The 57671-nt window shown below is 38.4% G+C and carries 54 protein-coding genes, 1 pseudogene and 1 riboswitch (2 of these 56 cut by a window edge); of the genes and pseudogenes, 35 read left to right on the top strand and 20 right to left on the bottom strand.

The window, feature by feature from the left end; genetic code table 11:
- The 9 genes from guaB to mnmE form a co-directional block, all read right to left on the bottom strand.
- On the bottom strand, positions 1 to 1297 hold the 5' portion of the coding sequence (guaB, locus tag KFO35_RS03735; protein WP_002315471.1) for an IMP dehydrogenase. It extends 188 nt beyond the left edge of the window; 1297 of the gene's 1485 nt are visible here — the first part of the coding sequence; it begins with the start codon at positions 1295 to 1297; its stop codon lies off the left edge, out of view.
- A 430-nt stretch (positions 1298 to 1727) separates the two neighbouring features.
- On the bottom strand, positions 1728 to 2423 hold the full coding sequence (locus tag KFO35_RS03730; RefSeq protein WP_002293104.1) for a DUF1129 domain-containing protein: 696 nt from the start codon (positions 2421 to 2423) through the stop codon (positions 1728 to 1730).
- A gap of 89 nt (positions 2424 to 2512) precedes the next feature.
- Complete coding sequence (ychF, locus tag KFO35_RS03725) at positions 2513 to 3613, bottom strand: redox-regulated ATPase YchF (protein ID WP_002293105.1); 1101 nt, start codon at positions 3611 to 3613, stop codon at positions 2513 to 2515.
- An 8-nt stretch (positions 3614 to 3621) separates the two neighbouring features.
- On the bottom strand, positions 3622 to 3813 hold the full coding sequence (locus KFO35_RS03720) for a DUF951 domain-containing protein (RefSeq protein ID WP_002293106.1): 192 nt from the start codon (positions 3811 to 3813) through the stop codon (positions 3622 to 3624).
- Positions 3814 to 3833: 20 nt separating this feature from the next.
- Positions 3834 to 4724, bottom strand: a complete 891-nt coding sequence (locus tag KFO35_RS03715) for a ParB/RepB/Spo0J family partition protein (protein WP_002293107.1) — start codon at positions 4722 to 4724, stop codon at positions 3834 to 3836.
- Positions 4711 to 5478, bottom strand: coding sequence for a ParA family protein (locus KFO35_RS03710; RefSeq protein ID WP_002293108.1), 768 nt, complete (start codon positions 5476 to 5478; stop codon positions 4711 to 4713). Before KFO35_RS03710 ends, KFO35_RS03715 begins: the two co-directional genes overlap by 14 nt.
- A gap of 11 nt (positions 5479 to 5489) precedes the next feature.
- Entirely contained in the window at positions 5490 to 6203 is a 714-nt protein-coding gene (rsmG, locus tag KFO35_RS03705) for a 16S rRNA (guanine(527)-N(7))-methyltransferase RsmG (protein ID WP_002293109.1), read from the bottom strand.
- Positions 6204 to 6436: 233 nt separating this feature from the next.
- Entirely contained in the window at positions 6437 to 8338 is a 1902-nt protein-coding gene (gene mnmG, locus KFO35_RS03700; RefSeq protein ID WP_156272363.1) for a tRNA uridine-5-carboxymethylaminomethyl(34) synthesis enzyme MnmG, read from the bottom strand.
- Between the two features lie 16 nt (positions 8339 to 8354).
- Positions 8355 to 9752, bottom strand: coding sequence for a tRNA uridine-5-carboxymethylaminomethyl(34) synthesis GTPase MnmE (gene mnmE / locus KFO35_RS03695; protein ID WP_002315472.1), 1398 nt, complete (start codon positions 9750 to 9752; stop codon positions 8355 to 8357).
- A gap of 299 nt (positions 9753 to 10051) precedes the next feature.
- On the opposite strand from mnmE, the gene KFO35_RS03690 reads away from it, so the two are divergent.
- The gene (locus tag KFO35_RS03690) at positions 10052 to 10435 is read left to right on the top strand and encodes a hypothetical protein (RefSeq protein WP_002315473.1); all 384 of its coding nucleotides are present in this window, start codon (positions 10052 to 10054) and stop codon (positions 10433 to 10435) included.
- 169 nt (positions 10436 to 10604) lie between these two features.
- On the opposite strand, the gene jag is transcribed toward KFO35_RS03690, so the two are convergent.
- The 4 genes from jag to rpmH form a co-directional block, all read right to left on the bottom strand.
- On the bottom strand, positions 10605 to 11363 hold the full coding sequence (jag, locus tag KFO35_RS03685) for an RNA-binding cell elongation regulator Jag/EloR (protein WP_002293118.1): 759 nt from the start codon (positions 11361 to 11363) through the stop codon (positions 10605 to 10607).
- A gap of 17 nt (positions 11364 to 11380) precedes the next feature.
- Entirely contained in the window at positions 11381 to 12199 is an 819-nt protein-coding gene (locus KFO35_RS03680) for a YidC/Oxa1 family membrane protein insertase (RefSeq protein WP_002309900.1), read from the bottom strand.
- Entirely contained in the window at positions 12196 to 12552 is a 357-nt protein-coding gene (gene rnpA, locus KFO35_RS03675) for a ribonuclease P protein component (RefSeq protein ID WP_002293120.1), read from the bottom strand. Before rnpA ends, KFO35_RS03680 begins: the two co-directional genes overlap by 4 nt.
- Before the next feature lie 117 nt (positions 12553 to 12669).
- On the bottom strand, positions 12670 to 12804 hold the full coding sequence (gene rpmH, locus KFO35_RS03670; RefSeq protein ID WP_002293121.1) for a 50S ribosomal protein L34: 135 nt from the start codon (positions 12802 to 12804) through the stop codon (positions 12670 to 12672).
- Positions 12805 to 13326: 522 nt separating this feature from the next.
- Between rpmH and dnaA the strand changes: the two genes are divergently transcribed.
- The 14 genes from dnaA to KFO35_RS03600 all read left to right on the top strand — a co-directional run bounded on the left by dnaA (position 13327) and on the right by KFO35_RS03600 (position 31444).
- Positions 13327 to 14661 carry a chromosomal replication initiator protein DnaA gene (dnaA, locus tag KFO35_RS03665; protein ID WP_002293122.1) on the top strand — a complete coding sequence of 445 codons (1335 nt, stop codon included), beginning with the start codon at positions 13327 to 13329 and terminating at the stop codon, positions 14659 to 14661.
- Positions 14662 to 14858: 197 nt separating this feature from the next.
- Positions 14859 to 15989: a DNA polymerase III subunit beta gene (gene dnaN / locus KFO35_RS03660; protein ID WP_002293124.1), complete on the top strand. Its 1131-nt coding sequence runs from the start codon at positions 14859 to 14861 to the stop codon at positions 15987 to 15989.
- 227 nt (positions 15990 to 16216) lie between these two features.
- The gene (yaaA, locus tag KFO35_RS03655) at positions 16217 to 16459 is read left to right on the top strand and encodes a S4 domain-containing protein YaaA (protein WP_002293125.1); all 243 of its coding nucleotides are present in this window, start codon (positions 16217 to 16219) and stop codon (positions 16457 to 16459) included.
- Positions 16446 to 17570 (top strand): DNA replication/repair protein RecF, encoded by a 1125-nt coding sequence (gene recF / locus KFO35_RS03650; RefSeq protein WP_002293126.1) that lies wholly within the window; start codon positions 16446 to 16448, stop codon positions 17568 to 17570. Before yaaA ends, recF begins: the two co-directional genes overlap by 14 nt.
- Entirely contained in the window at positions 17567 to 19513 is a 1947-nt protein-coding gene (gene gyrB, locus KFO35_RS03645; RefSeq protein WP_002288364.1) for a DNA topoisomerase (ATP-hydrolyzing) subunit B, read from the top strand. Before recF ends, gyrB begins: the two co-directional genes overlap by 4 nt.
- A 19-nt stretch (positions 19514 to 19532) precedes the next feature.
- Entirely contained in the window at positions 19533 to 22004 is a 2472-nt protein-coding gene (gene gyrA / locus KFO35_RS03640) for a DNA gyrase subunit A (RefSeq protein ID WP_156272365.1), read from the top strand.
- A gap of 613 nt (positions 22005 to 22617) precedes the next feature.
- A complete protein-coding gene (gene rpsF / locus KFO35_RS03635; protein ID WP_156272409.1) occupies positions 22618 to 22917 on the top strand; it encodes a 30S ribosomal protein S6 in 300 nt (99 codons plus the stop codon).
- A 50-nt stretch (positions 22918 to 22967) separates the two neighbouring features.
- Positions 22968 to 23480 (top strand): single-stranded DNA-binding protein, encoded by a 513-nt coding sequence (ssb, locus tag KFO35_RS03630; RefSeq protein ID WP_156272411.1) that lies wholly within the window; start codon positions 22968 to 22970, stop codon positions 23478 to 23480.
- Between the two features lie 25 nt (positions 23481 to 23505).
- Positions 23506 to 23742: a 30S ribosomal protein S18 gene (gene rpsR / locus KFO35_RS03625; RefSeq protein WP_002288370.1), complete on the top strand. Its 237-nt coding sequence runs from the start codon at positions 23506 to 23508 to the stop codon at positions 23740 to 23742.
- A 142-nt stretch (positions 23743 to 23884) separates the two neighbouring features.
- A complete protein-coding gene (locus KFO35_RS03620; RefSeq protein ID WP_002315475.1) occupies positions 23885 to 25858 on the top strand; it encodes a DHH family phosphoesterase in 1974 nt (657 codons plus the stop codon).
- Positions 25859 to 25863: 5 nt separating this feature from the next.
- Positions 25864 to 26316 carry a 50S ribosomal protein L9 gene (gene rplI, locus KFO35_RS03615; RefSeq protein ID WP_002288372.1) on the top strand — a complete coding sequence of 151 codons (453 nt, stop codon included), beginning with the start codon at positions 25864 to 25866 and terminating at the stop codon, positions 26314 to 26316.
- A 274-nt stretch (positions 26317 to 26590) separates the two neighbouring features.
- Complete coding sequence (gene dnaB, locus KFO35_RS03610; protein ID WP_002288373.1) at positions 26591 to 27958, top strand: replicative DNA helicase; 1368 nt, start codon at positions 26591 to 26593, stop codon at positions 27956 to 27958.
- 666 nt (positions 27959 to 28624) lie between these two features.
- Positions 28625 to 29917, top strand: coding sequence for an adenylosuccinate synthase (locus KFO35_RS03605; RefSeq protein WP_002309895.1), 1293 nt, complete (start codon positions 28625 to 28627; stop codon positions 29915 to 29917).
- A 663-nt stretch (positions 29918 to 30580) separates the two neighbouring features.
- On the top strand, positions 30581 to 31444 hold the full coding sequence (locus KFO35_RS03600; RefSeq protein ID WP_002316532.1) for a DegV family protein: 864 nt from the start codon (positions 30581 to 30583) through the stop codon (positions 31442 to 31444).
- 128 nt (positions 31445 to 31572) lie between these two features.
- Here the strand turns inward: KFO35_RS03600 and KFO35_RS03595 are convergent, their stop codons facing one another.
- The gene (locus tag KFO35_RS03595) at positions 31573 to 33195 is read right to left on the bottom strand and encodes an ABC-F family ATP-binding cassette domain-containing protein (RefSeq protein ID WP_002315476.1); all 1623 of its coding nucleotides are present in this window, start codon (positions 33193 to 33195) and stop codon (positions 31573 to 31575) included.
- A 249-nt stretch (positions 33196 to 33444) separates the two neighbouring features.
- Here KFO35_RS03595 and KFO35_RS03590 point away from each other — a divergent pair, with 249 nt between their 5' ends.
- Positions 33445 to 33966, top strand: coding sequence for an HdeD family acid-resistance protein (locus KFO35_RS03590; RefSeq protein WP_024635765.1), 522 nt, complete (start codon positions 33445 to 33447; stop codon positions 33964 to 33966).
- A gap of 430 nt (positions 33967 to 34396) precedes the next feature.
- Here the strand turns inward: KFO35_RS03590 and spxB are convergent, their stop codons facing one another.
- Complete coding sequence (spxB, locus tag KFO35_RS03585) at positions 34397 to 36127, bottom strand: pyruvate oxidase (protein ID WP_002315478.1); 1731 nt, start codon at positions 36125 to 36127, stop codon at positions 34397 to 34399.
- Positions 36128 to 36291: 164 nt separating this feature from the next.
- On the opposite strand from spxB, the gene KFO35_RS03580 reads away from it, so the two are divergent.
- Positions 36292 to 37110 (top strand): ZIP family metal transporter, encoded by an 819-nt coding sequence (locus KFO35_RS03580; RefSeq protein ID WP_002315479.1) that lies wholly within the window; start codon positions 36292 to 36294, stop codon positions 37108 to 37110.
- A gap of 101 nt (positions 37111 to 37211) precedes the next feature.
- Here the strand turns inward: KFO35_RS03580 and KFO35_RS03575 are convergent, their stop codons facing one another.
- Positions 37212 to 37409: a hypothetical protein gene (locus KFO35_RS03575; protein WP_002315480.1), complete on the bottom strand. Its 198-nt coding sequence runs from the start codon at positions 37407 to 37409 to the stop codon at positions 37212 to 37214.
- Positions 37410 to 37577: 168 nt separating this feature from the next.
- Here KFO35_RS03575 and KFO35_RS03570 point away from each other — a divergent pair, with 168 nt between their 5' ends.
- Together KFO35_RS03570 and KFO35_RS03565 are read left to right on the top strand one after the other, a co-directional pair.
- Positions 37578 to 38156: a TMEM175 family protein gene (locus tag KFO35_RS03570; protein ID WP_156271942.1), complete on the top strand. Its 579-nt coding sequence runs from the start codon at positions 37578 to 37580 to the stop codon at positions 38154 to 38156.
- Between the two features lie 94 nt (positions 38157 to 38250).
- Entirely contained in the window at positions 38251 to 38388 is a 138-nt protein-coding gene (locus KFO35_RS03565) for a hypothetical protein (RefSeq protein WP_002319331.1), read from the top strand.
- A 918-nt stretch (positions 38389 to 39306) separates the two neighbouring features.
- Here KFO35_RS03565 and KFO35_RS03560 read toward each other — a convergent pair.
- Positions 39307 to 39810, bottom strand: a complete 504-nt coding sequence (locus KFO35_RS03560) for a VanZ family protein (protein WP_002315482.1) — start codon at positions 39808 to 39810, stop codon at positions 39307 to 39309.
- 623 nt (positions 39811 to 40433) lie between these two features.
- Here KFO35_RS03560 and KFO35_RS03555 point away from each other — a divergent pair.
- The 7 genes and pseudogenes from KFO35_RS03555 to KFO35_RS03525 all read left to right on the top strand — a co-directional run bounded on the left by KFO35_RS03555 (position 40434) and on the right by KFO35_RS03525 (position 48797).
- Positions 40434 to 42419, top strand: a complete 1986-nt coding sequence (locus KFO35_RS03555; protein WP_002315483.1) for a peptide ABC transporter substrate-binding protein — start codon at positions 40434 to 40436, stop codon at positions 42417 to 42419.
- An 81-nt stretch (positions 42420 to 42500) separates the two neighbouring features.
- Entirely contained in the window at positions 42501 to 43982 is a 1482-nt protein-coding gene (locus tag KFO35_RS03550) for an ABC transporter permease (RefSeq protein WP_002315484.1), read from the top strand.
- Between the two features lie 25 nt (positions 43983 to 44007).
- A complete protein-coding gene (gene oppC / locus KFO35_RS03545; RefSeq protein ID WP_047928056.1) occupies positions 44008 to 44919 on the top strand; it encodes an oligopeptide ABC transporter permease OppC in 912 nt (303 codons plus the stop codon).
- 10 nt (positions 44920 to 44929) lie between these two features.
- Entirely contained in the window at positions 44930 to 46018 is a 1089-nt protein-coding gene (locus KFO35_RS03540; protein ID WP_002292656.1) for an ABC transporter ATP-binding protein, read from the top strand.
- Positions 46008 to 46937, top strand: coding sequence for an ATP-binding cassette domain-containing protein (locus KFO35_RS03535; RefSeq protein WP_025477281.1), 930 nt, complete (start codon positions 46008 to 46010; stop codon positions 46935 to 46937). The genes KFO35_RS03540 and KFO35_RS03535 overlap by 11 nt, the downstream gene beginning before the upstream one ends.
- A gap of 310 nt (positions 46938 to 47247) precedes the next feature.
- Positions 47248 to 47496, top strand: a complete 249-nt coding sequence (locus KFO35_RS14115; RefSeq protein WP_207718866.1) for an HIT family protein — start codon at positions 47248 to 47250, stop codon at positions 47494 to 47496.
- A 275-nt stretch (positions 47497 to 47771) separates the two neighbouring features.
- Positions 47772 to 48797: pseudogene (locus tag KFO35_RS03525) on the top strand (FUSC family protein).
- Positions 48798 to 48899: 102 nt separating this feature from the next.
- Here the strand turns inward: KFO35_RS03525 and KFO35_RS03520 are convergent.
- Positions 48900 to 49376, bottom strand: coding sequence for an NUDIX domain-containing protein (locus tag KFO35_RS03520; protein ID WP_002315489.1), 477 nt, complete (start codon positions 49374 to 49376; stop codon positions 48900 to 48902).
- A gap of 98 nt (positions 49377 to 49474) precedes the next feature.
- The gene (locus KFO35_RS03515) at positions 49475 to 50551 is read right to left on the bottom strand and encodes a YycP family beta-propeller protein (RefSeq protein ID WP_002315490.1); all 1077 of its coding nucleotides are present in this window, start codon (positions 50549 to 50551) and stop codon (positions 49475 to 49477) included.
- A gap of 231 nt (positions 50552 to 50782) precedes the next feature.
- Here KFO35_RS03515 and KFO35_RS03510 point away from each other — a divergent pair, with 231 nt between their 5' ends.
- The 8 genes from KFO35_RS03510 to KFO35_RS03475 all read left to right on the top strand — a co-directional run bounded on the left by KFO35_RS03510 (position 50783) and on the right by KFO35_RS03475 (position 56716).
- The gene (locus tag KFO35_RS03510; protein WP_002309857.1) at positions 50783 to 51004 is read left to right on the top strand and encodes a helix-turn-helix domain-containing protein; all 222 of its coding nucleotides are present in this window, start codon (positions 50783 to 50785) and stop codon (positions 51002 to 51004) included.
- An 89-nt stretch (positions 51005 to 51093) separates the two neighbouring features.
- Positions 51094 to 51345 (top strand): helix-turn-helix domain-containing protein, encoded by a 252-nt coding sequence (locus tag KFO35_RS03505; protein WP_002309856.1) that lies wholly within the window; start codon positions 51094 to 51096, stop codon positions 51343 to 51345.
- Between the two features lie 236 nt (positions 51346 to 51581).
- Complete coding sequence (locus tag KFO35_RS03500) at positions 51582 to 51698, top strand: putative metal homeostasis protein (RefSeq protein WP_002288644.1); 117 nt, start codon at positions 51582 to 51584, stop codon at positions 51696 to 51698.
- 330 nt (positions 51699 to 52028) lie between these two features.
- A riboswitch (FMN riboswitch) is annotated at positions 52029 to 52162 on the top strand.
- 108 nt (positions 52163 to 52270) lie between these two features.
- Entirely contained in the window at positions 52271 to 53344 is a 1074-nt protein-coding gene (gene ribD / locus KFO35_RS03495; RefSeq protein WP_156271940.1) for a bifunctional diaminohydroxyphosphoribosylaminopyrimidine deaminase/5-amino-6-(5-phosphoribosylamino)uracil reductase RibD, read from the top strand.
- The gene (locus tag KFO35_RS03490; RefSeq protein ID WP_002315492.1) at positions 53329 to 53949 is read left to right on the top strand and encodes a riboflavin synthase; all 621 of its coding nucleotides are present in this window, start codon (positions 53329 to 53331) and stop codon (positions 53947 to 53949) included. The genes ribD and KFO35_RS03490 overlap by 16 nt, the downstream gene beginning before the upstream one ends.
- Positions 53946 to 55121 (top strand): bifunctional 3,4-dihydroxy-2-butanone-4-phosphate synthase/GTP cyclohydrolase II, encoded by a 1176-nt coding sequence (locus KFO35_RS03485; protein WP_002315493.1) that lies wholly within the window; start codon positions 53946 to 53948, stop codon positions 55119 to 55121. Before KFO35_RS03490 ends, KFO35_RS03485 begins: the two co-directional genes overlap by 4 nt.
- A gap of 18 nt (positions 55122 to 55139) precedes the next feature.
- On the top strand, positions 55140 to 55601 hold the full coding sequence (ribH, locus tag KFO35_RS03480; RefSeq protein ID WP_002315494.1) for a 6,7-dimethyl-8-ribityllumazine synthase: 462 nt from the start codon (positions 55140 to 55142) through the stop codon (positions 55599 to 55601).
- Positions 55602 to 56095: 494 nt separating this feature from the next.
- A complete protein-coding gene (locus KFO35_RS03475) occupies positions 56096 to 56716 on the top strand; it encodes a restriction endonuclease (protein ID WP_181728959.1) in 621 nt (206 codons plus the stop codon).
- Here the strand turns inward: KFO35_RS03475 and KFO35_RS03470 are convergent.
- Complete coding sequence (locus KFO35_RS03470) at positions 56705 to 57094, bottom strand: hypothetical protein (protein ID WP_025477284.1); 390 nt, start codon at positions 57092 to 57094, stop codon at positions 56705 to 56707. The two genes, KFO35_RS03475 and KFO35_RS03470, sit on opposite strands and share 12 nt — an antisense overlap.
- A gap of 119 nt (positions 57095 to 57213) precedes the next feature.
- On the opposite strand from KFO35_RS03470, the gene KFO35_RS14110 reads away from it, so the two are divergent.
- Positions 57214 to 57671, top strand: partial view of a site-specific integrase gene (locus KFO35_RS14110; protein ID WP_002315497.1) — the 5' portion only. Its footprint extends 67 nt past the window's final position; the window shows 458 of its 525 coding nt (coding positions 1-458); it begins with the start codon at positions 57214 to 57216; the stop codon falls past the right edge of the window.

Here is a 57671-nt window from a genome sequence, read left to right as displayed (position 1 = left end):
CACTTCCTTTGTAAGCAACCCGACCTTCGATTCCTTCTGGTACTAATTTATTTGCTTCATTGACACTACCTTGGAAGTAACGGTCTTTTGAACCTTTCTCCATCGCGCCTAATGAACCCATACCTCGGTATGTTTTGAATCGACGTCCTTGGAAGATTTCGAATTCACCTGGTGATTCATCTGTCCCCGCCAACATGCTGCCTAGCATAACTGCATGTCCGCCGGCAGCTAATGCTTTGACGATGTCACCAGAGTACTTGATTCCTCCGTCTGCAATAATCGCTTTGCCATATTGACGAGCAACTGATGCTGCATCATAGATAGCTGTGAGCTGAGGTACACCTACACCGGCTACCACACGTGTCGTACAAATCGATCCTGGTCCGATACCGACTTTTACGACATCCACCCCTGCATCATATAAAGCTTTTGTCGCTTCAGCCGTCGCAACGTTCCCAGCAATCAATGTTGCATCTGCAAAAGTTGAACGGATTTCTTGGATTTTTCGGATTACACCTGCACTATGTCCATGAGCTGTATCGATGATGATTGCATCTACCCCTGCTTCTAATAAAGCATTCGCACGCTCGAATGTATCGCTTGTTACACCAACAGCTGCTGCTACAAGCAATCGACCATGTTCATCTTTTGCTGCATTTGGAAATTCGATCACTTTCTCGATATCTTTGATCGTGATCAATCCGCTTAAACGACCTTCGTTATCAACGATTGGTAATTTTTCGATTTTATGTTTTTGCAAAATCTTTTCTGCATCTTTTAGAGAGGTACCTACTGGGGCAGTCACTAAGTTGTCTTTTGTCATCACATCAGCAATCGGCATGTGATAATCTGTTACAAAACGCATGTCACGGTTTGTAATGATCCCTACCAATTTTCTATTTTCAAGTGTTTCAACGATTGGCACGCCACTGATACGGTATTTGCTCATCAATTCTTCTGCATCTGCTACAAGATTCTGTGGCGTTAAGAAGAACGGATCAATGATGACGCCACTTTCAGAACGTTTGACTTTTCTTACTTCATCCGCTTGCTGGCTGATCGTCATGTTTTTATGGATTACACCTAATCCGCCTTGTCTTGCCATAGCGATGGCCATCTTGCTGTCGGTAACGGTATCCATACTTGCACTGATGATTGGAATATTCAACTTAATATTTTTAGCTAATTGTACGCTCATATCCACTTCGTTTGGTAACACGTGACTTTCTGCTGGTATCAATAAGACATCATCAAAAGTAAATCCTTTTTTCGTGAACTTTGTTTCCCAGTTGGACATTTTTAGTACCACTCCTCTAATTTAGTTTATCTATTAAAATAATTGATTTTTTCATTTAAGTCAATGATCTACATGGAATCAAATTAGCTTTCTCATAGAATACCAATATAAATCGCTTACATATGTGTATATACTAAAAGAGAGTGCGACAGAAGTGGTTAGCTGATTGAACACCGTTTAGTGGAGAGGTTGTGAAAAAGCTGTTATGCATCAAGTAATAAGAACTGCCAAACAAAAATAGCTCCTCATATTTTTCGTTTGGTTGGGCTTATTACCGCAGATGCAAGCTTTTGAACACCGTTTATTCGAAAAAAGGAGCTGCGACAAGACTTTTGTCACAGCCCCTTACTATTATTTAACTATGGATAAACGGAATGAGGTCCTTTACTACCTCTCAATATTTAGTAAAGCTACTGCTCTGCTTTCTGGTTTATCTTCTTGGAACGGATAAACTTCCAATGATCCCATACTTTTTCTTCAAGTAGTAACGGACGGCTAAAGCAGCTGCTCCGATGATGATAACTACTATCGGATCTAATACTGGATTGATAACTGGCGGCAATAGCGTTGTCGCAGAAAACAGCACGACCCAAAGAAGTGTCGTTCCACCTAGGATAAGCAATGTTTTACCCATTCCTGGTTTCTTGCTTCGATCTGCTCCCGGATATTCATACTGATAGATGTACTTGTACATCATATAAAAGACCCAGCCACCGATTGCAGAACCTAGAACGAGTGTAGAGAAGCCATAAGCTGGCGTTGTTCCACGTGAAAACAATCCGGTAATCGCGATCATGATACTTAATAGACCAAGCAGTAGTAATGTATTATCCAACCACATCAATAAAGGGGTCGATGTATTTTGTATTTCTGCTGGTTTATTGATGATTGCTTCCGTTCTTTCAGAGACTGTCCCGAACAATTGGCGAGCTGTTTTTCCGCCTTTTTGTTCTGCAACTAAAGTAGGCAGAATGTCATGAAGGGCTTTTACTTTTTCTTCTTCAGACAAATTCGCTGCTTCTAAAGATTTTTTCAAATCAAAAATGTACTGTTGATTTCTTTTGGTTAATTTTGTTTCTAAACTATTGTTTTCTTTTACGATTTCTCGTAATTGTTCTGGTTCCATTATCTAATAGTCCTCCTTAGCCGTTCCTTTTCTCAACGGTCGTCACAAAAGACATTCTACCATATTCTACAGCTAGTTTGATAGCCCTTTTACACATTAAAGCGGAATAACATTACGTCGCCGTCTTGTACAACATAATCTTTTCCTTCTAATCGAACACGCCCAGCTTCTTTTGCTGCATGCATGTTTCCATAATGATCCAAGTCTTCAAAAGAGACAGTTTCCGCACGGATAAATCCGCGTTCGAAATCTGAATGGATGATTCCTGCTGCTTGCGGCGCTTTGATTCCTTTTTTGAATGTCCAAGCACGTACTTCTTGTTCCCCAGCAGTAAAGTAAGTAGCTAAGCCTAACAAATCATAAGCGGCACGGATCAACTGATCCAAACCTGATTCTTCGATTCCTAAAGCTTCTAGAAATTCTGCTTTGTCTTCTTCATCTAATTCTGCGATTTCTTCTTCTGCACGAGCACTGACCACGATCACTTCTGCATTTTCTTCTGCCGCAAAGTTGCGCACTTCTTGTACATAATGATTCGCATCTGCATCTGCCACATCATCTTCTGACACATTTGCTACGTAAAGAATTGGTTTTGTCGTCAATAAGAATAGTGATTTAACGATTTTTTGTTCTTCTTCTGTGAATTCGATCGTTCGAGCAGATTTTCCTTCTTCCAGTACAGGTTTGATTTTGTCCAATACAGCTAGCTCTGCCACTGCATCTTTATCTTTGGTTTTAGCAACTTTTGCTACACGAGTATAGCGTTTGTTGATCGATTCCAAGTCTGCTAACACTAGTTCCAAGTTGATTGTATCAATATCTTCTAGTGGATCGACGCGTCCTTCTACGTGAGTGATATTATCATCATCAAAACAGCGGACAACGTGACAAATAGCATCTACTTGGCGGATATGGCTTAAGAATTGATTCCCCAAACCTTCTCCTTTACTAGCGCCTTTTACGATCCCAGCAATATCTGTAAATTCAAAAGTCGTCGGAACAGTTTTTTTCGGATGTACAAGTTCTGTTAAGCGTTGCAAACGCCAGTCAGGTACTTCTACCATCCCTACGTTGGGGTCGATCGTTGCAAAGGGATAGTTTGCTGCTTCTGCTCCTGCTTTTGTGATCGCATTAAACAAAGTTGATTTTCCTACGTTGGGCAACCCAACAATTCCAGCAGTCAATGCCATAAATTTATTCACTCTTTCTCTGCATTTTTTTCAATTACTTTTTTTAATTTCTTTTCAAAATCTCGACGGGTCATCATGACGATATGTCCGCAATTCATACATCTGATTTTGATATCTGCGCCCATTCGAATGACTTCCCAGCGGTTCGTCTGGCAAGCGTGAGGTTTTTTCATTTCAACGATATCGTGCAAGTCGTACATAAAAATAGCCTCCTTTTTGTTTATTCTTCATCAAATTGAATATTCAAGATATCAAGAATTCGTGTCAAATCTTTTTGAGAAAGGTATTCGATCTCAATCTTACCTTTCCCGTTTTTTTCTTGGATAGCTACGCTCGTACCGAATTTATCCATCAAACGATCTTCGCTTTCTCGGATATAATAGGGTTTTTCCTTTGCTAGCCTTGGGATTTTTTTCTTTTCTTTTCCATCGTTTTGATTTAATTCAGAAACGATCTGTTCCAGTTGGCGGACAGTTAAATTTTCAGTTACTGCACGATTGGCTAATTTCAAGATCAATGATTTGTTTTTCAAGCCTAACAGCGTACGAGCTTGTCCCATAGATAAACGTTGATCTTGCACCATTTCCTTAACAAGATCTGGTAAAGAAAGCAAGCGCAAATAATTGGCGATATAAGGTCTGCTCTTTCCTAAACGACTAGCCACTTCTGCTTGTGTCAGTTTCAGATTTTTCATCAGCATTTCATACGCTTCTGCTTCTTCTAATGGATTCAGATCTTCCCGTTGCAGGTTTTCCAACACGGCTACTTGCATCATTGCTTCTTCGTCAAAGTCTCTGACGATAGCAGGGATCGTTTCTTTTTCAGCTAGTTTGGACGCTCGAAAACGTCTTTCCCCTGCGATGATCTCATATCCTTTTACTGCAGAACGGCGTACGATGATTGGTTGGAAGACGCCTGATTGTTCAATAGAATTAGCTAGTTCTTGCAAAGATACTTCTTCAAATGTCTTACGAGGCTGATACGGATTTGGACGCAGCTCATTCAATGGCAACTGGACCACGGTATCATCTTTTACATCCACCGTCTCTAAGTTTTCTAAATCTTGGAACAATGCATCGATTCCTCGGCCTAATCCTTTACTTTTCTTCACGACTTACCACTTCCTTTGCCAATGCTTGGTAGACTTCAGCTCCCCGAGAACGTGGATCGTAGTCGATGATCGGTTTTCCATGACTAGGTGCTTCTGATAAACGAATATTTCTTGGGATGATTGTTTCATAGACTTTTTCGCGGAAGTATTTGCGTACTTCTTCTACGACTTCATTTCCCAGATTTGTTCGTGCATCATACATGGTCAGCAAGACACCTTCTATTTCCAATTCTGGATTGAAGTGCTTTTGGACTAAACGAACCGTATTCAGTAATTGGCTTAATCCTTCCAATGCGTAATATTCACACTGAACAGGTATCAAAATCGAATCACTTGCTGTAAATGAATTGATTGTCAAATGGCCAAGAGAAGGCGGACAGTCGATCAAAATATAATCATACTGGCTGCTGACTTCTGCTAAAGATCCTTTTAATCTTGATTCTCTTGCCATCATTGATGTCAATTCGATCTCTGCTCCTGCTAATTGGAGAGTCGCAGGCACAATACTCAAATTTTCATGTTCAGTGATCAACGTCGCCTCATCAATTGGCAATTCATTGACTAGAACGTCATAGATGTCTTTTGTCACATCGGGTTTTCTGATCCCGACACCACTGGTAGCATTTCCTTGTGCATCCATATCCACTAGCAATACTTTTTTGCCAAGGCTGGCAAGACAAGCACCTAGATTTACCGTCGTCGTTGTTTTGCCGACGCCACCTTTTTGGTTCGCAACAGATATTATTTGTGCCATCTCTTCTCCTCCTATTTGATTGGCTGCTTATTAGGCAGACCGGGCTTTCTTGGGTATTTCTTTGGGGTTATTTTCTTTTTTTGAATGACGATAATATGCCGTTGGTCAGAGACATTCGGCAAGGTAACTGCCTCTTCTTTGAGGAATTTACCACCTAATAAAGCAATCGCTTGTTTTGCTTCTGTCAGTTCCTCTTCACTTTTTGCTGCTTTCAATGCATAAAAATAGCCTTCTTGTTTAGCCAAGGGCAAACACAATTCTGCTAACACATTCAAACGAGCAACTGCACGAGCAGTGACAAGGTCAAATGATGCACGAAATTGAGGATTTTGTCCAAATGTTTCTGCCCGGTCATGATATAAGGAAGCATCGATTCCTAATAATCGAGTTAGTTCAGACAAGAAGGTTATTCGTTTATTCAGAGAATCAACAATCGTTATCTGCAATTCGGGAAAGGCAATTTTTAAAGGTACGCTAGGAAATCCTGCTCCTGAACCGACATCGCATAAAGATAAAGGTTGCGTAAAGTCTACTTCAAATGCTAACGTAAGCGAATCGTAAAAATGCTTCAGGTATACGTCTTTTTCATCCGTAATGGCTGTAAGATTCATTTTTTCGTTCCATTCGACTAATGTCCGATAATAGATAGCAAATTGTTCCATTTGATGATCGGTAAGCTCTATCCCTTTTTCTGCCAAAGATTGGCGAAATTCTTCTGGTATCATAATTATTCCTTTCATTGTGAAACAGCAATTGTTTCACAGATTCTCTCCCTACTTTAACGCAAAATTCCAAGACATGCAATCCTTCCATATGGATTCTTAAAAATTTGAAAAGTAAGAAACGCCGATAGATTTTTTCTTTCTATTATGGCACTCATAAAATACACATAGAAGAGAGAACTAGCTTTGAGCAATTTCTGCAAAAACTGGTTCTCTCTTCTATTTATTATTACGTATTACGCTGGTTCACTGACTTTCGCAATCTTCCCTTGTTCGATATAGACCATTAAGATGCTTAGATCTGCAGGATTTACCCCGCTGATCCGGCTAGCTTGGGCAACTGTTTCTGGTTGGATTTTCTGCAATTTTTGTTTTGCTTCTGTTGCTAATCCGTTGATTGCTGCGTAGTCGATGTTTTCTGGAATCTTTTTCGCTTCCATGCGTTTTAATTTTTCTACTTTTTCCATGGCTTTTTTGATGTAGCCTTCATATTTGATTTGGATTTCTACTTGTTCGATTTCTTTTCGTGTTAATTCTTCATTCTCTGGAATAAACCGTAGAAGATCTGCATAAGTAATCTCAGGGCGTCTTAAAAAGTCGCTTGCTAGTACGCCATCTTTTAGAGGTGCCGCATTAATCGTCGCTAAAAAGGCTTGAACTTCTTCTGTTGGTTTGATCCGTACATTCATCAAACGTTTGATTTCTTGTTCAACTGCTTCTTTTTTCTTCAAATAAGCCTTGTATTGGTCCTCTTTTACTAAGCCCACACGGTGACCCATTTCTGTCAATCGCAAATCTGCATTATCATGACGTAAAAGCAGACGGTATTCAGCACGTGAAGTCAGCAAACGGTAAGGCTCGTTCGTTCCTTTTGTCACCAAATCATCGATCATGACACCGATGTAACCATCACTTCGTTTGATCACTAAAGGCTCTTTTCCTTGAACTTTCAAAGCTGCATTGATACCAGCAATCAGTCCTTGTCCAGCCGCTTCTTCATACCCGCTTGTACCATTTGTTTGTCCAGCTGTATAAAGATTTTCAACGACTTTAGTTTCTAATGTTGGACGGAGTTGGTGTGGTTCTACTACGTCATATTCGATAGCATATCCTGTACGCATCATTTCTACTTTTTCCAAACCGGCGATGGAATGAAGCATGTCGACTTGGACATCTTCTGGTAAAGAAGTAGATAACCCTTGAACATAGACTTCTTCTGTGTTCAAGCCTTCTGGTTCTAAAAATAGTTGGTGACGTGGTTTGTCTGCAAAACGCACAATCTTATCTTCGATGGATGGACAATAGCGAGCGCCTACCCCTTCAACGATCCCTGTAAACATTGGGGCACGATGTAAGTTGTCTCGAATGATTTGGTGAGTCGTCTCACCTGTATAGGTCAGCCAGCAAGATTCCTGATCTAGTTTATAGGCACTATCTGGTGTACTAAAGCTAAAATGATTCGGCTCTTTGTCACCAGGTTGTTCTTCTGTAACAGAATAATCGATTGTACTTGATTTTACTCGAGGCGGTGTTCCTGTTTTGAACCGTTCGATAGCAAAGCCAAGTTCTTTTAGATGATTCGCTAGTCCAATAGAAGGTTGAGAGTTATTCGGACCTGATGAATATTTCAATTCACCGATAATGATTTCTCCGCGAAGTGCTGTTCCGGCTGTAATAACAACTGCTTTTGCCCGGTAGCTCGCTCCTGTGGAAGTCACTACACCATGACAAACACCATCTTCGACGATCAGTTCTTCGACGATTCCTTGTCTTAACGTCAAATTTGGTTCTTTTTCGATTGTATGTTTCATTTCTGTTGAATAAGCATGTTTGTCTGCTTGTGCTCGCAATGCTCGGACAGCTGGACCTTTTCCTGTGTTCAACATACGCATTTGGATATAGGTTTTATCGATATTCTTACCCATTTCTCCACCTAGCGCATCGATTTCTCGAACAACAACGCCTTTAGCTGGTCCGCCTACAGAAGGATTACATGGCATGAATGCTACCATATCCAAATTTATTGTCAGTAATAACGTTTTTGAGCCCATACGTGCAGCAGCAAGTGCAGCTTCTGAACCGGCATGTCCTGCGCCGACAACGATCACGTCATACGCATCTGCTTCATAATGTTTCAATCGTTTGTTCCTCCTTTTATTTTCCTAAACAAAATTGACTGAATAATTGAGTGATCAATTCATCTTGTACACTGTCGCCAACCACTTCTCCTAGATAGTCCCAGCAACGCGTCATATCGATTTGAACGAGATCCACAGGCATTCCTGCATCAATACCTGCAATGACTTCTTCAAGTGACAGAGAAGCTTTTTCTAATAATGCGATATGGCGGGTATTGGAAACATAAGTAGCGTCTCTTTCTCCTGTTTCTCCGCTGAAGAATAAATCAGAAATAGCTGATTCCAAACGATCTAGTCCGTCGTTTTTAGCTACGGAAATTGAAAAAACTGGTTCATTTTCGATCCATTTGTTCAATTTTTCTTGTTCCAACTGTGCTGGCAAATCTGTTTTATTTAGAAGAATGATCCGTTTCAATCCACTTGTCGCTTCCAGTAATTGTTCATCTTCTGCTGTCAGTGGTTCGCTTTGGTTTAGAACAAGTAAGATCAAGTCTGCTTCTGCTAATGCTTTACGGCTTCTTTCGACCCCGATACGTTCCACCACATCTTCTGTTTCCCGAATTCCAGCTGTATCGATTAACTTGAGCGGTACCCCCCGAACATTGACATACTCTTCGATTACATCTCGAGTCGTTCCTGCAATGTCCGTAACGATTGCTTTTTCTTCTCTTAACAAATGGTTTAACAAGCTTGATTTGCCGACATTTGGCCGGCCGATGATCGCCGTACTTAACCCTTCCCGCAGAACCTTTCCTTGCTTGGACGTAGCAAGTAGTGCTTGGATTCTTTGTTGGATCATCTGTGCTTTTTCAAGCAATAACTTCGTAGTCAATTCTTCGACGTCGTCATATTCCGGATAATCAATATTTACTTCTACTTGAGCTAATGTCTCTAAAATCTCTTGTCTCAATGAGCGGATCAAAGCAGACAGATTGCCGTCTAACTGATTAAGGGCTAACCCCATTGCTTTGTCTGTTTTTGCCCGAATCAAATCCATCACAGCTTCTGCCTGTGAAAGGTCAACACGACCATTCAAGAATGCTCGTTTTGTGAATTCGCCTGGCTCAGCTAATCTTGCCCCTTCTCTTAACAATAACTGCAAAATTTGATTGACTACGACGATTCCGCCGTGACAATTGATTTCTACTACATCTTCTCGCGTAAATGTCTTTGGTGCTCTCATCACAGAGACCATGACTTCATCGACTAGCTGATCGCTCTTAGGATCAACGATATGTCCATAATGAATCGTATGGCTTGGTACTTCTGATAGTCGTTTATTCCCAGAATGATAAACTTTATCTGCTAGTTGCACAGCTTGATCGCCACTTAAACGAACGATACTGATTGCCCCTTCTCCAGGCGGGGTAGAAATTGCCGCAATCGTATCAAATTCTAAAGTAATTTCAGCCATTTTTTCACTTCCTTTTTCATTTTGCGCACAAAAAAAGTGCCCACTCCACCCTTTATGCATAATAAACGGTGAACTTCGCACTTTGACTGCTTGTTCTTGATTAAATTCTGGTCATAGGTTATCACACTTGCTATAAGGAATCAAGTGTTTAAAACAAGTTATATGAAGTTGTACCTCACCTGATTCCATTACCTTACATTTAATTGACTTTGGATGTCTCTTTGTGTTCTTTGGTTTATTCGAAGAGAAAATACTGTATAAACAAGGCTTTATCTTTCTTAAAAAAAACGGTACACTAAATGGTAGCGCTGTCTAAACTATACACTTTTGAAAGGAGAAAATATGTGAGCCCGTTCAGATCTGCTGCATTGGAAGAAGAAAGTGATCCTCGGATCAACGATGTTGTTTTATCTACAGGAAATATCAATCAAAAATATATCGTCCGCGATATCGTTTTTGTTGTGGAATGCTTAGAAGCTGATTTGTTTGACCCAGCTTTTCCCAAAGAGGATCTTTTCTTGACAACGAAGAGGAAATTAAAGATGAAGGTTCTTGAATATGGTGCGAATGCGGTGATCAACTGTCATTTTGAGTATCAGCAAAGAAATCGGGATGGAAAGTATTTTCTGGAACTTTTTGCTTATGGAACAGTGATCCAATTTATCCAAACGACGATTGGTTAAATGAAACAGGTACAAAAAAAGCGGAGCAAAACTGAAAACAGTTTCGTTCCGCTTTTTTCTATCAAAGTTAGTGACTACTTCATCGTATACTCTGATAAGAATGATTTCTAGTAAAATATACTTGGTTTGAAAAACTTTGTCAACGTGATTTATTCAAAAAGTAATGGAATCAATAATATTTTTTAGCAGGTTCAACTACTAAGTAACGATAAGGTTCCTCACCTTCCGAATGTGTTTTTACATGTTCATCTTTACTTAATGCAGCATGGATTTGTTTACGTTCAAAGGCAGGCATTGGTTCTAAGAAAACAGGCTGTCCTGTCCGTTTTACTTTTTCAGCCGTGCGATCAGCTAAACGCTGAATGATCTCTTGGCGCTTTTCACGGTAATTGCCTACATTGACCACTACAGATAGCTTATTTCTTGCTAAACGATGGATGAAGACTTGTGCCAGATATTGCAATGCATTCAGCGTTTTTCCATGTTTCCCAATCAGTAACCCTTGCTTTTGTGTTTCTAAATGGAAAACGACCATATTATTGGATTCTCTTTCCATTTTGACAAGAGCTGGAGCATCAAGCTGTTTTGAAATTTCAGTAAGATAGACTGCCAATTCCGTTAAAGCTGCTTCATCCCCTAGCTCACTTACTTCTTCTGTTTTTTCTTCAAGAATCGTTTCGTTGACTACCTCGATCTCAGCTGTTGGTTCTTCTTCTAAAATCTCTTCTACCGTCTGTTCTACTGTTTCAGAAATTTTTTCACTGATACTTGGCTGGATCGAAAGCCGTGCATTTTTTCGGCCCATTCCTAGGAAACCTTTTTTTCCTTCTTCCAGTATTTCGATTTCAACTTGGTCTTTGGCCAAACCCAAATCAGCTAGACCTAGTTGAACAGCTTCATCTATTGTTGCAGCTTCATAAATCGGCATTAGCATTCCCTCCCCTATTATTTCCGTTTTTTCTTAGGATTCATTGCTTTCTTCAATGCACGTTCTCTTTCGCGGATTTTACGTGCTTCTTCTTCCCGTTCTTTTCGAATTTTGAAAGGATTGTTGATCAGCAGCGTTTGTACAACTTGGAAGGCATTGGAAACCACCCAGTATAATGAAAGACCGCTGGCTAAATTGACACCCATCACTAAAATCATTACAGGCATCACGAAATTCATGATCTTCATTGATGCATTCGATTCAATCTGACTCATGCTAGATAAATACGTACTTGCAAAAGTAAAGATTGCTGCTAGAATCGGCAAGATAAATGTTGGATCCGCGTTCCCTAAGTTCAACCATAAGAAATGGCCTTGTTTCAACTCAGGTACACGGGAAATAGATTGCCATAACGCCATCAAGATTGGCATTTGTACCAATAAAGGAAGACAACCAGCATATGGATTGACTCCATTTTCCGCATATAAACGCTGTTGCTCTTCTCTTAATTTACTTTGTGTTTCTGGGTCTCTTGAACTATATTGTTGCTGCAGTGCTTTTAATTTCGGTTGTAATTCTTGTGTCTTGCGCATGCTCTTTGTTTGGAAATGCATCAGCGGCAACAAGATCACACGGATGATCAATGTAAATAAAATGATCCCTATCCCTGCATTACCAAATGACAACGCCTTGATCGCCTCAGCAAAGTAATAAACAATATAACGATCCCAAATTCCTGTACTTTGTGCGCTGACTTCCCCAGTTCCGCAACCGGATAAGACGATGACCAAACTAACGATACCGGCCATCAAAAGTAAACGTTTGTATTTCTTCACTTACTCTTTTCCTCTCTGTCGATTATTTTTGCAAGTTTTAAGACGTGGACTAAATTGGAGCGAACCTCATCATAAGTCAGCCCCTTCACACTTGGTCTAGCAATCACAATAAAATCCAACTCCGGATCAATCTCTTCTTTTATAGAATAAACTGCTGCTCGGATTTTTCGTTTGACTTCATTGCGGCTTACTGCGTTGCCGACCTTTTTTCCTACAGATAAACCAACTCGAAAATGAGGCTGTCCCGGTTTTTTCAAACGGTAAACGACGAATTTGCGGTTAGCAAAAGAATCTCCCGTATGAAACACGGCTTGAAACTCTCGTTCTTTTTTTACTCGATACGCTTTTCTCATTAGTTTTCTTTCCTTTTCTATCTCTCACTTACGCTCATAATCATACCATAATTACGATTGTCCTTTCATCATTTCCCTAAAAAAGAGTATAAAAAAAACCACTGAAACCCCAGTGGCCTAAGCTGAAAGAACTTTTCTTCCTTTACGACGACGGCTAGCTAACACACGACGTCCATTTTTAGTACTCATACGTTTACGGAATCCGTGAACTTTTTGACGTTTACGTTTATTTGGTTGGTATGTTCTTTTCATATATTCCACCTCCAAAATGTTCTTATCTATTTTATAAACACAGACATACTTTGATAGTATAACGACAAAGTAGTGATTTTGTCAATATAAAATAGAAGATCGATTGTCAAAACTTATCCACAAGATTATTTTTTTCTATGGGAATCCCATGTGGAAAAAGTTATGCACAGGAATTATCCACAAATAATAACGAGGCACTTTTACACAGAAAACACACGTGTAAAAAAAGTAATCCACAACTAGGCATTTTTCTGTGCATTTCGTCCCTAAACTATTGATAAATATATATTTGTTATCCACAGGTATAGGAGGAAATCTAGTGATTTTTACGAGTTGTCCACCTGTGCATTAGTGGTGTGGAAAACTTTTTTTGACAGCTGTGTTTTTCTCTTTTTTTTATTTGTCGATTATGTGGATAATTGTAATTAAAAAATTTTTTTCTTCGGTTTCTGTGGAAAACTATTGAAAAAAATGCTAAATTAGTACTAGTTATTCACTTTTTAATGAAGGAGGAGGCCTTATATGGTATCCCTCGATGCTTTATGGAATGAATTAAAAGCAACATACCAAAAGGATTTATCGCCTGCTAGCTATAATACATGGATTGAAACAGCGAACCCTCGAACTCTTGATCAAAACCAGCTCGTTGTTGAGGTTCCTAGCAAGATTCATAAAGAATATTGGGAAAAAAACCTGGCAACAAAAATCGTTGAAGTCGGTTATATGCTATCAGGAAATGAGATTATCCCTCGCTTTATTACTGGCGAAGAAGCAGAGCAAGAAGAAGTTGTAGAAGAGAAAAATCCAAAAGTTGCGGCACCTAGTCCGCTAAAAAAAGCCATGCTGAATCCTAAATATACCTTTGATACGTTTGTCATTGGTAAAGGAAACCAGATGGCTCATGCAGCAGCGCTCGTTGTAGCAGAAGATCCAGGTTCTATTTATAACCCGCTCTTCTTTTATGGAGGCGTAGGACTTGGCAAGACTCACTTGATGCATGCAATCGGTCATCAAATGCTGCAAAGTCAGCCTAATGCCAAAGTAAAATATGTAAGCAGTGAAACTTTTGCTAATGATTTCATCAATTCGATCCAAAACAAAACAGCAGAAGAATTCCGTCAAGAATATCGAAATGTTGATTTACTATTAGTAGATGATATTCAATTTTTCGCAGAAAAAGAAGCTACGCAAGAGGAGTTTTTCCATACTTTCAATGCCTTGTACAATGAAGGTAAACAAATCGTTCTAACCAGTGATCGGTTGCCAAACGAGATTCCGAAATTACAAGAACGCCTTGTTTCTCGCTTTGCATGGGGGCTGTCTGTTGATATTACGCCACCGGACCTTGAAACAAGAACAGCGATTTTGCGTAAAAAAGCAGCAGCTGAACGTCTAGAGATCCCAGATGACACGCTGAGCTATATCGCAGGTCAAATTGATTCTAATATTCGTGAATTAGAAGGGGCACTTGTTCGAGTACAGGCTTTTGCTGCAATGAATAGTGAAGATATTTCGACTAGTCTAGCTGCAGATGCGCTGAAAACGTTAAAATCAGGAAAAGGACATCCTCAATTGTCGATTTTGCAGATCCAAGAAGAAGTGGCAAAGTATTATCACATCCAATTGAAAGATCTCAAAGGAAAGAAACGCGTCAAATCTATTGTTGTTCCTAGACAAATCGCTATGTACTTGGCACGTGAGCTCACAGATAATTCATTACCGAAAATTGGAGCTGAATTCGGCGGCAAGGATCATACAACGGTTATCCATGCCCATGAGAAGATCCAGCAGCTGATGGATTCTAGTGTCAGCATGCAAAATGAAGTATCAGAAATCAAAAACTTTTTACTAAATTAATTTGTCGATTCTACCAACTGAAAATAGCATGTGGATAAAAGAAAAAAACAAGCAAAAGTTATACACACTTTTTCCACAGCTGTTTTTTCGTTTCTCTCTTGCGTTTTTTGAGTTTTCCACAGAATCAACATGCCCTATTACTTTTATTATTCTTTTTAACTAATAATAAATAAACAAACATTCAAAGGAGATACATCATGAAAGTTACTTTAAATCGAGCTAGCTTTATGCAGGAATTGCAAACTGTTCAACGAGCTATTTCAAGCAAAACCACTATCCCTATTTTGACAGGTGTAAAAATCACACTGACACAAGAAGGTTTGACTTTGACGGGGAGCAACGCTGATATATCAATTGAAACTTTTTTGTCTGTTGAAAACGAAAAAGCAAATATGCAAATCGAATCTACCGGATCAATTGTTTTACAAGCTCGTTTCTTTAGCGAAATCATTCGAAGACTTCCTGAAGAAACATTTACTTTAGAAGTATTAGAAAATAAACAAGTAGCGATCACTTCTGGAAAAGCGAATTTTATCGTGAATGGATTAGATGCAGATAATTATCCTCATCTTCCTGTTGTCGAAAGCCACAACCAGATGAAATTACCAGTACACGTATTGACTAAACTAATCAACGAAACAGTTTTTGCTGTGTCGCAGCATGAGAGTCGTCCGATCTTGACGGGTGTGCATTTTATTTTATCTGATCATTCTTTATTAGCTGTAGCTACTGACTCTCACCGTCTAAGTCAACGCGTGATCCCAGTAGAACAAACGGCTGATCATTTTGATATTGTTATTCCTGGGAAAAGTTTGATCGAATTGTCTCGCTCACTGACAAATGAAGAAGAAATCGTCGAAATCAGCATTATGGAAAACCAAGTCTTGTTCAAAACGGAAACAATGTATTTCTATTCCCGCTTGTTAGAAGGAAACTATCCTGATACCAATCGTTTGATCCCATCAAGCTTTAATACAGAGGTCGAATTTTCTGTTCCTAGTTTTCTAGCGGCAATCGAACGTGCTTCTTTACTTTCTCATGAAGGCCGCAACAATATCGTTCGTTTATCCATCCGTCCAGATGCGGTTGTTTTATACGGAAATTCTCCAGAAATCGGGAAAGTAGAAGAAAGCTTGAGCTATACAGCAAGCAGTGGCGATCCATTGGAGATTTCTTTCAACCCGGATTATATGAAAGCAGCGTTGCGTGCATTTGGAGATATGAGTATCAAGGTAAAATTTATTTCCGCTATTCGACCATTCACGTTGGAACCAACGGAAGATGGCGTTCAATTTATCCAATTGATCACTCCTGTACGTACAAATTAACAAAGATTTTCAAAGATATTGAAAATTTAATTGAAAAGAATTAGAAAAAATAAAATTTAAACAGAAGGCCCTAAAATCTCTTTTAAGGCTTTCTGTTTATTTTTGTTTAAATCACCTTTTTTAGATTAAATCGTCTTATATGGAAAAATATATGGATAAATTTGTTTTATTGCGGAAAAAAAGGTATAATAGAGTATACTTTTAATAATGAAAATGAGGGATGGACATTGAAACAACAAGTCATTCTAAATACGGAATTCATGACGTTGGGTCAAATGCTGAAAGAAGCCACCGTTATCGGTAGTGGCGGACAAGCAAAATGGTATTTGGCAGAAAACACTGTGTTAGTCGATGGCGAGCCGGAAAATCGTCGTGGACGCAAGCTTTATCCCGGTATGATGGTTGAAGTTCCAGAAGTAGGAACTTTTTTTATGGTAAAAAAAGGAAACGACGATAATGAGGCTGAATAAGCTGTATTTAAAAAATTATCGAAATTACGAAGAGCTGAACATCGAATTTTCCAAGAATCTGGTCATTTTTTTAGGTGAAAATGCGCAGGGAAAAACGAATCTTTTGGAAAGTATCTATGTATTGGCTATGACGCGAAGCCATCGGACAAGTAGTGAGCAGGAATTGATTGGTTGGAATGACGATCAGGCAATGATCCAAGGAGAGATCACAAAAGGTTCATCCACTCTCCCATTAGAAATCTTATTATCTAAAAAAGGCCGAAAAACCAAGATCAACCATATCGAACAAAAAAAGTTAAGTACTTACGTGGGACAAATGAATGTCATTTTATTTGCACCAGAGGATCTTTCGTTAGTAAAAGGCAGCCCGCAGATCAGGCGGAAATTTTTAGATATGGAATTAGGTCAGATCAATCCAATCTATCTTTATGATCTTGTCCAATACCAAGCGATTTTGAAGCAAAGAAACCAGTACTTGAAGCAACTGAATGAAAAAAAACAAACTGATTTGCTTTATTTGGATATTTTGTCCGAACAACTAGCAGCGTTTGGCAGCAAAGTATTGAAAGCAAGAGCACAGTTTATCAAGCGATTGGAGTTTTGGGCTAATTCTTTACATCAGCAAATCACACATCACAAAGAGCAGTTGGAAATCGAGTATCTCACCGCAGTCGATTCTTTAGAAACACATACGCAAGAACAAATCCAAGAACAATTTCTCGCACTTTTGAATCAAAATAAAAAGAAAGACCTTTTTCGGGGAACGACGACAGTTGGTCCTCATCGTGACGATCTTTCCTTTTTTATTAATCAGAAAAACGTGCAGACTTATGGATCGCAAGGACAGCAAAGAACGACTGCTCTAAGTGTCAAATTAGCAGAAATCGATTTGATCAAAGAAGAGACAGGGGAATACCCGATCCTATTATTAGATGATGTGATGAGCGAGCTGGATGATAATCGTCAGCTCCATCTGCTGGAAACAATCGAAGGAAAAGTTCAAACGTTCTTAACAACGACGACACTTGACCATGTAAAAAATAAAATGACTGTTGAACCTGAGATTTTTTATGTTCGACAAGGGAAACTAAAAGGAGAAGAAACTGAATGACAGAAGAAAGAAGTTTAGTAGAACGCGCTAAAGAATATGATGCCAGTCAGATTCAAGTACTTGAAGGACTTGAAGCCGTTCGTAAACGACCTGGTATGTATATCGGTTCGACTAGTTCTGAAGGTCTGCATCACCTTGTTTGGGAAATCGTCGATAATTCGATCGATGAAGTATTAGCAGGTTTTGCAACAAAAATCCATGTGATTATAGAAAAAGACAACAGTATCACTGTTATTGACGATGGACGGGGGATACCAGTGGATATCCAAGCAAAAACCGGACGTCCTGCAGTTGAAACGGTCTTTACTGTTTTACATGCTGGAGGAAAATTCGGCGGTGGCGGGTACAAAGTTTCCGGTGGTCTTCATGGAGTGGGATCTTCCGTCGTAAACGCACTTTCTACGCAACTTGATGTCAAAGTATACAAAGAAGGAAATGTGTACTATCAAGAGTATCGTCGTGGAGCTGTAGTGGACGACTTAAAGATCATTGAACAAACGGATCGCCATGGAACAACGGTTCACTTTACGCCAGATCCTGAAATTTTTACAGAGACAACTGAGTTTGATTTTTCAAAATTGGCTACCCGAATCCGTGAACTAGCTTTCTTGAACCGCGGGATGCGTATTTCGATTGAGGACAAAAGAGAAGAAGAACCAGTCATCAATGAATACCATTACGATGGCGGGATCAAAAGTTATGTCGAATACTTGAATGCAAACAAAACCGTGATTTTCCCAGAACCTGTATATTTGGAAGGTGAGCAGCAAGATATCGCAGTTGAAGTCTCTATGCAATATACAGACGGCTACCATTCCAATATCATGAGTTTTGCCAACAATATCCATACGTATGAAGGCGGAACACATGAATCAGGATTCAAGACTGCATTAACTCGGGTGATCAATGATTATGCCCGAAAACAAAAGCTGATGAAAGAAAATGATGACAACTTGACTGGTGAAGACGTGCGAGAAGGATTGACAGCTGTTATTTCTATTAAGCATCCTGACCCTCAATTCGAAGGACAAACAAAAACAAAATTGGGCAATTCCGAAGTACGGACAGTCACTGATCGGTTATTTAGCGAGCATTTCATGAAATTCTTGCTGGAAAATCCAAGTGTGGGCCGTCAAATCGTTGAAAAAGGATTATTAGCTTCCAGAGCTCGTCTAGCAGCGAAACGTGCGCGTGAAGTAACGAGACGTAAAGGTGCTTTAGAGATCAGTAATCTGCCAGGAAAATTAGCAGACTGCTCTAGCAACGATCCTGAAAAATGCGAATTGTTCATCGTCGAAGGAGATTCGGCCGGCGGATCAGCTAAGCAAGGTCGTAATCGAGAATTTCAAGCCATCTTGCCTATTCGTGGGAAAATCTTGAATGTTGAAAAAGCAAGCATGGACAAGATCTTGGCAAATGAAGAGATTCGGTCTTTATTTACTGCTATGGGTACAGGGTTTGGAGAAGATTTCGATGTATCGAAAGCTCGTTATCATAAATTAGTGATCATGACTGATGCCGATGTCGATGGTGCACATATCCGTACATTGCTGCTGACTCTTTTTTACCGTTACATGCGTCCAATTGTTGAAGCTGGTTATGTCTATATTGCTCAGCCACCTTTATACGGGGTAAAACAAGGGAAGAATATCACGTATGTACAACCAGGAAAGAATGCAGAAGAAGAGTTGAAACAAGTCGTTGCTTCACTTCCTGCCTCACCAAAACCAAGTGTTCAGCGGTATAAAGGACTTGGAGAAATGGATGATCATCAACTATGGGAAACAACTATGGACCCAAGTAATCGAATGATGGCCCGCGTCAGCGTGGATGATGCTATCGCGGCAGACCAGATATTTGAAATGTTGATGGGGGATCGAGTAGAACCTCGTCGTGCATTCATCGAGGAAAATGCACATTACGTGAAGAACTTAGATATTTAATCATGAAGGAGGAAAAAGAATGAGTGAAGAAATCAGAGAAAACATCCATGATGTCAATCTAACCAGCGAAATGAAAGACTCCTTCATCGATTATGCGATGAGTGTTATTGTCGCACGTGCACTGCCTGATGTCAGAGATGGTCTGAAACCCGTTCATCGCCGTATTTTATACGGCATGAACGAATTAGGTGTGACACCGGATAAAGCCCATAAAAAATCTGCCAGAATCGTCGGAGATGTCATGGGTAAATACCATCCTCATGGGGATAGTGCAATCTATGAGTCAATGGTACGGATGGCGCAGCCATTTAGCTACCGTTATATGCTAGTGGATGGTCATGGAAACTTTGGTTCTGTTGACGGTGACGGTGCCGCTGCTATGCGTTATACCGAAGCACGGATGAGCAAAATCGCTACAGAAATGCTGCGTGATATCAATAAGAACACTGTTGATTTCCAAAGCAACTATGATGACACAGAAAAAGAACCCGTTGTATTACCTGCTCGCTTCCCTAATCTTTTGGTGAACGGAACGACGGGGATCGCCGTGGGTATGGCAACGAATATCCCACCTCATAATTTGTCTGAGGTAGTAGCGGCTATCGATTTGCTGATGGATAATCCTGATGTGACGACCAATGAATTGATGGAAGTATTACCTGGACCAGATTTTCCAACAGGTGGCTTGGTCATGGGAAAATCAGGAATCCGAAGAGCGTATGAAACAGGTAAAGGTTCTATTACCGTACGTGCAAAAGTTGAGATCACTGAGATGCCAAATGGCAAAGAACGGATCCTCGTGACGGAATTACCTTATATGGTCAATAAAGCAAAATTGATTGAACGGATTTCTGAGTTGCACAGAGACAAGCGTATCGAAGGAATTACGGATTTGCGGGATGAATCTTCCCGTGAAGGCATGCGAATTGTCATTGACGTTCGTCGTGACGCCAGCGCATCAGTTATTTTGAATAACTTATACAAATTGACATCCTTGCAGAATTCATTTGGATTCAATATGTTGGCAATCGAAAAAGGCGTGCCGAAAGTTTTAAGTTTGAAACAAATCCTTGAAAACTATATCGAACATCAACGCGAAGTCATCACACGACGGACGGTCTTTGAAAAAGAAAAAGCAGAAGCAAGAGCACACATCTTAGAAGGTTTGCGTATTGCTTTGGATCATATCGATGAAATCATTGCGATTATCCGCGGGTCTAAATCAGATGACGAAGCAAAAGCAACAATGATCGAACGGTTCGATTTATCCGATCGCCAATCACAAGCTATCTTAGATATGCGTTTGCGTCGATTGACCGGTTTGGAACGGGAAAAAATCGAAAATGAATACCAAGAACTATTGAAACTGATTGAAGATTTGACTGACATTCTGGCAAGACCCGAACGTGTCACAGAAATCATCAAGAATGAATTAGCAGACTTGAATCAACGATTTGGTGATAAACGACGCACAGAATTACTAGTCGGTGAGGTCTTAAGTCTAGAAGATGAAGATTTGATTGAAGAAGAAGAAATCGTTATTACATTGACAAACAATGGTTATATCAAACGTTTGGCAAATAATGAATTCAGAGCTCAACGAAGAGGCGGGCGTGGTGTCCAAGGAATGGGTATCCACAATGACGACTTCGTCAAGAATCTAGTTTCTTGTTCTACCCATGATACATTGTTATTCTTTACGAATAACGGAAAAGTGTATCGGGCAAAAGGATACGAAATTCCAGAATACGGGCGTGCAGCCAAAGGAATCCCAATCATCAATTTGCTGGGTATCGACTCGAGTGAAAGCATCCAAGCAATTATTGCGGTGACGGGAGAAGCAGAAGAAGGCCACTATCTCTTCTTTACGACGCGTCAAGGTACAGTTAAACGTACGTCTGTCACTGCTTTCGCTAACATCCGAAGCAATGGCCTGATTGCAATTGGTTTGAAAGAAGATGACGAATTAGTCAATGTTCTATTGACAGACGGACAGTCAAATATCATCATTGGCACACATAACGGTTACTCTGTGACCTTCAAAGAAGAAGCAGTCCGCGATATGGGACGTACAGCTTCCGGCGTCAGAGGGATACGTCTGCGTGAGGAAGATTACGTCGTTGGGGCAGCCCTGATGAAGGAAGACCAAGAAGTACTAGTGATTACAGAAAAAGGTTACGGAAAACGGACCAAAGTATCGGAATATCCAGTGAAAGGCCGCGGAGGTAAAGGAATCAAAACGGCGAATATCACTGAAAAAAATGGTCCACTAGCCGGATTGACCACTGTTTCTGGAAATGAAGACATCATGCTGATTACAGATAAAGGTGTGATTATCCGTTTCAACGTATCGACTGTTTCTCAAACTGGACGTTCAACATTGGGTGTACGTTTGATGAAGATGGAAGCTGATACGAAAGTCGTCACAATGGCAGCAGTCGAGCCAGAAGCGGTAGAACAAACAGTTGAAGAGCAAGCAACAGAAGAATAATCATAAAGATGAAGTGTTTAAGTTAGCAAGGAGGTTGTGACAGAAGTGGGCAACTTCAAGAAATAAGAAGGAATTTACGAAAATTGCTTTTCAAATTTTTGTGAAATTTCGGCTTATTTTTCGAAGAAGTTACTTCTAGAACACCGTGTAGGAGGTTGTGAAAAAGCTGCTCTGCATCAAGCAGTAAGAACAATCAGATAAAAATAGCACTCCATATTTTTCATCTGATTGGGTTTAGTGCCGTAGATGCAAGTTTTTGAACACCGTTTAAGGAAGAGGTTGTGAGCCTGCCGTTTCACTCTGAGTCACAAGGAGCAATTTCAAAAAATGGCTTCTCATGTTTGTTGAATATTGTGACTTGTGACCGAGGAGTTGGCAGGAGAACATCGTTTATTCGAAAAAAGGGAACTGCGACAAGACTTTTGTCACAGTTCCCTTGCTCGCTTTTTTGATTAATTGAATTTCTCTTAAAATATTTGAAACTGTTTATTCTGTATTGCTTTTGACCAAAATAGAGTGTATAATCAAAGCTTGTGAGTAGTCTAATTAATTAGATAACTCTCCTTGCTCTTAGGAACCTAAGAGCCGAAAGTCCACAGGGAGGTGAATATCAATGGAAAACACGAAATATGAAATCATGTACATTATTCGTCCAAACATTGATGAAGAAGCAAAAACTGCTTTAATCGAACGTTTCGATGCAATCTTGAAAGATAACGGAGCAGAAGTTATCGAATCAAAAGATTGGGAAAAACGCCGTTTCGCTTATGAAATGAACGGTTACCGTGAAGGTATCTATCACATCGTTAAAGTATCTTCTCCATCATCAGCAAATGCTGTCAGTGAATTTGACCGTCTTGCTAAAATCAACGACGATATCATTCGTCACATGATTGTTAAAAAAGAAGCTTAATTGTTGTTTCATGTGAAACAATAGAAAAACGATGAGAGGAGATGACTATTTTGATTAATAATGTTGTATTAGTTGGACGTCTGACGAAAGATCCAGATTTGCGTTACACAGCAAGTGGTACGGCAGTCGCAACATTTACTTTGGCTGTGAATCGTAATTTTACAAACCAAAGCGGCAATCGCGAGGCTGATTTTATCAACTGTGTGATTTGGCGCAAATCAGCAGAAACTTTAGCAAACTATGCTCGTAAAGGAACACTTTTAGGTGTTACTGGACGTATCCAAACTCGTTCTTATGATAATCAGCAAGGACAACGTGTATACGTAACAGAAGTAGTAGCTGACAGCTTCCAATTGCTGGAAAGTCGTTCTGCATCTGAAAATCGCCAACAAAGCGGCGGATTCCAAAGTTCTGGTCAATCAGCTGGCGGATTTGGCGGAAACAATAACTCTAATCAAACATCTCAATCATCCAACGGTATGCCTGATTTCGACCGTGATACTTCTGACCCATTCGGCTCAAGTTCAACGATCGACATTTCAGATGATGATTTACCATTCTAAACGAATTTGATAGGAGGGAAATAGAATGGCACAACAAAGAAGAGGCGGACGTAAACGTCGTAAAGTAGACTACATTGCTGCTAACCATATTGAATATATCGATTATAAAGATATCGAATTACTAAAAAGATTTATTTCAGAACGCGGTAAAATCTTGCCACGTCGTGTAACTGGTACAGGCGCTAAAAACCAACGTAAAATTACTGTTGCAATCAAACGCGCACGTATCATGGGCTTGCTACCTTTCGTTAGCGAAGACTAATAAATCCGAGGAATTGAATGACTGATCCTTTTGATCAGCTATTCAATTCTTTTTTTTCTGTAAAAATAACCGATATTCGTTTAGTCGCTTGAATGACGAAAGTTATGGTAAAATCAAGTTAGTCATATATGGGAGGAAAATTATGGAAAATAAAAACAATCATTTATCCCCAAAACCTCTCTTCCTTATCCTGTTTATACTAATCGAAGTATTGGTAGTCTTAATTTTACCATTTCGTTTTGTTAGCGCTTCGGTCATTCTTTTGATGAATTTATGGGGCGTTCGCTATTGGTTGAAAATGAAACGCTGGCTTATTTTAAATAAACGTGAAAAGATCCAGCAGGCTTCGACCGTAGCCGAAACCAATCTGGCTTATGTCTCAGAAGTCATGCCTGTAGGAGTGATTGCTTATCAGCCATCAAGCCAAAAAATCGAATGGCTCAATCCTTTGGCATTGAAAGTCAAAGATCAAAGTGGATTAACAGAGGAAGAATTGTTAGATACTTTTTTTACTGCAAAAGAAAAAAAGAAAAACCAAGTCTATTTAGCAGATAAAACATTTCAGTTTGATATGGATACAGTAAAGGGTGTCGTTTATTTTAATGATATCACCCAAAACCAGTTATTGAAACTTCATCAGGCGAACAGTCAGCCAGTGATCGGTATTTTATCTATTGATAACTATGCAGATGCTATTGATAAATTGGATGACAAAGAGATTTCTTATTTGAACTCTTTCGTCACTACACTAGTTTCTGACTGGATGAATGAATACCATGTCTTTTTCAAAAGAATCAACGCAGAACGGTTTTTCTTCGTCGCGCAGATGATCGATCTGAAAAAGATGATGGATAAAAAATTTGATTTGTTGGATCGCTTTCGAGCAGAAGCTGAAAAACAGAGTTCACCTATCACCCTGAGTATGGGGATCGCTTATGGCGCAAGATCCCTCGATGAAATCGGTGGAGAAGCTCAGAACAATTTAGATGTTGCTCTAGTCCGCGGAGGCGACCAAGTTGTCGTGAAAGAGGTAAAAGAAGGTGCGAAACCTGTTTATTATGGCGGTAAATCAGCTAAGAATGTCAAACGCACGCGTGTCCGTTCTCGAGCGATGAGTACTGCTTTGCGCCGGATTTTTGATGAAACAGGCGATGTGTTCATCATGGGACACAAATTTCCGGATATGGATGCTTTAGGCTCTGCTTTTGGTGTCAGTTGTCTTGCACGCTTCAACCAGAAAAAGGCTTATATCGTTATCAACGAGAACGAAATCATTCCAGATGTGGAACGTTGTCTCGAAGAAATCCATAAACATCCAGAATTAGAAATGCAATTAATCTCTCCAGAACGCGCCATAGAGCTGAAAAAAGAAGAAGACCTCCTCGTGATGGTGGATTATCATAAACCTTCTCTATCGATCTCTCAGAGCCTATATGAGCAATTTGATAAGATCGTGATCATTGATCATCACCGCCGAGGGGAAGAGTTTCCAAGCAAGCCTTTGCTGACTTATATCGAATCTTCAGCCTCTTCCGCTTCAGAGCTAGTTTCTGAGCTGATCCAATACCAAAGTAGCAAAACGAATCGTTTAGATCGCTTTGAGGCCACACTATTACTTGCAGGGATGGTTGTAGATACGAATAGTTTCAATGTTCGTACAACTGCACGAACTTTTGATGTTGCCAGCTATTTAAGGTCTTGTGGAGCAGACGCATCCTTAGTACAATATTTATTGAGCTCGGACTTAGCGACATACTTGGAAATCAGTCATTTGATTGCTGGAAGCGAGTATGTGACTTCTGATATTGTTGTGGCGGCAGGAACAGATGAAAAAGAGTATAATAGTGTCATAGCGGCAAAAACAGCAGATACACTGCTTTCGATGATCAATATCAACGCAGCTTTCGTCATTACGAAGCGGACAGACGGATTGATTGGGATCAGTGCCCGAAGTACCGGTACGATCAATGTCCAAATCATCATGGAATCCTTAGGTGGTGGAGGACACTTCACAAATGCAGCTACTCAACTGGAGAATACGACAGTTGAAGAAACAAAACAGAAGCTTTTTGCTGCAATCAAAGAAAATATGAATCAAATATATGATAAGGAGTAATCCAAATGAAAGTAATTTTTTTACAAGACGTAAAAGGAAAAGGTAAAAAAGGGGACATCAAAGAAGTTCCAGCAGGTTATGCACAAAATTATCTAATCAAAAATAACTTGGCAAAAGAAGCAACGAAAAGTAGTATCAGTCAGTTAGCTGGACAGAAGAAAGCCCAAGAAAAACACGAAGCTGAAATCTTGGAAGAAGCTAAAAAATTAAAAGAATTCTTGGAAAAAGAAGATACGGTAGTCGAGTTAAAAGCAAAAGCAGGGGAAGACAGCCGTTTGTTTGGATCGATTCCTTCAAAACAAATTGCTGAAGGGCTAAACAAACAATACAAAATCAAATTAGATAAACGAAAAATCGAACTAGAAAACCCAATCCGTTCACTAGGCTACACAAACGTACCTGTGAAGTTGCATCATGAGGTGACGGCTACGATCAAAGTTCATGTCGTACAAGAATAACAAGTCTTGACAGTGATGTTCAGCTGGTAAGAAGAACCAGAAGGAGAAAAGACAAACCGAAATTTATCTGAGAAAAGCAGCTGCAGCAACAAAAGTACAAGCTGCATATCGATTTCAGATTGATTTCGGTTTCTTTTTTGAGAACAGTAAAATAGCATGAAGAAAACGAGTATAATAAAAGTGAACTATTTTTTTATGATACTTTCGATGCGAATGATGACTTTTCCATCATTTTCTTGTAAAATGAAGCAATTGAAGACAAGGAGCGATACGTATGAATGAAGTGTGGCAGGATCGAATCCCACCGCAAAATATTGAAGCTGAACAAGCGGTTCTAGGCTCTGTTTTTCTTGATGCAGAAACGATCATTGATGCCATGGAGTACATAGAGCCAAAAGACTTTTATCGTCGCGGCCATCAAATTATTTTTGAGACAATGATCGAGTTGAACGATCGTAATGAAGCGATTGACGTTGTTACTGTTAAAGACCGGCTAGAACAAGCAAATTTGTTAGAAGATGCCGGTGGTTTAAGTTACCTATCAGATTTGGCTTTAGCAGTTCCGACAGCAGCAAATATCGTCTACTATGCGAAAATCGTTGAAGAAAAATCATTATTGCGTACATTGATTCAGACAGCAACAGGGATCGTTACAAAAGGATTCGAGCAAGGAGAAGAAGTTCAGACGATCTTAGATGATGCAGAACGCAGTATCTTGGAGGTTTCGGAAAAAAGAAATCGAAGCGGCTTTTTATCCATTGCTGAAGTACTGAACTCAACGATTGAAAATATCGATCGACTAGCTCAAAACAATGAAGAAATCACAGGCCTACCAACTGGCTATCAAGGTCTGGACAAAATGACAGCAGGTTTCCAGCCCGAAGAACTAATCATTCTGGCTGCCCGTCCAGCGGTAGGTAAAACAGCGTTCGCATTGAATATTGCTCAAAATGTAGGAACCAAAACAGATCGTTCTGTTGCGATATTCAGTCTGGAAATGGGGGCGGAATCTCTTGTAAATCGGATGCTTTGTGCAGAAGGTTCGATTGAAGCCAGCCACTTGCGTACAGGTCAGCTTTCGGAAGAAGAATGGTCGAATCTGATCGTTGCGATGGGAAGTCTTTCTCGAGCAAATATTTTCATCGACGATACACCAGGGATCAAGATCTCTGAGATCCGCGCGAAATGTCGGAAACTAGCGCAAGAAAAAGGCAACCTAGGCTTGATATTGATCGATTATTTGCAGTTGATTGAAGGGAACGGTAAAGAGAACCGTCAACAAGAAGTATCAGATATCTCCCGCCAACTGAAAAAACTGGCAAAAGAACTGAAAGTACCTGTCATTGCTCTTTCGCAGTTGTCTCGTGGAGTAGAACAGCGACAAGACAAACGTCCAGTACTAAGTGATATTCGTGAATCCGGATCAATCGAACAAGATGCGGACATCGTAGCCTTCTTGTATCGGGATGATTATTATGAAAGAGAAGGCGGAGATGACGATGATGGAAATGAGCCAAAAAATGACAACGTCATCGAAGTCATCATCGAGAAGAACCGAAGCGGTGCGCGAGGAACAGTTGAACTGCTGTTTATCAAAGAATACAATAAATTTTCGTCGCTTTCGCCAAGAGAAGAATTTTAAAGAATAGGTTGTGAAAGCAGCGTTCAGCCTTGCGCAATGACCAAGGGCACTCGTATAAGATGCGACGAGTAACTGCAAGAGTGACTAGAGCACTTAATTAAAACAGATCTCCAAAGGGATTGTGACAAAAGTCTTGTCGCAATCCCTTTTTCCGAATAAACGGTGTTCAATCAGCTGACCCTCGGCATTAGCTCAACAAACGGCAAAATATGAGGAACTATTTTGACGTTTGTTGAGCTAATACTCAGATCAGAACGCTGATTTCACAACCTCTTCCTTAAACGGTATTCAAAAGCTTGCATCTGCGGCACTAAACCCAATCAGATGAAAAATATGGAGTGCTATTTTTATCTGATTGTTCTTACTGCTTGATGCAGAGAAGCTTTTCACAACCTCTGATTCACGGTGTTCCAGAAGTAGCTTCTTCGGAAATAAGTCGAAATTTCACAAAAATATGAGAAGCAATTTTCGTAAATTCCTTCTTATTTCTTGAAGCTGACCACTTCTGTTACAACCTCTTTTTTAACAATCATTCTAAAAGGATAAAAGTTCGTTTTTTAAGCGTTTTTATAAAATAAAAATAAAAATCATTCGATTTTATTTGAATTATGTATCTATTATTGATACAATGGTTCAGGATTAAATAATATAGAACGAGGTGTTCACATGTCATCTGTAGTAGTAGTAGGTACGCAATGGGGCGATGAAGGGAAAGGAAAAATCACAGACTTTCTCAGTGAAAATGCTGAAGTGATTGCACGGTACCAAGGTGGCGACAATGCAGGGCATACAATCAAATTCAATGGTGTGACTTATAAACTGCATTTGATTCCTTCTGGGATTTTTTATAAAGACAAGATCAGTGTGATTGGAAACGGCGTCGTAGTCAATCCTAAATCATTGGTCAAAGAATTAGCTTATTTACATGAAAAAGGTGTAGAAACAAGTAATCTGCGTATTTCTGACCGCGCACACGTAATCTTGCCTTATCATATCAAATTGGACCAATTACAAGAAGATGCGAAAGGTGAAAACAAAATCGGTACAACGATCAAAGGAATCGGACCAGCTTATATGGATAAAGCCGCTCGTGTAGGTATCCGCATCGCAGACTTATTGGATAAAGAAATTTTTGAAGAACGTCTTCGTTTGAATCTAGATGATAAAAACCGTCAATTTGTAAAAATGTTTGATTCAGAACCACTTGATTTTGACGATATTTTTGAAGAATATTATGAATATGGACAACAAATCAAACAATACGTCACGGATACTTCGGTTATCTTGAATGACGCCTTAGATGCAGGTAAACGCGTGTTGTTTGAAGGGGCACAAGGAGTCATGTTGGATATCGATCAAGGAACCTATCCTTTTGTTACTTCTTCTAATCCAGTAGCCGGTGGTGTTACAATCGGAAGCGGTGTAGGTCCTTCAAAAATCAATAAAGTCGTCGGCGTCTGCAAAGCCTATACGTCACGTGTCGGTGATGGACCATTTCCAACTGAACTATTTGATGAAACAGGTGAACAAATCCGCAAAGTAGGACGAGAATACGGTACGACAACTGGACGTCCTCGTCGTGTCGGTTGGTTTGATTCTGTAGTTATGCGCCATTCTAAACGGGTTTCAGGTATTACCAACCTATCTTTAAACTCAATCGATGTATTAAGTGGATTGGAAACCGTAAAAATTTGCACGGCTTATGAATTAGATGGCGAACTAATCTACCACTATCCAGCAAGCTTGAAAGAGTTGAACCGTTGCAAACCAATCTATGAAGAATTGCCAGGCTGGTCAGAAGATATTACAGGATGCAAAACACTTGCAGAACTGCCAGAAAACGCACGTAACTATGTACGTCGTATCTCAGAGCTTGTTGGTGTACGTATCTCAACATTTTCTGTCGGACCTGATAGAACACAAACAAACATCTTAGAAAGCGTCTGGGCGCAAATCTAAGGATAAAAACGACGACTGAATCAGGACGTTCTTACCAGAGCGAGTCGAAGTGTTTATCTATACGATAATAATCACTTGAAGAGGTAGTGAAAGAGACGTTTAGCCTTATTGCCGATAGGCTGTCTCTTGAACACTGTTTATTCAGAATAAGGGACTGTGACAAAAGTCTTGTCGCAGTTCCCTTTTTTCGAATAAACGGTGTTCTCCTGCCAACTCCTCGGTCACAAGTCACAATATTCAACAAACATGAGAAGCCATTTTTTGAAATTGCTCCTTGTGACTCGGAGTGAAACGGCAGGTTCACGACCTCTTCCTTAAACGGTGTTCAAAAGCTTGCATCTACGGCACTAAACCCAATCAGATGAAAAATATGGAGTGCTATTTTTATCTGATTGTTCTTACTGCTTGATGCAGAGCAGCTTTTTCACAACCTCCTAAACGGTGTTCCAGAAGTAGCTTCTACGGAAATAAGCCGAAATTTCACAAAAATTTGAGAAGCAGTTTTCGTAAATTCCTTCTTATTTCTTGAAGCTGACCACTTCTGTCACAACCTCTTATTTTGATTAGAACTTGCGAAAATAAACCGGTTAAAGTGTGTCTAGCGCAAGAGATTTGCTATAATAGACGATAAGGGTAAAATGTAACGAGAAGGGGTTGAAAAATGTGTATCAAATTGTAACAGATTCTTGTTGTGATCTGCCATACCACGTATTAGCAGAAGAAAAAATTGATTTTTTATCAATGAATCTCCAATTGAATGATCAAGAGTTAGTAGATGATCTCGGAAAGACATTCAATTATGACCGCTACATGAATCAGCTGAAAAATGGTGCGATGCCTACGACATCACAAATCAATGTTGGCCGATATTTAGAATTTTTCCGTTCTTATGCAGAAAAACAGATTCCTGTCTTATATGTGGCTTTTTCCAGTGGATTAAGCGGCTCTTACAGCAGTGCGCTTCAAGCTGTTGAATTACTGAAGGAAGAATATGAAGACCCTGAGATCTATGTTTTTGATACAAAAGCTGCAAGTATCGGGGAAGGGCTTTTAGTATTGGAAGCTGCAAGATTGAAAAAAGAAGGGAAAAGTATCGAAGAAACCTTAGAGTGGCTGGAAAAAAATTATTTGAAAGTCCATTCATGGGTAACTGTAGACGATTTGAAGTATCTAGAACGAGGCGGTAGGATTTCCAAAGCAAGTGCTACTCTGGGCAGTCTATTGAGTGTAAAGCCTATTATTACGGTAGATAAAGAAGGAAGGCTGACGAATGTTGACAAAGTTCGCGGAAGGAACAAGTCGATCCAAACAATCGTCAATGAGACGGTAAAAACAATCGTTGCGCCACTTGATCAAATCGTTTATGTGGCTTACGCTGGGGATCTAGAGAGCGCGGAGAAGGCAAAACGGCTTTTGGAAGAGCAGATAAAGATGAAAGATGTGAAGCTTTATCCCTTAGGACCAACGATCGCCAGTCACACAGGCTATGGCTGTATCGCGATTTTTTCGATGGGAATCAGTCGATAAAAGCAGTAACTCATTCTGTAAAAAAGCCCAGGATTTGAATGTAACAAAAATAGCGACTCTTAAAAGATAGATGAGCATCCTATCTCTTAGAGGTCGCTGTTTTTTTGTTTTTTAAGCTAAATAGACCGTTACGCCCATAACTCATTCAATTGTTTTTGAATATCTGTGTTTTCCAAGAACTCATCATATGTCGTATCAGCCCGATCAATCACACCTTTATCTGAAACAGCAATGATCCGGTTTGCCAATGTTTGGATAAATTGATGGTCATGAGAGGCAAACAGGATCGAGCCAGTAAATGCCATCAAGCCATCATTCAATGCGGTGATTGATTCTAAGTCTAAGTGGTTCGTTGGATCGTCTAATACAAGTACGTTAGCTTTCGAAAGCATCATTTTTGAGAGCATACAACGGACTTTCTCTCCACCAGATAAAACATTCACTGGTTTCAATACTTCTTCACCAGAAAACAGCATTCTTCCTAAGAAACTTCTTAAGAAGGTGTTGTCATCTTCTTCTTTACTTGCATATTGGCGCAACCAGTCTAAAATCGTTAGATTCGTGTCGAATTCTTTCGTTGTATCCTTTGGTAAATAAGAATGACTTGTTGTTACTCCCCAACGTACTGTTCCAGTATCTGGTGTAATTTCACCCATTATAACTTTGAATAGCGTTGTTGTTGTTATATCATTTTCTGCGACAAAAGCAACCTTGTCTTCTTTGTTTAAATTAAAAGATATATCATCTAAGATTTTCTTTCCATCAATCGTTACACTTACATTTTCTACCTGCAATAAGTCGTTTCCGATCTCACGTTCAGGTTTGAATCCAACGAATGGGTAACGTCTAGAAGAAGGCTGGATATCGTCCAAAGTAATTTTTTCAAGCATTTTTTTACGTGAAGTTGCTTGTTTTGATTTTGATGCATTCGCACTAAAGCGAGCAATGAATTCTTGAAGCTCTTTGATTTGTTCTTCTTTTTTTGCATTTGCATTCGCTTGGAGCTTAGCCGCCAATTGACTAGATTCCAACCAAAAATCATAATTTCCTACATAAAGTTTGATTTTACCAAAATCCAGATCCGCCATATGTGTACATACTTTGTTCAAAAAGTGACGGTCATGGGAGACAACGATCACAGTATTTTCAAAATTGATTAAAAATTCTTCCAACCAATTGATCGATTGGATATCCAGACCGTTTGTTGGTTCGTCTAGTAAAAGAACATCAGGTTTACCAAATAGTGTTTGTGCTAACAACACTTTTACCTTTTGTCCGCCAGTCAATTCACTCATTTGCTGATGGTGCAATTCTTCAGGGATGTTCAGACCTTGCAGTAAAACAGCTGCTTCTGGTTCTGCTTCCCATCCATTAAGCTCAGCAAATTCTCCTTCTAATTCAGCTGCTCGAATACCATCTTCGTCAGTGAAATCTTCTTTCATGTAAATCGCATCTTTTTCTTTCATCACTTCATACAGACGCTTGTGTCCCATGATGACTGTTTCAAGTACAGTATAGTCTTCATAGTCGTAATGGTTCTGTTTCAATACGGCCATCCGTTCATCTGGTCCCATAGTAACGGAACCTGTGGAAGGCTGCAGATCCCCTGATAACACTTTAAGGAACGTTGATTTACCTGCACCATTTGCACCAATCAAGCCATAGCAGTTTCCGGGGGTAAATTTAATATTCACATCATCAAATAGTTTGCGGTCTGAAAAGTGCAAACTCACATCATTTACAGTAATCAATTTTTTTCCTCACTTTTATCATTATTAGTTTTTGACAAGTCTTATAGAATTATATAGGGGAAAGGTAAAAGATTCAAGGCAATCGAACATTCTTTGTGTTTCACGTGAAACAGAATGAAGAAAATAAACATAAAAGAGGAGTAGAAATAGCTGCTATAGGATTTTTTAGTTTGCAACAGCATAATTTTTGACGTTATTTATAAGAGGGAGTATTATAAAACTGTAAAAGAAATGAAAGAAGGATTGAAAATGGATGAAAAAAGAACCATCGACTGGGGCTCATTGATTTTGGGAATTTTATTTGTACTTGTCTCATTGTTATCATTTCAAGACCCTGTCGGAAATTTAGTTGCAATTGTAGTAGTCTTTGCGATTTTTGCCTTTATTAAAGGAATATTTGAACTGTTTGTACGTAATAGATTAAAAGAGCTAACAGGATATAAAGGAAAGATGCCCTTAATAATCGGGATCATCGATATTCTAGTTGGCGTCTTTTTCTTATTCAATATTGGTGCAGGAGTCGCAGCATTGCCTTTTGTTTTTGCAGTATGGTTTATTGCTGATTCCGTTTTAGCGTTATTTACTGCTGACTTGGCAAGAGGAATAAGTGAAGGATATTATTGGTTTACGATCATCGTCAATATTTTAGGAATTTTATTAGGAATTTTCTTATTGTTTAATCCAATTTCTTCTGCGTTGACATTAAGCTTTTTAGTGGGGTTCTATTTTATGTTATTCGGCATCACACATATCGTCTATGCGTTTAGATAAGTGAAATCAAACAAATAAAAAAGCCAGCTTCCGGTAACAGTTTGACTGTTGCAATTGGTAGCTGGCTTTTTTATCATGGACAAATATGCACGAGGTCATCTTTAGGTGTCGAGACAAATTTATGCAAAAATGTGAAAAGTAATAGGCACAAATTTTATCTTAATACTTGAAACATACCGCAGTTGTCACAACCTCTTGATACACGGTGTTCAAAAGCTTGCATCTGCGGTAATAAGTCCCACCAAACGAAAAAATATGACGAGCTATTTTTGTTTGGCTGTTCTTATTACTTGATGCAGGGCAGCTTTTTCACAACCTCTGATACACGGTGCTCCACCTGCTGCTTCTCGGTAATAAAATCGCCGTCCTAGAAAATATGAGGAACTATTTTCTGTCCATCGTTCTTATTACTCGAAGCATACCGCAGTTGTCACAACCTCTTTTCATATAATTCATTCAATACTGGCAAATCATGGACTTCATATTTTTCTTTGAATGCTTGGATTTCTTCTTCAGAATATTTTCTTGAATCTAAATGAAGATCTTCTACTGGCAATGGGCGCTTGTTATTGATTTTCACATCGATCACTACAGGACGATCTGATTTTGCGGCTGCATCAAAGGCAAACCGAAGTTGCGAGTATTCTGTGACTGTAAAGCTTTTTGCACCGAGTGCTTCTCCAACTTTACCGAAATCTGCATCTTCTAAAAATACACCGAATTTCTTTTGTTCCGTATCTTCTTGTTCTGCTTCGATGAAACCAAAAGAATCATTAGAAAAAACAACATTGATAATTGGAAGCTGATATTTGACTTGTGTAATGATATCTTGCATGACCATAGCAAATCCGCCATCACCACTTAAGGTAAATACTTGTTTTTCTGGGTAGCTTAGTTGTGCGGCAATTCCTCCAGGCACACCATTACCCATAGTTGCGAACCATCCAGAGGTTGTATGTTTTTGTTTACCGTTCATATTTAATAAGCGAATAGAATGGATAGTCGTGTTACCGACATCTGTGACGAAAATCGCATCGTCTTCAGCAATCCGATTGATTTCTTTATAGACAGCCTCTGGTCGAATCGGTTCTTCCTCACGATTTTCAAAAGATTTCAACCAATTTACCCATTTTTCTTTATTTTCCTGATTTGCTAGGTACCAGCTATCAGCAGGACGAGCATCACCTAATTCGACCAGTCTTTGCAAAGCCGTGTTTGCATCACCGAGAATCGACAGAGATGTTTCATGGCGCCGTCCGAATTTTGACGCATCAATATCGATTTGGATAAATTCAGCAGTTGGATTAAAAAATGCACGTCCAAACGGGAAGTCGCTACCGACAAATAAGATCAGATCGGCTTCTGCCAATGCTTCATTTCCGGGTTTAGTAGCGACACGTCCAGCAAAACCAAGAAAGTTTTCATAATCATCAGGAATAATTCCTTTTGCTAGAACGGAAGCGACAATAGGAACTGAAAAATGTTCTGAGAATTCTTTGATTTGCGGAAATCCGTTTCGCGTTCCTTGACCAACATAAAGAACTGGTTTTTTTGCTTTTTCAAGATAAGGCAAAGCAGCCAGCAGATCTTTTTCTTCTGGTAATATCACACTTGTTTTATGAGTGTGAGCAGTAGAGAAAGCTTGTTCATCAATTTCTTCAAAGCCAAGATCAACAGGAATCGTCACGATAGCCACACCTTTATGCTCATAGGCGGCTTTAATGGCTTCATCTACGACATGTGGAAGACTTTGGGGCGTCATGACTGTACGATTGTATACGCTGACATCTGCGAAAATAGGATTTTCGTTTAATTCTTGGAAAGAGTTATAGTTCATGGATGTAGAAGCGACTTGTCCTAAGAACGCTACTAGAGGCACATGGTCCATCTGTGCATCATACAAACCATTGATCAAATGTGTCGCACCAGGTCCTGCAGAGCCGAAGACAGCGCCGACTTTCCCGGTTAATTTTGCATCTGCGGCTGCTGCTAGTGCACCGACTTCTTCATGACGGACTTGAATATATTTGATTTCGTTTTTTTCGTGATATAGCGCATCCATAATCGAATTGAAAGATCCTCCGGGAATGCCATAAATATGGTCGATGCCCCAGCTTTCAAGAACTTTTACCATTGCGACTCCTGCATTGATTTTTGACATGGTGTTTCACTCCTTTAGCAATGATGATCCATAAATTTTTTGTATCTAGAGTATAGAACTTTTTATCGAAAATCCCAACTAATTCGTCTTTTCACAAAAATGTAGTCATGTTTTTGGGAATATGCTAGAGTAGTACATAAATAGATTCAAGAGAGGGGAATGGCATGGTTGAATGGCTATTGAGGCTTGATCCTTGGCAGCAAGCACTTGCTGGGACAGCTTTCACTTATTTTATGACAGCTCTTGGTGCCGGATTGGTTTTTTTCTTTAAAGAAATCAAAAAAGAAGTGCTAAATTTGATGTTAGGATTTGCTTCTGGTGTCATGATTGCTGCAAGTTTTTGGTCCTTGCTCGATCCAGCGATTACAAAAGCAGAAGAAAATGGAGACATTGCTTGGCTAGTTGTAAGTATTGGATTTGGTTTAGGTGGGGTGTTTTTATATATGGCAGATAAAACATTGCCCCATATGCATTTTGGACCGCAACATGAAGCAGAAGGATTGCCTACCCATTTAAAGCGGACAATCTTGCTTGTTTTTTCTATTACATTGCATAATGTTCCTGAAGGTTTAGCCGTAGGGGTAGCATTCGGTGCAGCAGCAACTGCGGATAATCCGACAGCCGCTATATTAGCCGCTGTTTCGGTGGCGCTAGGTATTGGTATCCAAAACTTCCCAGAAGGAGCAGCTGTATCAATCCCATTGCGACAAGAAGGTCTGAGCCGTAAAAAGGCCTTTGTTTACGGTCAAGCTTCTGGAATCGTTGAACCAATCGCTGGGGTGATTGGCGCACTACTAGTAACGAAAGTGAAGCTGCTGCTTCCTTATGCACTTGCTTTTGCTGCAGGAGCGATGATTTATGTCGTGGTGGAAGAATTGATTCCCGAAGCACAGCAGACATTGTCCAGCAAACGTCATTTTGCAGTTTTTGGTGTCATGAGCGGATTTATCATTATGATGATCTTGGATGTGGCATTAGGATAATTCGGAAAATTCATATATGATATATCAAATAGGGCCGCGAACTTATGTCGCGACCCTATTTTTAAGTAAGTTATATCATAACGGAGTGATCATGTGATTCATTAATAATAGTTTTTTCTATGTGTATTGCCTTTGTTCCAACGAACGAGCCAGATGATAAGTGCGATCGGAATCAAAACTTTGACCGCAAACCATAAAAGGCCACTTACGACACTAACAAAAAGACTGATGACAAAGCTAGCGGCAATCAACACTAAAAGAACCATGAAGATATTTAAGAACATATTTTTTTGACGCATACAAAACCCTCCTCTTGTTCATTCTTTACTATAGAAAAAGTATAACAGGGATTCTCTAAAAACACCTCCAACTGCAGACTGATTTTTACTTCATCTGCTTAAATGATCAAACAATTGCTTTTTCCCTTGTTTATCATCTAAAATAGAGCGGAAAAGGAGGAGAATATCATGCCTAAAAATCGTCTTGAAGCATTTACAGATGCTGTAATCGCCATTATCATGACTATTTTAGTTTTAGAACTTCATGAACCTAACGGAGATACGTGGGAGGCGCTCGCAGCATTAGGCTACCGATTTTTTATCTATATTGTCAGTTTCATCATCTTAGCGATTTATTGGAACAATCATCATCATTTATTTCAAGTTGTACATAAGATAAATGGACGGGTCTTATGGGCGAACAGTTTCTTTATTTTTGCGATTTCACTTTTTCCATTTGCCACTTCATGGATCAGTGAGTACATCAATAGTCTGGCTCCAGAAATGACTTATGGTTTTGTTACCTTGATCGCTAACATTGCGTATTATATCTTGGCAAAAGAACTTGTCAAAGCAAATAAGGGTCACGAGAAAGCATTGAAGACGATGCTGAATGATTACAAGAAATCATACTTATCGATTGGCTTGAATGTTTTAGGAATTGTCTTAGGCTATTTAGTAGCGCCAGTAGCCGTGCTGATCGCAAACATCGTGATTCTTGCTGCTTGGATCATCCCAAGCCGTACCATCGAATCACAATATCGGTAAAATGATCCGTGTTTAAAATTTAAGAGAAAAATATAGAAAAAATAAACAAACGATCAAATATCCGAGTGATACTAGTATTCAAAGAGGGATGCAGATGGATCAAAAAAGACTTCATGTAGGACTGATTACTAGTTTTGTCACGATGCTTATTTATTTGGATCAAGGTCATTTGACTTGGACAGTAGTTGGTGTCACGGTATTTTTGACATTATTCGCAGCAATAAAAAAATAAACATCTTTATGTAAGCTAATATTCTATCTATTTAATAAAAACATGTTTACAGCAGAATCATACTGCTGTAAACATGTTTTTATTTGTGGAAAAAATTTTTAAAAAAGTGTATCGAAAAAAATCGTTAGTTTTTCCACAGTGGATAACTTTATGATAGCTAAAAAAACAATAGATTAGTTAAAGGAGGCATATAGATTTCTTTTGTCAGGGGATATACAATAGAAATGAATAAATATTAACAAGAGTTCAGATGGGGTTAAAAAAGTAAATTCAGAAGAGTGAAAAATAACGAACCAACTATATTTTACATGTTATTTAATAGTTAAAAAATAACGATACACTTGTTTTGATTTCTCTGCTACTTCTAAAAACTGCTACTTTTTCCTTTGAAATGCCTTCAAAAAGTAGGATCAGGTAAAATCTACTGGCAGAAATCAAGGAAAAAGATACCTTCATAAGAGAGAAAAATGATAGAAAAGAAGAAAAATTATTTATAGAACAAGCTTTTTACAATAAATAGATATACCTATATGGGGTATAAAGAAGAACGAAAATTTCTCAATCGATTTAAGTGTCGAATAGGAAAATGTTAAGATATAAAGCATTTAAGCTAAAAAAATAATCATTTTTGATTAAAATGCGTACTTAAATTATGAAGGAGTTATGATAATATTTGTTTTTCAAGGAAAAGGACATTTCATTAATGTAATTAATCTGAAAATAGACATAACCGTTACTTTACTATTTTTTGATAAACAACAAAGGGAAACATATCCTGACTGCTTCAATGTGTAAGATGTATACTCCAAATAGCAGAGGTGAAAATCGATTTTTTTGAAAATCAATAATTGAATAAAAAAGGACTGTCATAGGTACACACTGGAATGTATCTGTGACGGTCCTTTTTTATGAACGATTTTATCGAAGACGGATAGTACGTGTCAAAAATAAAAAAGCTACGATTAGAAATAACAATAAAACGTACCCCAAAATAACGGCTAGGCGATCCAACTTATTTGTCGATATGTGTTTGTTTAAAAGCTGATAGAACCATAATCCAATCAGACCTCCTGTTGTATTAGTAATTACATCAGTGATATCCGCTACGCCAATACCGAATAGGAATTGAATAAACTCTGCGAAGAAGCTTACAAGGAAAATAATCCCTAATTTTTTAGAAAAGGAAAGCCCTTTGAAATTGACATTCAAAAGCACCCCAAAAGGGAAAAAGACAATGAAGTTATAAGTGGTCTCGCGCAAAACCGTCGTATTTTCAAAAGAAAAAGTAGAAAAAGGGACGAGATTGACATTGCTGTAAGAATAAGTGAGAAATTGTGGAAGATTAAATGATAGCTTGAATAAAATCAACCATAATAGAAAGAATAAATAAATCCCTAATAAAAATTTTGATATATACCGCATAGACATCTCCTCCATTTAAAAAGTATACCATCGAAAACCGCTGAAAAATCATAAAAAAGTATGAAGTTTAAGGACCAACGTGGTTATCGTACGAAAATTAGAAGCTTTTTTTGTTGGGAATCCGGTTTCTTTTAAATGAGTTTAAAATGAGAAAACGTCCAAATATATAACTTAAGTAATTTTTATTCGCTCACTTTTTCCTCTCAAAGATTATTTTTAATAATTATATAAACTACATGCATATATATATTATTTTTCGTATAAAAGTGGGATATGCTATACATGAAAAAATTATGGAAAGATAAGTCTTTCAACGCTTTTTTCTTCGAATTCATTCGTTTTACGCTTATTACATTAATGATATTTATTTTTTTATTTTCTTGATGATAAAAAGAAAAAGTTAGATGATTGCATATATAGTTATATATATAAATTTCAGATAATTCGAATTATTTTGCTGAATCACCTTGACATTGCCTAACGCCAAATGTATTATTTCAATAACTTTCATTATCTTTTAATTATTTCAGGTGATTTATTAATTAAACATGTTGCGCAATTATCTGGTTAATAGGGGTTGAAAAGGGTGAAAGCAGTATAAATAAGAGGGGGATATCCATTATATGAAAAAAGTTTTAGCTTTGCTTCTAGTAAGTGCCGTTATGCTGGGAGCATGCGGGAGTAATGCAAAAGGGTCTAGCTCTTCAAAGAAAAGTGACCTTGTATCAGAATATAGTTCTGTATATGTAACAGATCTTGAAACGCTAGATTACACATTCTCATCCCGTAAAACGAATAGTGACCACTATACTAACTTTGTGGAAGGTCTTTTGGAAAATGACCAATACGGGAACCTGAAAGGCGATATGGCTAAGTCATGGGAAGTTAGTGATGACGGGTTGACTTATACGTATCATCTTCGCAAAGGTGTTCCTTGGGTGGATAGTGAAGGAAATGAGTATGGGGCTGATGTGACAGCAAATGACTTTGTTACTGGGTTGAAACACGCGGTAGATGTACAATCAGAAACGTTATATATCGTGGCAGATAGTATCAAAGGCTTATCTGATTATATAGATGGTAAAACGAATGATTTTTCTACTGTTGGGGTAAAAGCAGTAGATGACTATACGTTGCAATACACATTGAATAAACCTGAACCATTCTGGAACTCAAAAACGACTTACGGTATCTTATATCCAATCAATGAAGAGTTCCTAAAATCAAAAGGGAAAGATTTCGGTAAACCAACACCAGACTCCATCCTTTATAATGGACCCTTCATCCTTGCAAACAATACAGCTAAATCAGTTATCGAATATACGAAGAATGAATCTTATTGGGATCCTAAAAATGTCCATTTAGACACAGTAAAATGGACCTACAATGATGGAAGTGATCCCGATGGGTTATTTAAATCTTACGAAAATGGAGAATTATCTCTTGCTCGTGTTTATCCAAATTCACCAGGATATAAAGACGTAACAAAAGCTTATCCAGATGGTGTGACTTGGTCTCAAACAGGTGGATCCACATACAATTTAACATTTAACTTTAACCGAGGTACATTTGATGCAACTTCAAAAACAACAGATAAAGAAAAAGAAGATACACAGAAAGCTATTTTAGACCGCAATTTCCGTTTAGCTATTCTATTCGGATTTGATAAGAAAAGCTATAACGCACAAAGTGTAGGAGAAGAAGGTGCCACTAAAGCATTACGTAATACACTTGTTCCTGCCGATTTTGTAGAAATTGGCGGAAAACCTTACGGTGATACAGTGGCAAGTAAATTAAAAGCACTGGATTCCGATGCTTTTGGCGATGTAAATTTATCTGATGGACAAGATGGGTATTATAACGCAGACAAAGCCAAAGAATATATGGAAAAAGCAAAAACAGAACTAGAAGCAAAAGGTGTGCAATTCCCTATTCATTTAGATATGCCAGTTGAGGAAACTTCTGAGATTAGTGTCAACATGGTCAAATCTTTGAAAAAATCAGTGGAAACTTCTTTAGGATCAGATAACGTAGTGGTTGATGTTCAACTATTGAATGAAGATAAATATTTAGCTGCTACTTATCAAGCCACGACCGGACAAGCTGGCGACTTTGACATTACAAATGCCTCTGGTTGGGGTCCAGACTACACTGATCCATCTTCTTACTTGAATATCTATGATTCACGCAAAGGGGATATGATCCATACACTTGGACTGGAAGCTTCTGCCGTAGTACAAGGAACGGATCCATCAACTGCTGCGAAAAAAGCAATCAACTTGTCTGAATACGACGCATTATTGGATAAAGCCGCTGCTATCACTGATGATTTAGATGCTCGTTACACTGCTTATGCAGATGCAGAAGCTTGGTTGTTAGATAATGCTTTGCAAGTACCAATTTATGCAGATGGTGGAACGCCGCGTGTCACAAATGTAGTACCATTTAGCGGACCATATGGTTGGGCAGGTATTGCTGCAAACAAATTGAAATATGTAGAAGTACAAAGCGATATCGTCACAACAGATCAATACGACAAAGCGAAGAAAGCTTGGGAAACGAAAAAAGAAGAAACTGCGAAAGAAGCAGAAACAACAAGTTCTAAGTAATTTAGCTGAATGAATAGTAAAAAAGGCTTTCAATTTCTATTGTAGCCTTTTTTACTTATATGATGAAAGAGAGGGAAAATTATGAAAAGATACCTTTTATTTAGGGTCCTGCGCTCTATACTTAGTATTTTTCTTGTAACTACCTTAACCTATGCGGTGATCTATTCACTTGTTCCGAGAAAAACGATATTTCAAAATGATGTGAATTACGGAAAATTAAAGGCAAAACCAGATGAACTGGCAGATTATGAAAATACAGCCTTCAGCAAGATGGGTTATATCGAATACTACACGACGAAAGAACTGAAAAAAGAAGTAGGAAGCAGTTCATCAGAAAAAGCCTCTTCTGAGCAGTTAGAAGAAAAATACCAAGATTGGGCGAAGAAAAATGGTTGGACGCTCAAACAATTTCCAATCAGCAAAGAATATTATGCGACAAAAGATATTCCATTAGTAAAACGCGTAGTGAATTTCTATGCGAATATGATCCAAATCGATCACCCATGGAAAGTAAAAGATGCCAGCAATCCTAACTTAAAACATTCTCTGCGTATCGAAAACGATGAGTTGGTCGGTTGGGCACTTGTCGGTTCAGGAACACAATATAAATACCAAATCTATTTCAATGGACAATTTCCTTATATCCATCAAAATATCGTTCATTTGAATCTAGGCACTTCATATCCGACATTTGCCGGACAAGCGGTAACAAGCATCATCTCAGGAGGACAAGGGAAAACAGAAAGTACAGAGACAACATTTAATGATGATTTTACAGCGCGCTCTTCTGCTAATATCTATCTCCGTCAATATCAGAAAACAAAAAACATCTCTTCACGAGACAAAAAATATTTTTCTGATAATTACGTCATCACAGACACGAATCACCAAGACCCATCGATGATCGGTACATCATTTCGTATGGGAGCTGTCGCTGTTATTATTGCTTATGCGATCGGTATACCTGCTGCGATGTTGATGGCTCGTTACAAAGGAAAGATACCAGATAAAGCAGGGATCGCTATCGTAACGGTGCTGATCTCCGTGCCAAGTCTAGCCTTTATCTATTTCTTCCGATTTATTGGAAGCAGCTGGTTTTCTTTGCCAGATTCCTTCCCAGCATTGGGCGCACAAGATATTCGCTCCTATATATTACCGACAGTGATTCTAGGACTATTGTCTGTTTCTGGAATCGTTATTTGGCTGAGACGTTACATGATCGACCAACAGTCTTCCGATTATGTTAAATTTGCGAAAGCAAAAGGTTTGAATGCGAAAGAAATTGCTAGAAAACACATTTTCAAAAATGCAGCTATCCCAATCGTCAATGGGATTCCAGGAAGTATCATCGGAGCGATTGCTGGGGCGACGATCACAGAAACAGTGTTTGCTGCGCCAGGTATGGGGAAAATGCTACCTGATGCGATCATTACCCATAACAATCCATTAGTTATCGCAATCGTTTTTGTCTTTACCACAGTATCCGTATTTTCAATCTTAGCCGGGGATATTGCGATGGCATTAGTCGATCCGCGAATCAAACTATCGTCAGGAGGAAAATAGCTTGGAAAATGTGAAAACAGAACAAATGAACGAATTCATTTTTGTAGAAACGAATTCGTTAGCTTCAGAAAAGATTGATACGCCGAAGTATTCGTATTGGCGTTCGGTCATGCGTAAATTCTTTTCAAACAAAGTTGCGATTTTTATGCTGATACTGATGCTGGCTGTCTTATTGATGAGCTTTATCCAGCCATTATTCAGCGGATACAAATTTATGGATGTAAAAGATATCAATGACTTTACGAAACGCTATAATCCACCAAGTGCAAAATTTTGGTTTGGTACAGATGCTAACGGCATGTCCTTATTCGATGCAGTTTGGGCAGGGGCGAAAACATCGATTTCCATCAGTGTCATTGCTACATTGATCACTACAGTTATTGGTGTAGTAGTAGGGGCGATTTGGGGAACATCGAAAGCAATTGACCGTTTCATGTTGGAAATTTACAACATCATCTCGAATGTGCCAACTTTACTGATCGTTATCGTTCTCTCTTATACGTTTGGTTCCGGATTTTGGAATTTGATTTTTGCGATGTGTGTGACGAGCTGGCTGAGCGTAGCTTACTTTATTCGGGTACAAGTCATGATCATCCGCGACCGCGAGTATAATTTAGCCTCAAAAACACTAGGAACACCGACCTTGCGGATGATTTTTCGTAATATCCTGCCTTATCTGATTTCTATCATCGTGACAGATGTATCTAGAGCGCTACCTTCGTTTATTTCATATGAAACCTTTCTTTCATTCTTAGGCGTTGGGTTAAGCAGTGATGTTCCTTCCCTCGGACGATTGATCGCAAAATATACGAATAACATGAGCAATTACCCTTATCTTTTCTGGATTCCTGTGACTGTACTGGCGTTAGTTTCTGTTTCTTTATACATCGTAGGACAAACTCTTGCAGATGCGGCAGATCCAAGAACACATATTTAGGAGGCAAACAATGGAGAATCAAACAATTTTATCAGTAGAAAACATCTCGGTCAGCTTCCATGTTCGTCACCGTGAATTAAAAGCGATCAGAAATGTCTCATTAGAGCTAAAAGAAAAAGAAACATTAGCCATCGTTGGTGAATCAGGATCAGGAAAATCAGTTCTGACAAAAACATTCACCGGGATGCTGGAACAAAACGGCAATATCACTTCAGGAACGATCCGCTATAAAGACAAGATATTAAGCGAATTGAAAAAGGATGAAGAATGGGAAGATATTCGGGGAAAAGAAATCGCGACGATCTTCCAAGATCCTATGACTTCACTGAATCCTATCAAAACAATTGGCTCACAAATCTCAGAAGTCATCATAAAACACCAGAAGAAATCAGCGAAAGAAGCGAAACGCTTAGCTGTCGAATTGATGGAAAAAACAGGAATCCCTAATGCGGCAAAAAGATATGATGAATATCCTTTCCAATACTCTGGTGGGATGAGACAACGGATCGTCATTGCTATTGCATTGGCTTGCCGACCTAAAATCTTGATTTGTGATGAACCGACAACCGCTTTGGATGTAACGATCCAGGCACAAATCTTGGAACTAATCAAAGAGCTTCAGGAAGAATATCAATTCACAACGATTTTTATCACCCATGATTTGGGCGTTGTCGCGGCTATAGCAGACAAAGTAGCTGTTATGTATGCTGGACAGATCATCGAAAGCGGAACAGTTGAAGAAATTTTTTATGATCCAAAACATCCCTACACATGGAGCTTGCTTTCTTCTTTGCCACAATTAGCACAAAAAGGAGATGTGCTTTACTCTGTACCAGGAACACCACCTTCTTTATATAAAGATATCCAAGGAGATGCTTTTGCGCCTCGCAGCGCCTATGCGATGAAGGTCGATTTTACTAGTGAACCGCCTATGTTCCAAGTATCCGAAACCCATTTTGCGAAGACTTGGCTGCTGGATCCTCGTGCACCGAAAGTACTTAAACCAAAACAAATCGAAAATCTTCATGAAAAAATGATTGCTTTGGCTGCAGAATTGGATAGTGAAGAGCAAGACGGGGGGAAGCAAGTTGTCAGCTGATAAAAAAACTTTGTTAACTGTAAAAGATTTAGAAATCACTTTTGGAGAAGGAAAAAGCAAGTTCGTAGCTGTCCAAGACGCCAACTTTGATATTTATAAAGGAGAAACGTTCTCTCTCGTAGGAGAATCTGGTTCAGGCAAAACGACGATTGGCAGAGCAATCATTGGGTTAAATCCGACAAGCAAAGGGGATATTCTCTTTGAAGGGAAAAAGATCAATGGACCCTTGTCGAAAAAAGAACAAGCAGAAAAAGTCCGTAAGATCCAAATGATATTCCAAGACCCATCCGCATCGTTGAACGAACGGGCAACAGTAGAATATATTATCTCAGAAGGCCTCTATAATTTTAACCTGTTCCACTCGGAAGAAGAGCGTTTGGAAAAAGTGGCAAAAATCATCAAAGAAGTCGGACTACTTCCAGAGCATATGTACCGCTATCCTCACGAATTTTCCGGCGGTCAAAGACAACGGATCGGGATCGCTCGTGCATTAGTGATGGAACCTGAATTAGTCGTAGCGGACGAACCAATCTCTGCTTTAGATGTTTCGATCCGTGCGCAAGTGTTGAACTTACTGAAAGATGCACAAAAAAAACGAGAAGTGACATATCTTTTTGTCGCTCATGATCTATCAGTCGTACGTTTTATTTCAGATAGGATCGCTGTGATCAGACAAGGACATATTTTAGAACTAGCTGAAACGGAAGAGTTATTCAACCATCCGCTTCATCCATATACAAAGGCATTGCTTTCAGCTGTGCCTATACCAGATCCTATTTTAGCAAGGAAAAGAAAATTACATGTGTATGATCCTAGCATACATGATTATACAAAAGACGGTCCGGTTTTCGAGGAAGTACGCCCCGGACATTTTGTATACGGGAATCAAAAGGAATTAGAAGCGTATCGAAAATTGTGAGATCTGCAGTTTGACTGGACACCGAAAGTCAGGTGATCAAACATGATAGTTAATCGATATTTTGGTAAAAGCAAGGGGAAGACAGAGGAGTCTTACCCCTTCTTAGTCCACAAAGGGGTGGATGAATTGGAGGATTGTTTATTTTGTAAAATAGTGAATGGAAGATTGCACCGAAGAAAAATAGTTGAGAGTGAAAATATTCTTGTATTTTTAGATAACGCAGGAGATGTCGATGGTCATATGATCGCTCTAGTCAAAAAAACATCGGGTCAATTTAATAGATTGCGAGCAAGAACTATTTATCGAATTGATGAACGTCATTCGAGCGGTTTCTCTTCATTGTGTCGAAAATTGCGGTTTTGATGGCGTCAATTTGATCAAAGCAGAAGATGAGACAGTAGAAGAACATGTCTCTCACCTTCATTTCCATATTATTCCTAGAAAAAAACAAGATGGGGTGGATGCTTGGCCCTTATTTACCGGCGCGATGAATGATTTAGAGACTATGCACCAGCTTCTTGATATGAGACAAAGGACAGGAGAAAAATCCAGTGCATAAAAGAGAAGAATGTACGCTCTTAGATACGATTCATTCGGTTTTTAATAAAAAAAGATAAGGTAGCGAGTTGCTTAGAAAACTTGCTACCTTATCTTTTTTTGTTAATACGACTCGAATGTTCGTTCTTTGTTTTGACTTTTCCAAGCCTTTTTCTTCTTGATACTAATTTTATGAAAAATCAAGAAATAATTGTTATACTAGGTAATGCTGACAAACGGGATTGGTATTTCATTTTGATTCAGCTTCTTTTCAAATCACTAGGAAGGAGGGATAGATTGTTCAAGACTTATTTTCGTTTCAATAAAATACAAGATAATCCTTTTCGTATCATGAACCTGATGCTACTTATCTTTATCGTATTATGGTTAGGTTACATAAATCATGACTTTTTGATTTCAAGTTTTTCATCATTAGGGATCTTTACTTTTTTCTATTATCAAAACATACCGATGAAATCTTTGCTGAAACGTATGTTTTTGATCGGTTGTGGACTTTTGTTTGCTTTCGTTCTAGGGATTTTGTCAACTTATGTTTTATGGCTTGAACCATTTGCTGTAGCTTTGGTTGCTTTTTCCAGCAGATTCGTGTTGCGATTATTCCATATCTCTAAACCAGGTGGCTTGTTTTTTGCGATGCTTTCTGCCATGGGAACGAGTATGCAGCTGCCAATCGCTCAATTACCGATCGTCTCGCTTTATTTTTTTATGGGTGTCGTTTTTGCCCTGATTGCGGCAGTGATTACAAAATTACTGGATTCACGACCTGAGCAGACAATTGAAAAAGCGACTCTAAAAGAAAGGTTTCATGAAGAGCCTTTGGTGATCATTGATTCTGTTTTCTACAGTGCCGCCTTGTTTCTGTCCGTTTATGTCAGTCATGGCTTGAATCTGCATAATCCTTATTGGTTGACCTTGTCATGTGCATCGATTTTGCTGGCGGAAAATTTGGATGCGACGAAGCATTGACAAGTCCAATATCTGATTGGATCGATGGGTGGGTTATGTGTGTCAGCAGTCTTGTCATTTGTGCCGTTCACGCAACTGCAGACGATTTTTCTGATTACGTTTCTTTACGGAATCGCACAATTTCTAGTTGCTAGAAATTACGCAGTTGCTAATATTTTTCTTAATCCCATGGCGTTGATGCTATCTACACTTATTCGAGAGGCCTATCTGATGTCTTTGATCGAATTTCGTTTTTTAGGAATCATCATAGGAAGTTTCATCGGTTTAGGTGTTGCGTGGGTAATGAATGTCGGGCTGCAACATTATTTAAATGTCGTTCGAAAGAAATTAGAATAGAAGGACAAATAGAAGTATATGTGCTAAAAAAGGTTGTGAAAAAGTCATTTTCACAACCTTTTTCTTAATACTCAAAACTGAGCGGCTTTTTCACAACCTCAATTAATCGAATGATACTTCAAAGCGGACAGAAGTAGGAAATTCCGCAATGATTTCGTTTAATATATTTGGTTTCACGTTTTTTACCTCTTGTCTGTGTTTCCAAACTGGACGCACTTTTTCTTCTGATGCAACGATTTTATGTCTATCCGAGTGAGCTACACGTTTCAAAAGATAGACGAAATTGATTTGCTGATAGGTTTTATCTGTGTTTTCTTCAATTGAAAAGGTACTTTCAATAAGGGCAAGCAAACGGACGATTTTTGTTTCATAACCAGTTTCCTCTAGCATCTCGCGAACAACGGCTTGTTGACTTGTCTCAAAACGTTTGACCGCTCCGCCAGGCAATACTTGGATGCCCTGTTCATTGTTTTCCCTGCTCAAAAGAATAGCATCTGTTTCCTCATTCCATAAAATTCCAGATGCCCGTATATCAAATTGAAAATTCTCTTCTACCATACGCAAATCATTTGTTTCCATTCCAACGCCCACCAATCTTTTTCGCAAAAAAATTTTTATATTTATTTTATCATCAATTTTTGTTTATGTTGGCGGCTGGGCAAACTTTTTTGAGATAATCATCGCTTTACTTGAAAGTCGTACAGATATTCTTGCTTTCTCCATAGTGAAGGTTCTACACGTCGCTTTTCCGTAAGAGACAAGCTACTTAGGTCGAGTTCCCAGATGATTAGATTATTATCATGATCATGGGTAGCAATCGCTACGTGTTCATCATCAATCACGGAGACAATAAATACCCCACTAAGATCCATGTTTGTCGGGAGTTTTTTAGTAGTTTCTGCAGTCTCAAGATCAATAAAGTAGATCGTGCCGTTACTTGAAAAGTAAACAAGCTGATCTTTATAAATAAAACTTCCTTTTGAAAAACTGAATCCTATATCTTCCAGTATTATTTCTCGGTCTGTTTCTTTAAATGTATACGATGAATCTTTCAGCGAATAGCTAAATAATCCAGCTCGCCGATTATTAGCAAAATCAAAAGCCACTCCGTATAAGTGGTTTTCATGAACATTTAGCCGATAACCTATCAGATATTCACTCCCTTCTATATTGGGGAACGAACCAAGGTTCTCACTGATAAGCGTATCTTCAGAAAGATAGAGTCTATCAACAAATAATTTTCCTATTTCTTCGTCACGTAAAATATAGAGAGACTGCTCATCGTTTCCAGTCGAAAAAATATGCCCGTTGATAATCGTATAGTCATTATTAAAATAAAGATTGTTTTGATAAAGGATGTCATCGGTATCTGGATAGCCATGATTGAACAAAGTAACCAGCTTCCCGTCCAATATGACGCTGTCTATTCCTGTATGCTCTTTTGTTTGGCGCTTTTCCTTTTCGATTTTTCCTGAATGAGGTGTATAAACAAAGTCATGCGTTCGATCAGATAAAAAGACTTTTTGATCATGTTGTACGAAAGTGCCTAGTTCCAGTCCTTCTGTTTTTAAAATCACTTGATCCTTCTTTCCGATACCAACAAATCTGCCAGATGTTACAAACTTGTCCATTGTATTCGAAAAATAGAGATAATAATCATAATCACCTGTCAGTTCTTTTCTTGCATCAGTACATCCCGATATCCCTAACAATAAAAGGAACCCCAAGCTAAGAAATAGGTATTTATATTTCATGACATCTCCTTATTAACGGTCATATTCTAAAAAAACATTCCCATATTATTCCACCTATTACCGATTTTTTCATTCTCTAACACTCCTTTTATTTTTTTATATTTCAACAATTACAGTGTATTCTAACTAGCAATCAAATGTAAGACACAAATCATTGCGCCATATATTCAATTCCTAAATTTTCCGTTATAGTTAATATGGGAGAGAATACTTAAATGAAAGGAGCGAGGGATGGAGATCCATCAGTGGTTGCGTGAGAAGAGAAGGGAAAAAGGGTATACTCAAAAATGGGTGTCACTTCAGTTACATATTACAAGACAAGGTTTGTCCAATTGGGAAAATGGCCGGTCATATCCAAGTTATGAGATGCTCTATAAATTGATTTGTTTGTATGGATGCTCAGCTAAAGAGATTTCAGAACTGTTTACAAGAGAAAGAGAAACAAAGAACTAGGATACACCATTTCTTTTTTTAGATCCCAATCGTTATAGACTCTTTTCAATTACAAATGTTTCTAATATAGTTGATATTGAGGGAAATGGATGCGGTTTAACAACGAGGAGGATGCTTGGATGGTATTTGCTCGATGGCTGACAAAAAAAAGAAAAGACCGAAGTTATACACAAGATTTCGTTGCACGACAATTAGGTATCACAAGACAAACACTTTCCAAATGGGAAACAGGTCTATCGCGTCCCAGTTACGAGATGTTACAAAAAATTTTTCGTTTTTACGACTGTTCGCAAAAAGAAGTAGCTGAATTGTTTAAGACAATCGGAAACGGTAAGATGTGAATGTGGGAAGAATAATTGGTAGATCATATGTAATAATAAAACTTATTTCCGAAGAAGCACCTTTTGGAACACTATTCATTCGGAAAAAGTGATTGTGACACGACTTTTGCCATAGCCTCGTTTTAGCAGGTTGACTTTCTTTTTAACATTTGATACCATTCAAAATACAAATCGTAATTATTCCGATTTGTATTCTTTAACATGACTACAATCAAAGAAGAAAGTGGGTCGTCTATATGGAAAAAACAGATATCTCAAGTGCGTATCGCCGTTTGAAAAGCCCAAATATCAAAACACGAAAACGTGCGTTGAAAATCATCAAAGATGTGAAACGAAATAGTGGAAAAAGGTAAGAAGAAGGAAACTTAATAAAAAAATAGCCGAAAAACGTTGTTAAAAAACGTTTTTCGGCTATTTTCAATTATTTTTGTTTATTCCCACTCAATAGCCTATTAGGAAGTAAGAAAATTCAACACTGATTTGTTGGGATTTTTAACGGTATAGCTAGCGTGATTAGATTTGAATTGAATTAAACTGTGACCAAAAGTGTGACCATAAACGTCTCTTTTTTGGATATATTATTCTATTCATGCGAATAACCTTGATTAAATGCGGGTGTTTATACTCCATTTTATTTTAGGTTGACACACTTGAGCTTTAAGAATATACTCTAAACGAATTGAATATTTCTTCGGGGCAGGGTGTAATTCCCGACCGACGGTGACGAGTTTACTCGAAGTCCGTGACCCACATTTTTGTGGTTGAGCCAGTGAAAATCTGGCACCGACAGTTAAAGTCTGGATGGGAGAAGAAAAGTTGACTGAAGGTCGGTTTTATTTATTAAAATCGATTTACCTTTAGGTTTGTTTAGTTATGCCCTGTGATTAAATTCGCAGGGCTTTTTTTGTTGAAAGGGGGAATTTATATGCACCAGTCTTTCATGCTAGCTGCGATTGCAGAAGCAAAAAAAGGAAAGGGAAATACCTTTACCAATCCATTAGTTGGAGCAGCAATTGTAAAAGAAGGAAAGCTAATCTCACTAGGTGCCCATTTACATTATGGCGAGTCCCACGCTGAAGTAAATGCTATTCAAAATTGTAGTTCCCCCGAAGAACTGTTTAATTCAACTTTATATGTTACTTTAGAACCTTGTAACCACCAAGGAAAACAGCCACCTTGTACGCAAGCCATTGTTCAGTCTGGTATCACAACAGTAGTCATAGGTCAGCTTGATCCGAATCCTTTAGTGGCAGGAAAAGGCAGAGAATTTCTACAAAAGCATAGAATCAAAGTAATTGTAGGTGTGGAAGAAGAGAAATGTAGAGCACTGAATCCTTTTTATAACCACTTTTTTGAAATGGATCGTCCCTATATCACACTAAAACAAGCCGTTACACTAGATGGGAAGATTTCTATAAAGAAAGGTTCTCGGCACTCAATAACAAGCCCAAAGGCAATTTCAAGAGTACGGAAAGAGCGAGGAGAATACCAAGGAATCGTGGTGGGGAGCGAAACTGTTCTAGTTGATAACCCTCATTTGTTGCCTGATGCTGAAAATATTTTCCCGCCAGTGCGCATCGTTTTGGATCGTAGAGGGCGGATTCTTAAAAGTCCTGAACTCAATCTTTTTCAAAAGACAACAAGTCCGGTTTGGATATTTACGGAAAATCATGAGCTAAAGGAAATATTCCCCCATGTAACAATTTTTTATACACCTAAGTTTTCTTTTGCCTTCTTTATTGAGACCATGAGAAAGAAAGGTGTTCAGTCGTTGTACGTAGAAGGAGGAGCGAAAATCCATGATGCTTTTTTAGCAGAAAGTCTCTGGGACGAAGTCATCAGTTATATTGCGCCCAAACTTTTTGGGGGAACAAGTCCGATGTCCTTTCATAGTGAACGTTTAGTCTCTAAAGACCAGCAATTAGAATTTTTGGAAGTTGAACAGCTTGGAGAAGACATTCGAGTGAGGGGGAAACGAAAGCAATGTTCACAGGATTAATCGCCGAACAAGGAATAGTCAAAGAAATTAGACGAAACCAGCAAATGATCCAACTCACTTTTCAGGCTTCCAACAGTATACTAAGTGATTACAACATTGGTGATAGTATGGCAGTCAATGGGGTATGTTTAACTGCTATTGAGGTTTCAAGTACATTTTTTAAAGCTGAAATAATGCCTGAAACTTTTCAACGGACCACTTTTTCCACCGTAAAAGTGGGCGATAGAGTCAATTTAGAACGAGCAGTTTTGATGATGCAACGTTTTGAAGGACATTTTGTTGCGGGACATATTGATACTGTTACAAGGTTGATTAAGAAAGTAGAGAATCAAAATGCATTAGTTTTGACGTTTGCTTATCCAACCAAATATGCAGGTGAAATCATTCCACAAGGATCAATTGCAATTAATGGAGTAAGTTTAACAGTGACGGAAACAACAACAGCAAGCTTTTCAGTTAGTCTGATTCCACATTCCAAATCCTTGACAAATCTGGGAAATTTAAGTGTAGGACATTTTGTGAATATAGAAACGGATATGGTTGGAAAATATGTAAAGGCACAGAGAAATAAATTTGAAATGTATAAGGAGAAGGACTTACTATGAGTAATATTACTGAAGCAATAAAGACCCTGAAAAAGGGTGGGCTAATCATTGTAGCTGATGATGAAGATAGAGAATCAGAAGGAGATCTGGTTGGTTTAGCCGAATATGTGACACCTGAGGCGGTCAATTTTATGACAAAGTTTGGTCGAGGATTAATCTGTGCGCCACTATCTAAGAGCATTGCGCAACGCTTGTCTTTAGGAGAAATGACAGCTCATAATACGGATGCGTTTGGTACAGCTTTTACGATTAGTGTGGATCATAAACATACGAAGACTGGTATTTCCGCATTTGATCGAGCAACTTCCATTCAAGCATTGGCTGATCCTCATTCGAAATCAAATGATTTTCTTAGACCAGGACATATTTTCCCTTTGATTAGTGTAGAGGGCGGAACGCTTGTACGTCGAGGACACACTGAAGCTGCGATTGATTTAGCGAAATTAGCTAATAGCGTAGAGGCTGCTTATATTTGCGAGATCCTAAAAGAGGATGGAACGATGGCAAGGATGAAAGACCTGACCCGTTTATCTGAAAAATGGCAGTTACCCTTAATTACTATTGATGAGTTGGTAAAATTTTTAGAAGAAAGTAGTCATATAACAGTAAACTTACCGACAGATTATGGTGATTTCAAATTGACGATTTATGAAGATGGAGAAAAGCGGGAGCATTTATTGTTAACAAAAGGAGATATTCAAAATAGTCAATCTCCTACATTAGTCCGAGTTCATTCAGAATGTTTAACCGGTGATGTCTTCGGGTCTCATCGTTGCGATTGTGGTGAACAGTTACATGAAGCGATGAGAATGATTGAGAAAGAGGGGACTGGGGCTATTCTTTATCTTCGTCAAGAAGGTCGTGGGATTGGATTGAGGAATAAGCTAAAAGCTTATCAATTACAAGAACAAGGACTTGATACTTATGAAGCAAATATTGAATTGGGGTTTGCTCCGGATGAACGAGATTATCACTTTGCAGCAGATATTTTAAAATCAATTGGTGCAACGTCCATTCGATTACTTACAAACAATCCCGATAAAGTAACAGAGCTACAACAGGATGGAATTACGATTGTCGATAGGGTACCCATTGAAACCGTTCCACAAAAGGAAAACCAAGCCTATTTAAAAACAAAAAGAGATAAGTTCCACCATTACTTATCAGTATAAAAATAAAGGAGCAAGAAAATGACAATTTATGAAGGAAATTATTCTCCAAGGGATCTTCGAATAGGAATTGTAGTCGCGCGATTTAATGAATTTATCAATCAAAAATTATTGCAAGGAGCATTGGATAATTTAAAAAGACACGGCGTTAAAGAAGAACAAATTGATATATATTGGGTACCAGGAGCCTTTGAAATTCCTTTTATTACCAAAAAACTCAGCAAAAAGGATAGTTATGATGGGTTGATTACGTTGGGGACAGTGATCAGAGGCGCAACTACTCATTATGAATTAGTTTCCAATGAGGTAGCAAAAGGAGTCGCACATATTAACCTAGAATCCGATATTCCCGTGATGTTCGGTGTATTAACCACAGAATCCATTGAGCAAGCAATTGAAAGAGCAGGGACGAAAGCAGGGAATAAAGGTAGTGAAGCTGCTCAAGGGTTAATTGAAATGATCTCTCTTTCACAACAAATTTGAAAATTCCTAATTTTTAGAGTATGACGAGTTTACTGCGAAAATATAAACCTTCAGTTTACTGAATACAACAAACGCAGTTATTAATATCAAAAGTGCCTGTCAAGGATTATCCTGACAGGTATTTTTGATAAGTAAAATGGTCACGTATGTAATTATAATTTCTGTAATATTTTGCCATTAAAAAGAAAAGTAAAAAAACAATGAAATTTAATACAAAAATTGATTTGTAAAATGATTTTCTTATGCGAATATACCTAGTGAATCTGGACTTTTTGTAAAAAATTTTTTATGAAATATATAAATAATACTTGTTTAGAGTTATTATAATTATATATTGTGAAACAAATTATTTATTAGGAGTAGTGCTTATGCTTAAAAGTTTTTTACAAAAAGTTACACATAAGAAATAAGAAATAAATTCAAAAGAAGTTTTATCTAAAAAGTATCGTGAAGTAAAAGGGTTATCTTTTGTACAAAGTGATGATGAAACCATAGTGATAGATTTTTTAAATAATATGGATAAAGAGTTTTCCGTAGGTAAAACTGGTTGGAGACAGCAGGGAGATTATTTTGAACAATTTTTAGCAGCTGTTTTTCGATTAGCTAATTATGAAGTTGAAGTAACAAAAAAAGAATATCAAAATGATAGATATGTATATACAGGAGACAACAATATAGATTTAATTATAAAAAAAGATGATGAATGTATTGCAGTACAAGCAAAACATTACCGTTTAAATACTAAAGCCCCGAAAATTATTACAGTAGACTATATCAAACATTATTCTGGAATTTCAGATAAAGGTTGGACAAATAAACTATTTATCACTACTTCCTTATTTAATCCATATGTATACATGGAAATAGAAAAGAATGAAAAGGCACAAAATATTGAATGGTATGATAGATATGGATTGTTACAGCTATTGAATAACTTGATCCCAAAAACTATAGAAAAAGATATTTTTTTAAAAAGTTTACCTGAAAAAGTTGTCAAATGTCCAAAATGTGAATCTGGCTTTATTGTAGATAAATGGAGTGAGAGCAACCATAGTTATTTTAGAGCTTGTACTATGTATCCTGAATGTAAGTATACAGAAAAGTCATTTAGTTAGTAAGGTATTAAAATAAGCATTATGTTGATAGAATATACTAAAAAATTCTTTGTTATTTCTGTATCTATAATTGTTTATTAAGCTTCGAGCATAATCGGGATGGCAATTTTTATTAAAAATTAAATACTCTGTTAATCGGTTGAATAAGGCTGATTTACTCATGAAAAAATATTTTGCTACTTCTTCAAAAGAAGAGAATCGATAGAGCGCATATTTTAAAGCTGAGTCATTTGCCATTAAGATACTAGCTCCAACATTAGCGCGATATTCTTTAGGCAAGTCTTCTGATAAATAACCATTTTCTGAAATCATATCAGAAAATGTATGTCCTTCTCTCACATAAGGAATATCTTTATAAAGATGAACAATTTCATGCATTTCAGTGAAATTTCTTCTTTCACACATGTAAGAAACATATATGGGATTTTTCAGATGTCATTAGACCAAGCAGTGGTTTTGGGACTACTTGAAAAAATCCTGCAAAAGTTATTGGAAATGTGAAGAAAAAGAAAACTACAGTTGATTTTTGGACAAAAGAAGAATTTGAAAAAGTTATTTCAACTTTTTATATTGATGATTTGTACCAACATTGTGGTTTTATTTGTATTTGGTTACTTTTTATGACCGGTATGCGTTTGGGAGAAGCCACTGCATTAAGTTGGAAAGATATTGATTTTGAAAATAAAAACTTGCGTGTGAATAAACCACTCTATTATAAGAATGCCAAAACCTATGAGTTTGTAGAACCCAAAACAGCTTCTAGTATTCGTACAACCGAACAAGACGACGATACAATTACCTTTTTAAAAGATTGGAAGGAGCGTCAAGATTCAATAGGAGGCATGTCGTTTGTACTTTCTTATAATGGAATACCTACTCAGAAATATACAATCCGTCATATTATGAGAAGACATGCAACGATTGCTGGTGTTCATATAATCCGCATACATGGGTT

This window comes from Enterococcus lactis, from assembly GCF_015751045.1.
GTDB classification, from domain to species: domain Bacteria; phylum Bacillota; class Bacilli; order Lactobacillales; family Enterococcaceae; genus Enterococcus_B; species Enterococcus_B lactis.
This window is presented reverse-complemented; position numbering and strand designations above follow the sequence as displayed.

Coding starts and splice junctions, on each gene's coding strand:
- KFO35_RS03730 (WP_002293104.1), bottom strand. CDS start 2,423: ATGGAACCAGAACAATTACGAGAAATCGTAAAAGAAAACAATAGTTTA.
- ychF (WP_002293105.1), bottom strand. CDS start 3,613: ATGGCATTGACTGCTGGAATTGTTGGGTTGCCCAACGTAGGAAAATCA.
- KFO35_RS03720 (WP_002293106.1), bottom strand. CDS start 3,813: ATGTACGACTTGCACGATATCGTTGAAATGAAAAAACCTCACGCTTGC.
- KFO35_RS03710 (WP_002293108.1), bottom strand. CDS start 5,478: ATGGCACAAATAATATCTGTTGCGAACCAAAAAGGTGGCGTCGGCAAA.
- rsmG (WP_002293109.1), bottom strand. CDS start 6,203: ATGATACCAGAAGAATTTCGCCAATCTTTGGCAGAAAAAGGGATAGAG.
- mnmE (WP_002315472.1), bottom strand. CDS start 9,752: ATGGCTGAAATTACTTTAGAATTTGATACGATTGCGGCAATTTCTACC.
- KFO35_RS03690 (WP_002315473.1), top strand. CDS start 10,052: ATGGTAGCGCTGTCTAAACTATACACTTTTGAAAGGAGAAAATATGTG.
- jag (WP_002293118.1), bottom strand. CDS start 11,363: ATGCCGATTTATGAAGCTGCAACAATAGATGAAGCTGTTCAACTAGGT.
- rnpA (WP_002293120.1), bottom strand. CDS start 12,552: ATGAGAAAAGCGTATCGAGTAAAAAAAGAACGAGAGTTTCAAGCCGTG.
- rpmH (WP_002293121.1), bottom strand. CDS start 12,804: ATGAAAAGAACATACCAACCAAATAAACGTAAACGTCAAAAAGTTCAC.
- dnaA (WP_002293122.1), top strand. CDS start 13,327: ATGGTATCCCTCGATGCTTTATGGAATGAATTAAAAGCAACATACCAA.
- dnaN (WP_002293124.1), top strand. CDS start 14,859: ATGAAAGTTACTTTAAATCGAGCTAGCTTTATGCAGGAATTGCAAACT.
- recF (WP_002293126.1), top strand. CDS start 16,446: ATGAGGCTGAATAAGCTGTATTTAAAAAATTATCGAAATTACGAAGAG.
- gyrB (WP_002288364.1), top strand. CDS start 17,567: ATGACAGAAGAAAGAAGTTTAGTAGAACGCGCTAAAGAATATGATGCC.
- gyrA (WP_156272365.1), top strand. CDS start 19,533: ATGAGTGAAGAAATCAGAGAAAACATCCATGATGTCAATCTAACCAGC.
- rpsF (WP_156272409.1), top strand. CDS start 22,618: ATGGAAAACACGAAATATGAAATCATGTACATTATTCGTCCAAACATT.
- rpsR (WP_002288370.1), top strand. CDS start 23,506: ATGGCACAACAAAGAAGAGGCGGACGTAAACGTCGTAAAGTAGACTAC.
- KFO35_RS03620 (WP_002315475.1), top strand. CDS start 23,885: ATGGAAAATAAAAACAATCATTTATCCCCAAAACCTCTCTTCCTTATC.
- rplI (WP_002288372.1), top strand. CDS start 25,864: ATGAAAGTAATTTTTTTACAAGACGTAAAAGGAAAAGGTAAAAAAGGG.
- dnaB (WP_002288373.1), top strand. CDS start 26,591: ATGAATGAAGTGTGGCAGGATCGAATCCCACCGCAAAATATTGAAGCT.
- KFO35_RS03605 (WP_002309895.1), top strand. CDS start 28,625: ATGTCATCTGTAGTAGTAGTAGGTACGCAATGGGGCGATGAAGGGAAA.
- KFO35_RS03590 (WP_024635765.1), top strand. CDS start 33,445: ATGGATGAAAAAAGAACCATCGACTGGGGCTCATTGATTTTGGGAATT.
- spxB (WP_002315478.1), bottom strand. CDS start 36,127: ATGTCAAAAATCAATGCAGGAGTCGCAATGGTAAAAGTTCTTGAAAGC.
- KFO35_RS03580 (WP_002315479.1), top strand. CDS start 36,292: ATGGTTGAATGGCTATTGAGGCTTGATCCTTGGCAGCAAGCACTTGCT.
- KFO35_RS03575 (WP_002315480.1), bottom strand. CDS start 37,409: ATGCGTCAAAAAAATATGTTCTTAAATATCTTCATGGTTCTTTTAGTG.
- KFO35_RS03570 (WP_156271942.1), top strand. CDS start 37,578: ATGCCTAAAAATCGTCTTGAAGCATTTACAGATGCTGTAATCGCCATT.
- KFO35_RS03565 (WP_002319331.1), top strand. CDS start 38,251: ATGGATCAAAAAAGACTTCATGTAGGACTGATTACTAGTTTTGTCACG.
- KFO35_RS03560 (WP_002315482.1), bottom strand. CDS start 39,810: ATGCGGTATATATCAAAATTTTTATTAGGGATTTATTTATTCTTTCTA.
- KFO35_RS03555 (WP_002315483.1), top strand. CDS start 40,434: ATGAAAAAAGTTTTAGCTTTGCTTCTAGTAAGTGCCGTTATGCTGGGA.
- KFO35_RS03550 (WP_002315484.1), top strand. CDS start 42,501: ATGAAAAGATACCTTTTATTTAGGGTCCTGCGCTCTATACTTAGTATT.
- oppC (WP_047928056.1), top strand. CDS start 44,008: ATGAACGAATTCATTTTTGTAGAAACGAATTCGTTAGCTTCAGAAAAG.
- KFO35_RS03540 (WP_002292656.1), top strand. CDS start 44,930: ATGGAGAATCAAACAATTTTATCAGTAGAAAACATCTCGGTCAGCTTC.
- KFO35_RS14115 (WP_207718866.1), top strand. CDS start 47,248: ATGAACGTCATTCGAGCGGTTTCTCTTCATTGTGTCGAAAATTGCGGT.
- KFO35_RS03520 (WP_002315489.1), bottom strand. CDS start 49,376: ATGGAAACAAATGATTTGCGTATGGTAGAAGAGAATTTTCAATTTGAT.
- KFO35_RS03515 (WP_002315490.1), bottom strand. CDS start 50,551: ATGAAATATAAATACCTATTTCTTAGCTTGGGGTTCCTTTTATTGTTA.
- KFO35_RS03510 (WP_002309857.1), top strand. CDS start 50,783: ATGGAGATCCATCAGTGGTTGCGTGAGAAGAGAAGGGAAAAAGGGTAT.
- KFO35_RS03505 (WP_002309856.1), top strand. CDS start 51,094: ATGCGGTTTAACAACGAGGAGGATGCTTGGATGGTATTTGCTCGATGG.
- KFO35_RS03500 (WP_002288644.1), top strand. CDS start 51,582: ATGGAAAAAACAGATATCTCAAGTGCGTATCGCCGTTTGAAAAGCCCA.
- ribD (WP_156271940.1), top strand. CDS start 52,271: ATGCACCAGTCTTTCATGCTAGCTGCGATTGCAGAAGCAAAAAAAGGA.
- KFO35_RS03490 (WP_002315492.1), top strand. CDS start 53,329: ATGTTCACAGGATTAATCGCCGAACAAGGAATAGTCAAAGAAATTAGA.
- KFO35_RS03485 (WP_002315493.1), top strand. CDS start 53,946: ATGAGTAATATTACTGAAGCAATAAAGACCCTGAAAAAGGGTGGGCTA.
- ribH (WP_002315494.1), top strand. CDS start 55,140: ATGACAATTTATGAAGGAAATTATTCTCCAAGGGATCTTCGAATAGGA.
- KFO35_RS03470 (WP_025477284.1), bottom strand. CDS start 57,094: ATGCATGAAATTGTTCATCTTTATAAAGATATTCCTTATGTGAGAGAA.